The organism is Bradyrhizobium sp. 1200_D9_N1_1 (genome assembly GCF_052075915.1).
Classification (GTDB): Bacteria; Pseudomonadota; Alphaproteobacteria; order Rhizobiales; family Xanthobacteraceae; genus Bradyrhizobium; species Bradyrhizobium diazoefficiens.
This window is the reverse complement of sequence record NZ_CP197226.1, coordinates 4,518,746-4,575,014: the sequence shown is the minus strand read 5'-3', so window position 1 is coordinate 4,575,014 and position 56,269 is coordinate 4,518,746. Positions and strand designations below refer to the sequence as shown.

At 64.4% G+C, this 56,269-nt stretch carries 54 protein-coding genes (2 of these 54 cut by a window edge); 13 read left to right on the top strand and 41 right to left on the bottom strand.

What is annotated here, in order from left to right:
* Positions 1–1,103 carry the 3' portion of a hypothetical protein gene (locus tag AB5K84_RS22040; RefSeq protein ID WP_038966288.1) on the top strand. The gene continues 154 nt to the left of window position 1, outside the view, so the window shows 1,103 of its 1,257 coding nt (coding positions 155–1,257); its start codon lies off the left edge, out of view; its stop codon occupies positions 1,101–1,103.
* 19 nt (positions 1,104–1,122) lie between these two features.
* On the opposite strand, the gene AB5K84_RS22035 is transcribed toward AB5K84_RS22040, so the two are convergent.
* The gene (locus AB5K84_RS22035; protein ID WP_011087640.1) at positions 1,123–1,908 is read right to left on the bottom strand and encodes a helix-turn-helix transcriptional regulator; all 786 of its coding nucleotides are present in this window, start codon (positions 1,906–1,908) and stop codon (positions 1,123–1,125) included.
* Positions 1,909–2,017: 109 nt separating this feature from the next.
* Here AB5K84_RS22035 and AB5K84_RS22030 point away from each other — a divergent pair, with 109 nt between their 5' ends.
* The gene (locus tag AB5K84_RS22030; RefSeq protein WP_038966295.1) at positions 2,018–3,097 is read left to right on the top strand and encodes a zinc-binding dehydrogenase; all 1,080 of its coding nucleotides are present in this window, start codon (positions 2,018–2,020) and stop codon (positions 3,095–3,097) included.
* A 131-nt stretch (positions 3,098–3,228) separates the two neighbouring features.
* On the opposite strand, the gene AB5K84_RS22025 is transcribed toward AB5K84_RS22030, so the two are convergent.
* From AB5K84_RS22025 to AB5K84_RS21990, 8 genes are all read right to left on the bottom strand, one after another.
* On the bottom strand, positions 3,229–3,933 hold the full coding sequence (locus tag AB5K84_RS22025) for an ABC transporter ATP-binding protein (protein ID WP_011087642.1): 705 nt from the start codon (positions 3,931–3,933) through the stop codon (positions 3,229–3,231).
* A 7-nt stretch (positions 3,934–3,940) separates the two neighbouring features.
* Positions 3,941–5,221, bottom strand: a complete 1,281-nt coding sequence (locus tag AB5K84_RS22020) for a lipoprotein-releasing ABC transporter permease subunit (RefSeq protein ID WP_011087643.1) — start codon at positions 5,219–5,221, stop codon at positions 3,941–3,943.
* Between the two features lie 90 nt (positions 5,222–5,311).
* On the bottom strand, positions 5,312–6,631 hold the full coding sequence (gene proS / locus AB5K84_RS22015; RefSeq protein ID WP_011087644.1) for a proline--tRNA ligase: 1,320 nt from the start codon (positions 6,629–6,631) through the stop codon (positions 5,312–5,314).
* A gap of 152 nt (positions 6,632–6,783) precedes the next feature.
* Complete coding sequence (locus AB5K84_RS22010; protein WP_038966289.1) at positions 6,784–8,343, bottom strand: copper resistance CopC/CopD family protein; 1,560 nt, start codon at positions 8,341–8,343, stop codon at positions 6,784–6,786.
* The gene (locus tag AB5K84_RS22005; RefSeq protein ID WP_038966290.1) at positions 8,343–8,861 is read right to left on the bottom strand and encodes a YcnI family copper-binding membrane protein; all 519 of its coding nucleotides are present in this window, start codon (positions 8,859–8,861) and stop codon (positions 8,343–8,345) included. Before AB5K84_RS22005 ends, AB5K84_RS22010 begins: the two co-directional genes overlap by 1 nt.
* A 32-nt stretch (positions 8,862–8,893) precedes the next feature.
* The gene (locus tag AB5K84_RS22000; protein WP_011087647.1) at positions 8,894–9,415 is read right to left on the bottom strand and encodes a copper chaperone PCu(A)C; all 522 of its coding nucleotides are present in this window, start codon (positions 9,413–9,415) and stop codon (positions 8,894–8,896) included.
* Between the two features lie 40 nt (positions 9,416–9,455).
* Complete coding sequence (locus tag AB5K84_RS21995) at positions 9,456–11,924, bottom strand: TonB-dependent receptor (RefSeq protein ID WP_162494110.1); 2,469 nt, start codon at positions 11,922–11,924, stop codon at positions 9,456–9,458.
* Positions 11,925–12,008: 84 nt separating this feature from the next.
* Positions 12,009–12,383: a DUF2946 domain-containing protein gene (locus AB5K84_RS21990; RefSeq protein ID WP_028171733.1), complete on the bottom strand. Its 375-nt coding sequence runs from the start codon at positions 12,381–12,383 to the stop codon at positions 12,009–12,011.
* A gap of 480 nt (positions 12,384–12,863) precedes the next feature.
* Here AB5K84_RS21990 and AB5K84_RS21985 point away from each other — a divergent pair, with 480 nt between their 5' ends.
* The 4 genes from AB5K84_RS21985 to AB5K84_RS21970 all read left to right on the top strand — a co-directional run bounded on the left by AB5K84_RS21985 (position 12,864) and on the right by AB5K84_RS21970 (position 17,000).
* Positions 12,864–13,268, top strand: a complete 405-nt coding sequence (locus AB5K84_RS21985) for a globin (RefSeq protein ID WP_038966296.1) — start codon at positions 12,864–12,866, stop codon at positions 13,266–13,268.
* Between the two features lie 144 nt (positions 13,269–13,412).
* Positions 13,413–14,435: a sugar ABC transporter substrate-binding protein gene (locus AB5K84_RS21980; protein ID WP_007610940.1), complete on the top strand. Its 1,023-nt coding sequence runs from the start codon at positions 13,413–13,415 to the stop codon at positions 14,433–14,435.
* A 21-nt stretch (positions 14,436–14,456) separates the two neighbouring features.
* Positions 14,457–15,959 (top strand): sugar ABC transporter ATP-binding protein, encoded by a 1,503-nt coding sequence (locus tag AB5K84_RS21975; RefSeq protein WP_011087652.1) that lies wholly within the window; start codon positions 14,457–14,459, stop codon positions 15,957–15,959.
* Between the two features lie 12 nt (positions 15,960–15,971).
* Positions 15,972–17,000 (top strand): ABC transporter permease, encoded by a 1,029-nt coding sequence (locus tag AB5K84_RS21970; RefSeq protein WP_011087653.1) that lies wholly within the window; start codon positions 15,972–15,974, stop codon positions 16,998–17,000.
* A gap of 357 nt (positions 17,001–17,357) precedes the next feature.
* Here AB5K84_RS21970 and AB5K84_RS21965 read toward each other — a convergent pair whose 3' ends face one another.
* Together AB5K84_RS21965 and AB5K84_RS21960 are read right to left on the bottom strand one after the other, a co-directional pair.
* Entirely contained in the window at positions 17,358–18,047 is a 690-nt protein-coding gene (locus AB5K84_RS21965; protein ID WP_028171729.1) for an L-2-amino-thiazoline-4-carboxylic acid hydrolase, read from the bottom strand.
* A 47-nt stretch (positions 18,048–18,094) separates the two neighbouring features.
* Positions 18,095–18,487, bottom strand: coding sequence for a RidA family protein (locus AB5K84_RS21960; RefSeq protein ID WP_028171728.1), 393 nt, complete (start codon positions 18,485–18,487; stop codon positions 18,095–18,097).
* Between the two features lie 128 nt (positions 18,488–18,615).
* On the opposite strand from AB5K84_RS21960, the gene AB5K84_RS21955 reads away from it, so the two are divergent.
* Entirely contained in the window at positions 18,616–19,242 is a 627-nt protein-coding gene (locus tag AB5K84_RS21955; RefSeq protein ID WP_011087656.1) for a LysR family transcriptional regulator, read from the top strand.
* A 107-nt stretch (positions 19,243–19,349) separates the two neighbouring features.
* Here the strand turns inward: AB5K84_RS21955 and AB5K84_RS21950 are convergent, their stop codons facing one another.
* Positions 19,350–19,625 (bottom strand): hypothetical protein, encoded by a 276-nt coding sequence (locus AB5K84_RS21950; protein WP_038966291.1) that lies wholly within the window; start codon positions 19,623–19,625, stop codon positions 19,350–19,352.
* A 662-nt stretch (positions 19,626–20,287) separates the two neighbouring features.
* Here AB5K84_RS21950 and AB5K84_RS21945 point away from each other — a divergent pair.
* On the top strand, positions 20,288–21,742 hold the full coding sequence (locus tag AB5K84_RS21945) for a DUF1254 domain-containing protein (RefSeq protein ID WP_011087657.1): 1,455 nt from the start codon (positions 20,288–20,290) through the stop codon (positions 21,740–21,742).
* Between the two features lie 259 nt (positions 21,743–22,001).
* Positions 22,002–22,835 carry a hypothetical protein gene (locus tag AB5K84_RS21940; protein WP_038966292.1) on the top strand — a complete coding sequence of 278 codons (834 nt, stop codon included), beginning with the start codon at positions 22,002–22,004 and terminating at the stop codon, positions 22,833–22,835.
* A gap of 87 nt (positions 22,836–22,922) precedes the next feature.
* Here AB5K84_RS21940 and AB5K84_RS21935 read toward each other — a convergent pair whose 3' ends face one another.
* The 5 genes from AB5K84_RS21935 to AB5K84_RS21915 are packed head-to-tail and all read right to left on the bottom strand — an operon-like array spanning position 22,923 to position 28,328.
* Positions 22,923–23,975, bottom strand: a complete 1,053-nt coding sequence (locus AB5K84_RS21935) for an ABC transporter ATP-binding protein (RefSeq protein ID WP_011087659.1) — start codon at positions 23,973–23,975, stop codon at positions 22,923–22,925.
* Positions 23,968–24,948 carry an ABC transporter ATP-binding protein gene (locus tag AB5K84_RS21930; RefSeq protein ID WP_011087660.1) on the bottom strand — a complete coding sequence of 327 codons (981 nt, stop codon included), beginning with the start codon at positions 24,946–24,948 and terminating at the stop codon, positions 23,968–23,970. The genes AB5K84_RS21935 and AB5K84_RS21930 overlap by 8 nt, the downstream gene beginning before the upstream one ends.
* Positions 24,945–25,766, bottom strand: a complete 822-nt coding sequence (locus AB5K84_RS21925) for an ABC transporter permease (RefSeq protein WP_011087661.1) — start codon at positions 25,764–25,766, stop codon at positions 24,945–24,947. Before AB5K84_RS21925 ends, AB5K84_RS21930 begins: the two co-directional genes overlap by 4 nt.
* Positions 25,763–26,686, bottom strand: coding sequence for an ABC transporter permease (locus tag AB5K84_RS21920; protein ID WP_011087662.1), 924 nt, complete (start codon positions 26,684–26,686; stop codon positions 25,763–25,765). The genes AB5K84_RS21925 and AB5K84_RS21920 overlap by 4 nt, the downstream gene beginning before the upstream one ends.
* A 52-nt stretch (positions 26,687–26,738) precedes the next feature.
* Positions 26,739–28,328: an ABC transporter substrate-binding protein gene (locus AB5K84_RS21915; RefSeq protein ID WP_011087663.1), complete on the bottom strand. Its 1,590-nt coding sequence runs from the start codon at positions 28,326–28,328 to the stop codon at positions 26,739–26,741.
* Positions 28,329–28,626: 298 nt separating this feature from the next.
* Here AB5K84_RS21915 and AB5K84_RS21910 point away from each other — a divergent pair, with 298 nt between their 5' ends.
* Complete coding sequence (locus AB5K84_RS21910) at positions 28,627–29,502, top strand: hypothetical protein (protein WP_011087664.1); 876 nt, start codon at positions 28,627–28,629, stop codon at positions 29,500–29,502.
* Positions 29,503–29,515: 13 nt separating this feature from the next.
* Here the strand turns inward: AB5K84_RS21910 and mtnK are convergent, their stop codons facing one another.
* The 22 genes from mtnK to AB5K84_RS21800 form a co-directional block, all read right to left on the bottom strand.
* On the bottom strand, positions 29,516–30,808 hold the full coding sequence (mtnK, locus tag AB5K84_RS21905) for an S-methyl-5-thioribose kinase (protein WP_011087665.1): 1,293 nt from the start codon (positions 30,806–30,808) through the stop codon (positions 29,516–29,518).
* A 33-nt stretch (positions 30,809–30,841) separates the two neighbouring features.
* Positions 30,842–31,189: a hypothetical protein gene (locus tag AB5K84_RS21900; RefSeq protein ID WP_011087666.1), complete on the bottom strand. Its 348-nt coding sequence runs from the start codon at positions 31,187–31,189 to the stop codon at positions 30,842–30,844.
* A gap of 36 nt (positions 31,190–31,225) precedes the next feature.
* The gene (locus tag AB5K84_RS21895) at positions 31,226–31,501 is read right to left on the bottom strand and encodes a DUF1467 family protein (RefSeq protein WP_011087667.1); all 276 of its coding nucleotides are present in this window, start codon (positions 31,499–31,501) and stop codon (positions 31,226–31,228) included.
* A 9-nt stretch (positions 31,502–31,510) separates the two neighbouring features.
* Complete coding sequence (gene mce, locus AB5K84_RS21890) at positions 31,511–31,915, bottom strand: methylmalonyl-CoA epimerase (protein ID WP_011087668.1); 405 nt, start codon at positions 31,913–31,915, stop codon at positions 31,511–31,513.
* Positions 31,916–31,981: 66 nt separating this feature from the next.
* Positions 31,982–33,652 (bottom strand): ribonuclease J, encoded by a 1,671-nt coding sequence (locus tag AB5K84_RS21885; RefSeq protein ID WP_028171719.1) that lies wholly within the window; start codon positions 33,650–33,652, stop codon positions 31,982–31,984.
* A complete protein-coding gene (locus AB5K84_RS21880; RefSeq protein WP_011087670.1) occupies positions 33,652–34,458 on the bottom strand; it encodes a biotin--[acetyl-CoA-carboxylase] ligase in 807 nt (268 codons plus the stop codon). Before AB5K84_RS21880 ends, AB5K84_RS21885 begins: the two co-directional genes overlap by 1 nt.
* A gap of 1 nt (position 34,459) precedes the next feature.
* Entirely contained in the window at positions 34,460–35,896 is a 1,437-nt protein-coding gene (gene nuoN / locus AB5K84_RS21875; protein ID WP_011087671.1) for an NADH-quinone oxidoreductase subunit NuoN, read from the bottom strand.
* Between the two features lie 22 nt (positions 35,897–35,918).
* Positions 35,919–37,427, bottom strand: coding sequence for an NADH-quinone oxidoreductase subunit M (locus AB5K84_RS21870; protein WP_011087672.1), 1,509 nt, complete (start codon positions 37,425–37,427; stop codon positions 35,919–35,921).
* The gene (gene nuoL, locus AB5K84_RS21865) at positions 37,428–39,500 is read right to left on the bottom strand and encodes an NADH-quinone oxidoreductase subunit L (RefSeq protein ID WP_011087673.1); all 2,073 of its coding nucleotides are present in this window, start codon (positions 39,498–39,500) and stop codon (positions 37,428–37,430) included.
* Between the two features lie 61 nt (positions 39,501–39,561).
* Positions 39,562–39,870 (bottom strand): NADH-quinone oxidoreductase subunit NuoK, encoded by a 309-nt coding sequence (gene nuoK, locus AB5K84_RS21860; RefSeq protein ID WP_008547737.1) that lies wholly within the window; start codon positions 39,868–39,870, stop codon positions 39,562–39,564.
* On the bottom strand, positions 39,867–40,505 hold the full coding sequence (locus AB5K84_RS21855) for an NADH-quinone oxidoreductase subunit J (RefSeq protein WP_011087674.1): 639 nt from the start codon (positions 40,503–40,505) through the stop codon (positions 39,867–39,869). The genes nuoK and AB5K84_RS21855 overlap by 4 nt, the downstream gene beginning before the upstream one ends.
* A 137-nt stretch (positions 40,506–40,642) precedes the next feature.
* Positions 40,643–41,131: an NADH-quinone oxidoreductase subunit NuoI gene (gene nuoI, locus AB5K84_RS21850; protein WP_026232873.1), complete on the bottom strand. Its 489-nt coding sequence runs from the start codon at positions 41,129–41,131 to the stop codon at positions 40,643–40,645.
* Positions 41,132–41,145: 14 nt separating this feature from the next.
* A complete protein-coding gene (nuoH, locus tag AB5K84_RS21845) occupies positions 41,146–42,213 on the bottom strand; it encodes an NADH-quinone oxidoreductase subunit NuoH (RefSeq protein WP_074076914.1) in 1,068 nt (355 codons plus the stop codon).
* A 10-nt stretch (positions 42,214–42,223) separates the two neighbouring features.
* Positions 42,224–44,299, bottom strand: a complete 2,076-nt coding sequence (gene nuoG, locus AB5K84_RS21840; protein ID WP_011087677.1) for an NADH-quinone oxidoreductase subunit NuoG — start codon at positions 44,297–44,299, stop codon at positions 42,224–42,226.
* 5 nt (positions 44,300–44,304) lie between these two features.
* Positions 44,305–45,630, bottom strand: coding sequence for an NADH-quinone oxidoreductase subunit NuoF (gene nuoF / locus AB5K84_RS21835; RefSeq protein ID WP_011087678.1), 1,326 nt, complete (start codon positions 45,628–45,630; stop codon positions 44,305–44,307).
* Between the two features lie 15 nt (positions 45,631–45,645).
* Positions 45,646–45,852: a hypothetical protein gene (locus tag AB5K84_RS21830; protein WP_011087679.1), complete on the bottom strand. Its 207-nt coding sequence runs from the start codon at positions 45,850–45,852 to the stop codon at positions 45,646–45,648.
* Complete coding sequence (nuoE, locus tag AB5K84_RS21825; RefSeq protein ID WP_011087680.1) at positions 45,852–46,463, bottom strand: NADH-quinone oxidoreductase subunit NuoE; 612 nt, start codon at positions 46,461–46,463, stop codon at positions 45,852–45,854. The genes AB5K84_RS21830 and nuoE overlap by 1 nt, the downstream gene beginning before the upstream one ends.
* A 10-nt stretch (positions 46,464–46,473) precedes the next feature.
* Positions 46,474–47,451, bottom strand: coding sequence for an FkbM family methyltransferase (locus tag AB5K84_RS21820; protein WP_038966297.1), 978 nt, complete (start codon positions 47,449–47,451; stop codon positions 46,474–46,476).
* Positions 47,451–48,647, bottom strand: a complete 1,197-nt coding sequence (locus AB5K84_RS21815; protein WP_011087682.1) for an NADH-quinone oxidoreductase subunit D — start codon at positions 48,645–48,647, stop codon at positions 47,451–47,453. Before AB5K84_RS21815 ends, AB5K84_RS21820 begins: the two co-directional genes overlap by 1 nt.
* A 2-nt stretch (positions 48,648–48,649) precedes the next feature.
* Entirely contained in the window at positions 48,650–49,261 is a 612-nt protein-coding gene (locus AB5K84_RS21810; RefSeq protein WP_011087683.1) for an NADH-quinone oxidoreductase subunit C, read from the bottom strand.
* 11 nt (positions 49,262–49,272) lie between these two features.
* Positions 49,273–49,854: a NuoB/complex I 20 kDa subunit family protein gene (locus AB5K84_RS21805; protein ID WP_370140497.1), complete on the bottom strand. Its 582-nt coding sequence runs from the start codon at positions 49,852–49,854 to the stop codon at positions 49,273–49,275.
* Positions 49,851–50,216 (bottom strand): NADH-quinone oxidoreductase subunit A, encoded by a 366-nt coding sequence (locus AB5K84_RS21800; RefSeq protein ID WP_008136158.1) that lies wholly within the window; start codon positions 50,214–50,216, stop codon positions 49,851–49,853. The genes AB5K84_RS21805 and AB5K84_RS21800 overlap by 4 nt, the downstream gene beginning before the upstream one ends.
* Positions 50,217–50,380: 164 nt before the next feature.
* Here AB5K84_RS21800 and AB5K84_RS21795 point away from each other — a divergent pair, with 164 nt between their 5' ends.
* Positions 50,381–50,575, top strand: coding sequence for a hypothetical protein (locus tag AB5K84_RS21795; protein WP_038966298.1), 195 nt, complete (start codon positions 50,381–50,383; stop codon positions 50,573–50,575).
* A gap of 344 nt (positions 50,576–50,919) precedes the next feature.
* On the opposite strand, the gene AB5K84_RS21790 is transcribed toward AB5K84_RS21795, so the two are convergent.
* Together AB5K84_RS21790 and AB5K84_RS21785 are read right to left on the bottom strand one after the other, a co-directional pair.
* On the bottom strand, positions 50,920–53,175 hold the full coding sequence (locus AB5K84_RS21790) for a TonB-dependent siderophore receptor (RefSeq protein WP_038966299.1): 2,256 nt from the start codon (positions 53,173–53,175) through the stop codon (positions 50,920–50,922).
* Between the two features lie 177 nt (positions 53,176–53,352).
* Positions 53,353–53,862 carry a MarR family winged helix-turn-helix transcriptional regulator gene (locus AB5K84_RS21785; protein WP_011087686.1) on the bottom strand — a complete coding sequence of 170 codons (510 nt, stop codon included), beginning with the start codon at positions 53,860–53,862 and terminating at the stop codon, positions 53,353–53,355.
* A gap of 216 nt (positions 53,863–54,078) precedes the next feature.
* Here AB5K84_RS21785 and AB5K84_RS21780 point away from each other — a divergent pair, with 216 nt between their 5' ends.
* Together AB5K84_RS21780 and AB5K84_RS21775 are read left to right on the top strand one after the other, a co-directional pair.
* A complete protein-coding gene (locus AB5K84_RS21780) occupies positions 54,079–55,269 on the top strand; it encodes an aromatic ring-hydroxylating dioxygenase subunit alpha (RefSeq protein ID WP_011087687.1) in 1,191 nt (396 codons plus the stop codon).
* Between the two features lie 63 nt (positions 55,270–55,332).
* Positions 55,333–56,269, top strand: partial view of a spinster family MFS transporter gene (locus tag AB5K84_RS21775; protein WP_011087688.1) — the 5' portion only. 359 nt of this gene lie beyond the right edge of the window; the window shows 937 of its 1,296 coding nt (coding positions 1–937); it begins with the start codon at positions 55,333–55,335; the stop codon falls past the right edge of the window.

Sequence of the window (56,269 nt, the reverse complement as noted above, 5' to 3'; positions counted from 1 at the left end):
GCTGGATTGCCATCGAGGGCCAGATCGATCAGGACGCCGCGCCGCGCATTCGCCGCTTCCTCGCCGGCGTCAAGGAGACGCAGCTTCCGATCTACCTTCATTCGCCCGGCGGCAACGTGGAGCAGTCCTACGTGATCGGGCGGTTGCTGCGCAGCCGCAAGGCAGTCGCCCGGGTTGGTCACACCACCGCGACCGCGTGCTCAGCGGGCACGCAGGTGGACGCCACCTGCCTGAAGGTGAAGAACGCGGGCGGCGAGGTCGAGGCAGAGCTCACCACGCGCAATGCGATGTGCAACTCGGCCTGCGGTTACCTGTTTCTCGGGGCGACATCCCGCGAGGTGGCGCCTGACGCGGCGCTGGCGGTCCATAACTCCAGGCTGGTCCTGCGCTTTCGTGGGGATCCGCCCCCGCAGGTGGTCGCCGAGGCGAGGCAGCGCCGCATAGCGAGCGCCGATCGCGACCGCACTGAGTTCATCGCGTCGATGGGGATCAGCCGTGAGCTCGACGCCCTCATCCGGACCGTGAAGTACGAGAACCTGCACGTGCTGACGCGCGCCGAGCTCTATCGTTTCGGAATCGACACCCGACCGCTTGCCGAGTCGATGTGGAAGCTGGAGAAGGAAGCGCGCCCGTTTGTCCGCAAGATCGCGGTCTTGAAGAAGGAGAACGGCGCTTCGTTCCGGATGATGGAGTGGCGCCTGTCTTGCGAAAGCAGGAAACGCGTGCCGCTGACGTTCGCGGGAGAAATCGACGAAGCAGCCACCGGCAAGAGCACGATCCTGGTGACGGCGGACGCCGGCACGGACAGGGAGGTCGGAGGGGCTCCGCTACGTTCCGGCAAGGTCGAGATCTGGCGCGGCAGCATCGACCCCGACATGGTCAAGGCGATCCTGGCGTCCCGCTCCCTGCATGTCCGCGAAACCATTTCGATGCCGGACGACAAGACGGACATGACGAAATTCGACATCGACTTGACGGGCCTGGCGTCGGTGTGGACACAGCTCAAATCATCCTGCGCTCTGTCGACGCTCAACCCGATAAGCCCTTGGCCAGCCACGCTGCCGAACGCCGGCACGACGCCTCCGGCCACGCCGTCGCCGTGAGCTCAGGCCTCGCGATGCATCAGCCTCTGCCCGTCACCGGCGTGTAGATCACGAGCTTCAGTGCGGGATCGTCATTGGCCTGGAAGCTGGTGTGCTCGAAATGCAGCACGCCGAGGGTCGGATGCGACATGGTCTTGAGGCCCGACGACGTGCTGCGGATCTCGTGGGCTTCCCACCATTTGACGAATTCCGGGCTGCCCTGCCGCAGCCGCGTCAGCAGTTCGGCGAACGCGGGATCGCCGGCCCAGACGTCGTGAGTGGCCCGGAACATCGCCACCATGCGCTTGGCCACGTCCGCCCAGCCCGCGCCGTAAGCCTTTCGCGTCTGCTTGTTGGTCATCACGAGGAGCAGCGTGTTGCGATCCTCCTCAGGCAATCGCCCAAACGCAAACACCTGCTCCGCGGCGGCGTTCCAGGCCAGCACGTCCCAGCGCCGTCCGACAATGTAGGCCGGCTGATTCAGGCTCTCGATCATCCGCAGGATCGGCGGCGGCACGATTTCGCGCGTGAAGGCGCGCTTGTCGCCGTCGCGCGCCAGCGCCTTCAGATGCGCATGCTCGGTCTTGCTGAGCCGTAGCGCGCGGGCCAGCGCGTCGACGGTGGTCACCGACGGGCTGACGGTGCGGCCCTGTTCGAGGCGAATGTACCAGTCGACACCGATGCCGGCGAGCTGGGCGACCTCCTCGCGGCGCAGGCCCGCGGTGCGCCGCCGCCTGCCCGCCGGGAGCCCGACGGTCTTCGGCGACAGCTTTTCGCGGCGGGACCTCAGGAAATCGCCGAATTCGACGCGGCGTGGGTCGGCCATGATGTCGCTCCCGCGATGGAGGGTCTAAAGGATACTAGGATAATACCAGGCCTTCTTGTCCCCTCCAAGGCGGCGCATATGAGTTTCACCCCACTTTGAGGTGAACATCATGAAAGCCGCCGTACTCAAATCCTTCGGAACGCCGCTGGTGATCGAGAATGCCCCCGAACCGGTGCTCGGCACCGGCGAGGTCATCGTCGACGTCGTCACCACGCGCGTGCTGTCCTACATGAACGAAGTCTTCAGCGGCGAACGCAACTATGCACTCGATTTGCCGATCATCCCGGGCCCGGGCGGCATCGGCCGGGTGCGCGCGATCGGCCCGGACGCAACGAAGCTCAAGATCGGCGACTGGGTGTTCTGCGACCCGACGGTGCGTTCGCGCGACGACGCGATCGCGCCCGACATCGCCCTGCAGGGATTAACGGCCGCCGGCGCCGGCGGCATGCTTCTGCAAAAGCATTTTCGCCATGGCTCGTTTGCCGAGCAAATGCGGGTGCCGACCGAGAACGTCAAACGCCTTGGCGCGATCACGTCCGAGGAAGCCGCACAATGGTGCGCGCTGGGGACACTGCTGGTGCCCTATGGCGGCCTCCTCGCCGCCAACCTGCAAGCAGGCGAAACCGTGCTGGTGAGTGGCGCCACCGGCAATTTCGGCAGCGCCGCCGTCTCTGTCGCGCTCGCGATGGGCGCAGCCTGCGTGGTCACGCCCGGGCGCAACGAGACGATTCTGGCCGACCTCGTCCGCCGTTTCGGCAGCCGTGTGAAGCCGGTCAAGCTCACAGGTAACGAGGACGACGACCGCGAGGCGATGAAGCGCGCCGCGCCGGGGCCGATCGACTGCGTGTTCGACATCATGCCGCCCTCGGTGAGTCCGACTGTGGTGCGCGCGGCGGTCATGACGGTGCGCGCCTATGGCCGCGTCGTGCTGATGGGCGGCGTCGGCATGGCCGGCGGCGCGGGCCTCGAGCTGCCCTACCCCTGGATCATGCGCAACTGCATCACCATCCACGGCGTCTGGATGTACCCGCCGGATGCGGCCAGCCGCCTGATCGCGCTGGTGCGATCAGGACTCCTGCGGCTTGACGAGTACAAGACGACGGCGTTCGACCTCGATCACGTCAATGAGGCGGTGGCACACGCCGCGGCCAATGGCGGGCCGTTCAGATTGACGGTGATCCGGCCGTAGAGCGCCATACACCGGGGCGATGCGCCGTCGCTGCCGTTTTGCTTGACCTGTCAAAGGGCTGCAAGGCGTCACCCCGATCGTAGCCGGCCAGGGCCGGCTACTGTGCATGGGGTTGTTTTCGCAGTTTTTTGTTATTCGAGCTCGACCACCTGGCCGTCCGACAGCGAGACCCGCCGGTCCATGCGGCCGGCGAGCTCCATGTTGTGGGTCGCGATTAGCATCGAGACCCGCGTCGCCTTGACGAGCTGCATCAGGGCCTGGAACACGTGGTCCGCCGTGTGCGGATCGAGGTTACCGGTCGGCTCGTCCGCAAACAGCACGCGCGGCGCATTCGCCACCGCGCGCGCGATCGCGACGCGCTGCTGCTCGCCGCCCGACAGCTCCGCCGGGCGATGGGTGATGCGGTCGCCGAGGCCGAGATAGCCCAGGATCTCCTTGGCGCGCTTGACGCTCTCGGACTTCTTCAGGCCGCGGATCATCTGCGGCAGCATGACGTTCTCCAGCGCCGAGAACTCCGGCAGCAGCCGGTGCGACTGGTAGACGAAGCCGATGTCGGTGCGGCGAAGCTGCGTGCGCTCGATGTCCGGAAGTTGCGAGGTCGGCGCGCCATTGACGTAGACCTCGCCGGAATCGGGCGCCTCCAGCAGCCCCGCGATGTGCAGCAGCGTCGACTTGCCCGAGCCCGACGGCGCCACCAGCGCGACCGACTGTCCGGCCCACAGCGCAAGCTTGGCGCCGTCCAGGATCGTCAGCGGTACCTCGCCCTGCAAGTACTGCCGCTTTATCTCGTGGAGATAAATGACCGGAACATCCTCAGCCCCCTGTTGCTGCTCCATCAGCCCCTCACTCGTACCGGAGCGCTTCGACGGGATCGAGGCGCGCGGCGCGCCACGACGGGTACAGCGTCGCCAGGAACGACAGCGTCAGCGCCATGATGACGACGGCCGTGGTCTCGCCGACGTCGATCTCGGCGGGCAGCTTCGACAGGAAATAGAGCTCCGGCGAGAACAGCTCGGTGCTGGTGAGCCAGGACAGGAATTGCCTGATGGATTCGATGTTGAGGCAGATCACGAGGCCGACGAAGAAGCCGACCAGCGTGCCGACCACGCCGATCGAGGCGCCCGTGATCAGGAAGATGCGCATGATCGAGCCTTGCGAGGCGCCCATGGTGCGCAGGATGGCGATGTCGCTGCCCTTGTCCTTCACCAGCATGATCAGGCCGGACACGATGTTGAGCGCCGCGACCAGCACGATCATGGTCAGGATCAGGAACATCACGTTGCGCTCGACCTGGAGCGCGTTGAAGAAGGTCGAGTTGCGCTGCCGCCAGTCGACCAGGAACACCGGCCGCGCCGCGGCTTCCGTCACCGCCTTGTTAAAGGCGACGATGCGATCGGGATTGGTGGTGAACACCTCGATCGAGGTGACGTCGTTGCTGCGGTTGAAATAGGCTTGCGCCTCCGCCAGCGGCATGAACACGAAGCCGAGATCGTATTCGGACATGCCGATCTCGAACACGGCGACGATCTTGTACGGCTTGATGCGCGGCGTCGTGCCCATCGGCGTCACCGCGCCCTTCGGCGCCACCAGCGTGATGCTGTCGCCGGCGTGCAGCGAGAGCTGGTCGGCGAGGCGCCGCCCGATCGCGACGCCCTGCCCGTCGTCGAAGCCTTCGAGCGAGCCCTGCTTGATGTTCTTGGCAATCGAGGTGAGGTTGTTGAGGTCGTCGGAGCGGATGCCGCGCACCAGCACGCCCGAGGCGTTCCACGGCGAGGACGCCAGCGCCTGGCCGTCCACCACCGGCGCGGCAAGCCGGATGCCCTGGACCTGGCTGATGCGGTCGGCGACGTCCTTCCAGTCTGTCAGCGGCGATTCCAACGGCTGGACCAGGATGTGACCGTTCAGCCCCAGGATCTTGTCGAGCAGTTCCTTGCGGAAGCCGTTCATCACCGCCATCACGATGATCAGCGTCGCCACGCCCAGCATGATGCCGAGGAAGGAGAACCCGGCGATGACCGAGATGAATCCCTCCTTACGGCGCGCCCGCAAGTAGCGCGCCGACAGCATCCACTCGAATGGCGCAAAAGGCGCGGTTTGCACGGTTTCGGTCATGGTTTCATCCATCGCTCGATAATCCCATGATTCGGGGTCAATTGTGGCCGGATTGGCGGCCGCGATATCGCGCGATGAACAATATTCAGCCGACCAGGCTTATCAGCCCACAAGTCTTGCGACCGCGTCCGCTGGCGACATGGTCTCGCGTGAGCCGTCGCTGCGCCGCTTGAGCTCGACCTTGCCGTCGGCGAGCCCCTTCGGCCCGATCATGATCTGCCAGGGAATGCCGATCAGGTCGGCGGCGGCGAATTTGGCGCCGGCACGCTGGTCGGTGTCGTCATAGAGCACGTCGACGCCCTTGGCCTGGAGCTCCGCATAGAGCTTCTCGCAGGCCGCATCCACCGCGGCATCGCCCTGCTTGAGGTTCAGCACCACCGCGCGGAACGGGGCGACGGCTTCCGGCCATTTGATGCCGGCGTCGTCATGGCAGGCCTCGATGATGGCGCCGAGCAGACGCGAGACGCCGACACCGTAGGAGCCGCCATGGATCGGCACGTCGACACCGTCGGGGCCGGCCACCATCGCCTTCATCGGCTCGGAATACTTCGTGCCGAAATAGAAGATCTGGCCGACCTCGATGCCGCGGGTGTTGAGCCGCTTGGCTTCCGGCACTTCCTGCTCGAAACGTGCGGCGTCGTGCACGTCCTCGGTCGCAGCGTAGACCGACGTCCATTGCTTGATGATCGGCGTGAGGTCGCTCTCATAGTCGACGTCCTCGCCCGGCACCGGCAGGTCCAGCACGTCGCGATTGATGAACACGCCGGATTCGCCGGTTTCGGCGAGCACAATGAATTCGTGGCTGAGATCGCCGCCGATCGGCCCGGTCTCGGCGCGCATCGGGATCGCCTTCAGCCCCATCCGCGCGAAGGTGCGCAGATATGCGACGAACATCTTGTTGTAGGCGACGCGCGCCGCCGCCTCGTTGAGATCGAAGGAATAGGCGTCCTTCATCAGGAATTCGCGGCCGCGCATCACGCCGAAGCGCGGACGCTGCTCGTCGCGGAATTTCCATTGGATATGATAGAGATTCAGCGGCAGGTTCTTGTAGGACTTCACATAGGCGCGGAAGATCTCGGTGATCATTTCCTCGTTGGTCGGCCCGTACAGCAGCTCGCGCTTGTGGCGATCGGCGATGCGCAGCATCTCCGGACCGTAGGCGTCGTAGCGGCCGCTCTCGCGCCAGAGGTCGGCGAGCTGGAGCGTCGGCATCAGAAGTTCCAGTGCGCCTGAGCGGTCCTGCTCCTCGCGCACGATCTGCTCGATCTTCTTCAGCACGCGGAAGCCGAGCGGCAGCCAGGCATAGATGCCGGCCGCCTCCTGCCGGATCATGCCGGCGCGCAGCATGAGCCGATGCGAGACGATCTCCGCCTCTTTCGGATTTTCCTTCAGGATGGGCAGAAAGAACCGCGACAACCGCATGGCAACACTCGGGGAATCAGTGAGGGGTTGCAGTGAAACCGGATTGGGAGCGAAAACACAAGACCGGGAATGAGGAAAAGCCGCTAACACGGCGGGATTCCTTGTCAATTTTCCGTCGACTTCAGGTTCTGCTTGAGCCGCAGCGGCGCCCCTTACGGCGTCACCTCAAGCTCGTCCTCGAGCGTGATCTTCTCGAAGTCGGTCACCAGCGCACCGATCCGCACATGCCAGCGGCCGGCAAAGGGCAGCTCGACCTTGCGCACATGCCAATAGCCATCCGGCCCGAGCGAGGCGTCCCGCTCCATCGGCTCGATACCGCGCTCGGGCAGGCTCAGGGTCAGCGTCACCTCCTTGGCCGCCAGCGGCGCCGCTTCACCGGTCATGAGCTGGAGCACGAAGTCATCGACACCGGCCTTGCCCGGCGAAACCAGGACCTGGAACATCGCCTTGTCGGTATGGATGTGGACCACCAAGGGCGTCTCCGGAACGATGGTCCGCGGCGGCGGCGTGAAGCGCCAGCCGGCGACAACGGCAAGGATCGCGAGTGCAATCGCGCCTTCCAGCAGGATCGAGCGCTTGAGCGCGGGCGTTCCTTTCTCGCCCCGGGCGAGGGCCGGCGTCAGCCGGAACCGATTCAGCGCGGCGAGCGCCAGCAATCCTGTGACCAACGCAAGCTTGGTCGAGAGAATCAGTCCGTAGCGGGTCTCGACCAGCGCTGCCGGCTTTTCGAGCTGAACGATCGCGAGTGCGAGGCCGGTCAAGGCCAGCACGCCGACCGCCAGCGCAGCGATGCGCGAAAAGCGGTTCACGACGGGAAGAGTCGCGATCGTCGGCTTCGACACCAGCGCGATGAGCGGCGCGAGAGCACCGATCCAGATGCTGACGCCGAGGCCGTGGAGAAAGATCGCCGGCCGGGTCAACGCCTCAGGCGGCGCCGTTGCAGCGTGCCCCGTCATCGCGAGCGACAGGCCGACGCCGACGAGCGCGATGCTCGCAAGAGCACGCGCATACCAAGCGCTGCGCAACGCCATCAAGGCAAGCAGCATCGCGCCAATGGCAACCAGCAGCGCGGGGCCGGCGCTGGTCGCGAATGCGACCTTCCAGGGAGCAGCCGTCGAGAGAGCCGCTGGCGGCAGCCCGAGGAGATCGAGGCCCAGCGCGCCAAGGGACGCCGTGGCACTCGGAATACCGATGGCGAGCGCTACGCGCGGAACGGTCATCCCGATCATCGACCACGCGATCCAGCGCGCAAAGAACACGCCGCCGACGCCGACGAACAGCCCGAGATAGAGACCGACCCGCGCCAGCCAGATCAGCGCGTTCAGCCCGCTATCCGTAGAGGTCGGAGGCTTCGTCGCCGTCGGCGTGCCAATCGAAAAGACCACCGATCCCGAGACGGGATGGCCGTCCTGCGAGATCACGCGATAGCTGACCACCGCCGTTCCCTGCGGCAGGTCCGGCGGCAGCGCGACCGAGATTGTCTCGCCCGATGCGCTGACGCTTGCGTCGTCCCGCGCCCTGCCCGCGCCGTCGATCAGCAGAATCGCGCCCGGCGTCACCGCCTCGTTGAAGCGCAGCTCCACCGCCTTCGGCGCCGTTTTCAGGATGCTGCCACTCGCCGGCTCGACCGAGACGAGCGCGGCATGCGCCGACGCGCCGGTCGCGAAGCCGACAATCAGGAGCAGCGTCGCGAGCGCGGCGAGAACGCGCATCAGGGTTTGGGCAACAGCTTTACACCAGGCGCGGGCGACTTGCCCTCGTGCGAATGCCCTGCCCCTTCCGCCGGAATTTCGATCCAGCGGCTGACGCCGGCCTCGCACTCCTGGACGACGGGGAAGTACAGGGTCGTGTTCGGCTTGAGCTTGTCGGTCAGCACCGTGTGCATGACGAACTCGTCATAATTCTTGTCCGGCAGCTTGCCGCCGGACCACGACACCTCCTTGACGCCCGAGGCGAGCTTGTTGCCGTGATAGTCGTACTCGCTGGCATATTGGCCCTCGACGACATCGACGCTCCAGCCCGCCTTCGGCATCGGCTTCACCGCGATCACCCCTTCGGGGATCTGGACGCGGATCTTCACCGTGGGCGAGCCCCCGCAGCCGTGCGGCACGGCGAAGACGGCCTTGTACGACGCCCCCACACTCGCCTGCTTGCCCTCGAGGAAGACGTGCGCATTTGCCGGCGCTGCCGCAAGCACGCCGAGAAGGATCAGCCAGGTTCGCTTCGACATATTCGGTCTCCCGAAGGTCCTGATCATGCTCGTCACATCTTCATTCCCGAATGGTCCGGCATTTCCTTCATCATGTGCCCGCCGTCGCCGGGCGCCTGCGCGCCGACGCCCTGCACGTCCAGGGAAACGGCGACCTTGCCGGCCTTCTCGAACTGAAGCGTCACCGGCACCTTGTCGCCCTGCTTGAACGGCCCCTTCAGCTCCTGGAGCATCAAATGATAGCCGCCGGGCGCGAACTTCACGGTCTTGCCCGGCTCGATCACGAGCCCCTTGTCCAGCTGGCGCATCTTCATCACGCCATTGTCCATCGCCATCTCGTGGACCTCTGCCTTGCCGGCGATATCGGCGGAAACGCTGACCAGCTTGTCCGCCACCGTGCCCTTGTTCTCGATGGTGAGATAGCCGCCCGCGACCTTGGCGCCGCCCGGCGTCGCCCGGCTCCACGCCTGCGAGATGACGAGATCGCCGGCCTTGACGTCGTCGGCCGACGCGGGTGCGGCGAACACGACGGCCGAGAGCGCCGCCAGTGCGAAGATGCGTGAGAGCTTGTTCATGTCGTTACCTTTCTTGTCGTCGTTAACATCGCCCCACCCTTCAGAACGTGTACTTGCCGGCGAGAACGAAGGTTCGCCCCGGGAACGGATGGAACAGGAAGTACTGCTCGTTGAAGAGATTATCGATGCCGAAGTCGAACGCGAAATTCTTCGTCGCGTTATAGTGCATCTTCAAGTCCACAACGAAAAAGTTATCGAACGCGCCGTAAACGTGGGAGATGCGATCGGTGTTGTCCAGCGTCGAGTACTGCTTGCCGCTGTAGCGGGCCGCGACCGTATAGGCCCAATTCTCATTCGGCCTGTAGGTGACACCGAACTTGGCGCGCCAGTCGGGCACGTAAGGCACGCGCTTGCCGACGACGGTGGTCGCGCCCTTCCAGCTCGGGTCGGAGATGATCCGCGAGTCGACGTAGGTCACGCTACCAAACACCTGCAAGCCCGCGATGAGAACGTTATCCTTGTCGGCAGACAATTCTACGCCCTGCATCCGGATCGCGGCGACGTTGCTGATCGCTGTCTGCACAGACTGCGCCCCACTTGCGTCGGTCACCGTGGTCGACTGTGAGATCAGTGCATTGTTGGTCCGCTCGCCGAATACCGTGAGCCGCACCCGACCATCCACCCAGCGCCGCTCAAGATTGAGCTCGCCGGTGAAATCCTGCTCCGGCGACAGCAGCGGATTGGCAAGATAGGTGACGCCGTTGACGGTGATGTTCTGATAGAGTTCGGTGACCGTCGGATAGCGGTACGCCTCACCGAAATTCGCCGTGATATTCCAGTCCTTGTTCGGATCGAACGACAGCGACGCCTTCGGCGAGAAGTTGGTCGAGGACAGCCCCGGTTGCCATGTCGGCACAACGGACGTGATGACACCGGCGCTGGTGGCCATGGTGTTGAGATTGAAGCCTTCAACTGCCTGCCAGCTCTCCAGCCGTCCGCCGAGTGTCAACTTGACAGTCGGGATGATCTTCCAGGCGTCCTGCACCCACAAAGCCCCAGTGCGCGTCTCGCCGACGCCGGTCGAATAGAGCTGGCCGTTGCCCGTCGATGGCGTGTTATACCAGACGCTCGAAGCATAGACCGGGTTTTCGAGCCGGTACCGGTCGCCGTGGATGCCAAAGCTGACCTCGTGCGCGCCGTCATAGCCCAGCGGACGCCAGATGCCCTTGGCGTCGGCGTTCTGCCAGTTGGTGCCATCCATCCGCGTCACCTTGCCGTTCAGGGAATAGCCAAGGCCCGGCGACGGCGAGACCGTATAGGGACTGACCTGGATGTCCTGGAGATAGTTGTAGCTCGAGGCCGCGAGGTCGAAGTCGAAGACACCCTTGGTATCGCTTTTGAGCGAGACGGCATTGCTCACATGGATCTGATCCCAGGTGTATTTGCTGTTGGCAAAGCTGCTGACGCCCCCGAAAGTCGGCAGACCCGTCACAGTCGACCTCAGATAGGTCTGCGGATCGGAGGTCTGGTGATTGTTCCAGATGCCGAACGAGTACGTCGCCTGCACCAGCGGCGTGATGTCGTAGGCGAGCCGCAGATTGCCCGAGGTCTGCTGCGAATGCGCCAGCGCGCCGGTGCCGACGACATTGGCGACACCACCTGCCTTGTTCTGGGCGGCGATCGTTCCCGTCGTGCCGGCAGGTCCCACCCCAAGCGTGGTGCCGAAGGTTGTGTAGCTCAACGGTTGCTGAAAACTGTCGAGGTAATTGGCGCTGACAAGCCAGGACAGCGCGCCGTCGCGATTACCCGCGGCCGCACTGGTCTGACTGGTCACGTAGGTGTCCTTGGTGCCGTACTGATTCCACGGCATCACCGAGACCGTTTCCTTGGCGACCGCAAACGGCTTGTCCGGCATTTTTGACGTGATCAGCAGCACGCCGCCAATCGAATTGCCGGGATAGGCGGCCGCGAACGGACCGTTGAGGTAATCGACCCGCCCGATCGCTTCCGGCGAGATCAGGTTCCATCTTGGCGAGGAGTTCGTGTTGTTGTTGCCGATCAGCGCCGAGATGAGGAGGTCATCGTAGTAGACCAGCGTGCGCGCACTGGAGTTCAGCCCCCAGCTTCGCGTCGCGAGCACCGCCTGATTGTCGCCGTCGTTCCGCTTTCGCACGAACAGGCTCGGCATGTATTTGACGGCGTCCTCGGGGTCCTTGAGGTTGATCGTCTCATCGACCTCCTTCGCCGTGACGCTGAAGGAGCGCTGCGGCAATTGATAGCGCGCCACGGCGGCCGGCGGATCCAGCGACGCTCGGGCGCTGGCCGCTCCCTGCTCGCTGGCAACAGCAGGAGCCGCGCGCTCGCCGGCGGGCTTTGCCGACCGGTTCCTGGCGGCAGCCGTATTAGCGGCCGGCTTGCGTGGCTTGGGCTTCACTGCAGCGGGCGCGTCGACGGTCACCGGCGGCAGCACTGCGCTGCTGCTTTGGGCGAAGGCTCCGCTCGACGACGCAAGCAGCGCGGCCTGAACGGCAACGACGCTCACGCCACGGCGGGCATGGCAACGTAACATGAGGCATTCCTGACGCCGGCTTTCTTCCCGGCTGTTCGACAGCATCAGTCGCCAGCGGACGGACCGCGGCGACACCGAGGGTCGTCAGGAAAATCGAGGAGGCGCGCGCGCCTGAGCACTTCCGTCCTTATGGACGGAAACAGCGGATGCGTCCGCCACGTGCCACGCCACACATTCGGCATGGCGGAAGGGAATGGCGAGCGCAACCTCTGGCGGCGAATCGAGCGACGCATTGGCCTGGGCCAGGCAGCAGAGCGCGCACGCAGCGCCATGCGCGGTTGGCGTGCCCGTCTGATCGTTCAGGCCGCCCTGTTCATTCGCACTGTGGCAGATGACGGCGGCCGACAGCGGATCGGCCACGGCCTGGCCGGCCGCCCAGCAGGCGGCGATCGGCGCCAGCACCTGCATCGCCAGGGCGAGCAGGACCAGGGGTAGGAATTTTTGCAGCCGTGCGCGCATCCGCCGAACCATTCGTTCGTGCGCTAACTAAACACCGCGCCGGGACCTGAGTCGAGGTCAGTTCCGCCGCCTTCTTGATCCAGCGCAAATTTGCCGAAAACCGTGGTCCGGGCGCCCCATCCGGGGGCGGGTCCGGCATTTGAGGCAGCCGATCCGCCCCGCCCATCCACAGATTTCTTATATTTGTCATATGCTTACATGGCTAAAAGCCCGATCGTTTCGTTAACTGCTCTTATTTTGAACAATCGTTGCCGAAAATGATGACAAGTGAGAAAAGTTGATCTAGCATCCCTCTTGCTCAGGCTGGCCGAGAGGTCGAAGTCTGGTGGTCCAAGTCTCGGGAGGAGCCCCTGGCGCGCAAAACGCAGCGTCGCCCCGTCAATCAAGAGCAAATCTTAGAATCGGGGATAATAGGGTCGACACAATTTTTGAGCGGGGCTAGGGCCCCGCTCTTTTTTTGTCTGCATGGCGCCTACGCTGATGACTATCTCCCCCAATCCGATCGAACAGAGCTTTGAACGCGCAGCCTCGCGCTGCGCGGATCTCACGCCGCTGGTCTACCGGCGTCTTTTCGACGAACACCCGGAAACGCGAGCGATGTTCCGCTCGCAAGGCAGCGAGCTCGTGAAGGGATCGATGCTTGCGCTGACGATCGAGGCGATCCTCGATTTCGCCGGGACGCGCAGCGGACATTTCCGGCTGATCGCCTGCGAAGTCGTCTCGCACGATGCCTATGGCACGCCGCGCGAGCTGTTCATCGCGTTCTTCGCGGTCATCAGGGATACCCTGCGCGACCTGCTCGGCGATGCATGGTCGGCCGAGATCGCGCAGGCCTGGGATACGTTGCTGACGGACATCGAGGCATACGTCACCGTTCCGGCCTGACGCTTTGCGCTGCACCACCACGGCTCGCCGCGACGTTGCGCGCAATCGCAGATTGGGTGGCGTGAACTCTTCGATTGTGAGACACTTTCCGCCTCGGTCGCGCAATCAATGACGCGCCGACGCCAAAATCTATGGGAGCGAGCGATGTCCGGGACGAAAGATTTCTCGACGACGAGGCGCGATCTTCTTCAGGCGGCAGCGACCGCCGGCGCCGCAACTGCCATCCTCGGCAGCATGGGCATAAACCCCGCATTGGCGGCCGAAGTCGGACGATCGGAGAAGCCGCTGAAGGCGGCGTTCTCCAACGCCGGCCTCCAGGCCACCTGGTGTGCGCAGGGCAAGCAGGCCGCGGAATTCTGGGGCAAGCTGTTCAACGTCGAAGTCACCTGGTTCGACGGCCAGCTCGATGCGGTGAAGCAGCGCGCCGCGATCGACAACATGGCCTCGCAGAAATGGGATTTCGTCGCGATCCAGGCCTTCGGCATCGGCACCCTCACCCAGCCCGTGCAGAAGATGATCGACGCCGGCACGCCCGTGATCGACATGGACACGCTGATTGCTCCGCTCGACCAGATCAACGTCCACTCCTTCCTCGCTCCCGACAACGAGTTCATGGGCGCCTCGGTGACGCAGGCGCTGTGCAACGCCATGGGCGGCAAGGGCAAGATCATCATGACGCAGGGCGCGCTCGGCCATACCGGCGCGCAGGGCCGCGCCAAGGGCTTCAACAACGTCGTCAAGCAATTTCCCGGCATCGAGGTGCTCGACACCCAGCCGGCCGATTGGGACGTCTCGAAGACCGCGCGCCTCTGGGAAACCTATCTGACGAAATATCCGCAGATCGACGCGGCGTTCTTCCACAATGACGACATGGCGCTGGCGGCTGCCAACATCATGAAGGCGCGGGGCCGCACCAACATCCTGATCGGCGGCGTCGACGCGATGCCGCCGGCAATCCAGGCGGTGAGCGAGGGCCGCATGTTCGCGACCGTGCGCAATCCGTCCTGCCGCATCCATGGCGGTGCGATCATCGCGGGCGTTTCCGCCGTCGTCGGCGGCGAGAAGAGCGGACAGGGCATCCCGAAGAACGTCGTCACCGACGGCCCGGTCGTGACCAAGGCCAACGCCGCCGGGATGCAGTGGATGCAGGATCACTTCCTGATCTGAGCCTCCAAGATCTGATCTGCAATGCGAGAGGATCGTTCGCCCATCCTGGAACTGCAAGGCATCACGAAGAGCTTCGGCGGCGTCGAGGCGCTTCGTGGTGTCGACTTCGCGCTTCATCCCGGCGAGATCCACGGTCTCGTCGGCGAGAACGGCGCCGGGAAAAGCACGCTGATGAAGATCATCGCCGGCGTGCACACCGAATTCTCCGGCCGTTTCCTGCTCGACGGGAAGGAGACCCATTTCCGCTCGACGCGCGACGCGCATGCGGCCGGCATCGCCATGGTGCACCAGGAGCTCTCTGTCGCGCCCGACCTCACGGTCGCGGAGAACGTCTTCCTCGGCAACCAACCGACCAACGCCCTCGGTCTGGTGCAGTGGCGGCGCATGGCGCGCGAGGCCGGCGAGCAGCTTGCCCGCTTCGGCATCGACGTCGATCCGATGAGCCGGCTCGGCGACCTCCCGATCGGGCTCCAGCAGCTGATCGAGATCGCCCGCGTGCTGTTCTCCGGCGCCCGCATCGTCATCCTGGACGAGCCGACCTCCGCCCTCTCCCCGCCCGAGGTCGAGCGGCTGTTCGCGACGCTCCGGCGCCTTCGCGAGGAAGGCACCGCAATCGTCTTCATCTCGCATTTCATCGAGGACATCTTGCTCGTGTCGGACACGGTGACCGTGTTCCGCAACGGACGGAAGATCGCGGAGACAGCGAGCGCGGCGACCAGCAAGGGCGCGCTGATCGAGGCCATGATCGGCCGCGGCGGCGAAGCGCTCGAGCATAGCTACACCGATGATCTGATGCTGCCGCAGCCGAGCGGCAGCTCGGTGGTGCTGAAGGTCGACCAGCTCTCGCTGGCGCGCAGCCTGAAGGACATCTCCTTCGAGGCGCGCGCCGGCGAGGTGCTCGGCATCTACGGCTTCATGGGTTGCGGACAGCAGGAGCTGTCGCGCATCCTGTTCGGCAAGCTGAAGCCGGACGGCGGCACGCTCGCCGTCGAGGGCAAACCCAAGACCTTCGCCAGCACGGCGGCTGCGCGCCGCGCGGGCGTCGCGCTGGTGCCGGAGAGCCGGCGCGACATGCTGTTTCACCAGGAGCCGGTCTACAAGAACATCTCGATCAGCATTCTGGATCGCATCTCGTCGCTGCTGCTCAAGCCGGCACAGGAGCGCGACATCGCCAGGCGCCAGGTCGAGCAATTGCAGATCAGGCCGCCGGTGGTCGGCCTCGATCTCGGCATGCTCTCCGGCGGCAACCAGCAGAAGGTCGCGCTGGCGAAATGGCTGACCTATCCGCCAAAGCTGCTGGTGCTGTGCGAGCCGACCCGCGGCATGGACGTCGGCGCCAAGAACGACGTCATCAACATCGTCCGTGACCTCCGCGCCAGGGGGCTCGCGATCATCGTGCTGTCGACCGAGCCGGAGACGGTGCTGTCGCTGGCCGACCGCATCCTCGTGCTCAAGCGCGGCGCACTGGTGCGGGAATTTTCGAACGAGCCGGTCAGCAAGGACCGCCTGCTGGAAGCGGCGTGACGGAGAAGCACCATGGCGAGCAGTGAGACGGCCTTTGCTGAAGCTCATCGGGCGCGCGGTCTGGCGCCCTTCCTGCGCTCGCAGATGCGCAACATCGCGCCGTTCCTGACGCTGATCTTCCTGTCCGCCTTCTTCGCCGTCGCCAGCCCCTCCTTCGCCACGCTCGACAATCTCGGCAACATCCTGACGCAGGTGTCGGTAACAGGCATCATCGCCGTCGGCCTCACCTTCGTGATCCTCTGCGCCGAGATCGACCTGTCGATCGCCAGCATCGCCAATGTCACCGGCATCGCGGTTGCCTATTTCACGCTGCAGGAGTCCTACGTCAACATCGCCAACATCCCCCTGCCCGGCGCGGTTGCGATCATCCTGTCGATCCTGCTCTGCGCCCTGCTCGGCCTCGTCAATGCGCTGGGCCTGACCGTGATCGGCATCCCCTCCTTCATCATGACCTTGGCGATGATGCAGATCGCGGCCGGCATCTCGGCGCTGCTGGTGCGCGGCCAGATCGCCTACAAGGTGCCCGGCCTGATCACGACGCTCGGCTCCGGATCGATCGGCGGCATCCCCTGGATCGTCATCGTCGCGGCCATCATGCTGCTCGGCGGCCATCTGGTGCTGACCTACACGCGCTTCGGCCGCTACGTCTACATGGTCGGCGGCAACCGCGAGGCCGCCGAATATTCCGGCCTCAACGTCAAGTTCATCCTCGGCGCGGTGATGGTGATCTCGGCGGTGTGCTCCGGCATCGGCGGCATGCTGGGCGTCGCCCATTTCGGCAGCGCGCAGCAGAACGAGTTCGACACCTATTTGCTCGACTCCATCGCCGCCGTCGTGGTCGGCGGCACCAGCCTGTTCGGCGGCCGCGGCGGCATCGGCAACACCATCGTCGGGCTCTTCGTCCTGGGGGTCCTGAATAACGGCCTCGACCACGTCAACATCGACAGCTTTTTGAAGATCCTGATCCGTGGCCTGATCCTGCTGGCGGCCTTGATCATCAACGTCTACGCCCAGCGGTTGAGGGAGAAGGCGGCGGAGTAGCCAGCCCTCAAAACAAAAAGCGCGAAAACAACCCCATGCACAGTAGACACTGTGAGGAAGTTCAGTCGCTTACCAAACTCGCGACTGCGCGAGTGCGACCGCACCGACATTTGACCCGTCGGGCAAAACAGGTGCAGGATGTCATCGTTGCAACTGGTACGTCCGTGCAGCTTTCCAAGACCGCAGGAACAATGATCCGTCATCCCCGCGCAACGGCGAAGCCGTTGTCGCTGGAGGTGCGAGGCAGGCGATGCGAAGGAATCGCACGCGGAGCCTCGAAGGATGAACGGCCGAGATGCAGCCGGGCCGTCGCCCTTCGAGGGCGGCTGAAGAAGCGGCCACCTCAGTGTGACGGTTCTACTCCGACGGCAGCCGCGAGAATCGGAAATTGCAGTGGCTCGCGCCGCCAGCCAAGGTTTGTGTCCTCTCCAGGCGGATGCCTCGCGTTGCATAGGCGTCGAAATCAAGTCCACAGATGTTCGGCAGGATGTCCTTGTCGCCATGGCGAGCCGCGAATTTGCAGAAGCCGCAAGCCTTGTAGTTGATGCCGAACTCGAAATTGTCATCCGGCCCCGGCTCGACGAAATCGTAAACGAAATCCTCCGGAAACTCTTCCTGATGGCTTTCAGTAACACTTCCTGCAGCCTGCGCGCGCAGCAAAGCCTGGTTCTCCGGCGACATGAACTGACGGCCCGAGGCGAGACGTTCCGTTTCGGGGTCGGTGAGCAATTGCGCCTTGTAGGTTTCCCGCTCGATCTCGCCGATCACGGCCAGCGGCACGCCGTGTCGCCGCAGCACCCGGCTGATGGCCATGAAGCCCATGAGACGCATGAAGAAATCGCTCATGCGGCTTGCCGCGCCCCCGACATAGGGCATTTGGGTGAGCACGATCTCGAATTCGTCCATCACCTCCCGTCTGATCCCGCCGATGTCGGTGAGATGCGCGCGCTCGCGCAACATCGGCTCGGCAAGGTCGAGTCGATTACGCATGGCGGCTTCCATTGCGCCCCGATGCGTCTCGTAGAAGGGATGGATGTTCTCGGCCATTGGGCACCTGACATAATTGGCTGTTTGCAAGGTCGGCGAAGCCGGCCTCATTCCGCAGCGATCGCCTCGATCTCCAGCAGCCATTTGCTGTCAACGGTCTCGACGATCACGACCGTGAGCGCAGGCCGGTGTTCGCCGAGCACCGTGCGGCGAATGGCGCGGTTGGGCACGACTTGATCCCGTTCGGTCAGGAACGTGGTGACCTTGACCAGATGCTCGACGCCAAGGCCCGCGGCGGCGAGCACCTCGATGACGTTGCGCCAGGCCTGCTCGCATTGCGCCTCGAAACCTTCGGGCACGGTGCCGTCGGATCTCTCGGGCACTTGGCCGCTGATGAACAAGAGGCGGCGATGCTGCGTCAGTTCAAGTCCCATGCTGTAACCGCCGGCGGGAGGGTGGACCGCTGCGGGATTGTGGCTGACGATTTGAGCTGAGGGCATGGGGTTTCTCCGGATTGCGGGCTGACCGTAACCGGCGACATCGCCTCGGCGCAAAGCATCATTCCTGCGGTTCAGCGCAAGAAAATCTATTGCAAGGCCACGGCCCATCGGTGTCAAACTGCGGCGCAATGACCTACGCCCTTCCCCCGCTCAACGCGCTCCGCGCCTTCGAGGCCGCCGCACGGCATCTCAGCTTCAAGCTCGCCGCCCACGAGCTACACGTGACACCCGCCGCCGTGGGGCAGCAGGTGAAGGCGCTGGAGGCACGCCTCGGCGTGCAGCTGTTCGAGCGGCTGCACAAGCAGCTCATCCTCACGGCGGCCGGTCAGGCCTATCTGCCCGGGGTCTCCGAAGGCTTTCGCCACATTGCGGAGGCGACTTCGCAATTGAAACCGTCAGGTACTGTGCTGCTACAACTGGGAGTCCATGGCAGCTTCGACCTGCGCCGCCTCGATCTGGCGGAGTTTCGCAGCGCGCATGCGGACATCGGTTTGCGGGTGCTGCAGCCCGCCGGCCTGCACGAATTGGTCGAGGGCAAGGTGGACCTGCTGATTGCCCGCGGCCTCAGCCGCCATCCGGGCTATCGCTGCGACCGGCTCAACGAGGGGTCGGGCCTCGGCGATTGGCTGATCGCGCCTGAAGGCACCGCGGATTGTCCCGAGATCGTCAGTTTTCGCGAATGGCTGCGCGCCCTGCCGGCCGAGAACCCGCTCGCAAACCGCCGCCCTCGCCTGGTCGGCATCAGCGGGAGCTGAGACGACCGTGAGGCATGGCTTGAGCCCTCGCCGCCAGGACGTTCGACACGTCGGGCAAAACACCGGCGCAATTCCATCACGGCGCCAATCCGTAGAGAGCGTCGAGCTCAGCGGAGCGGTTCGACCTTTGCCGCCATGTCGGGAACGCGCGAGATCCTGTACATGGCGTTGCTGCATTTCAGAACCCAAACGTCGCGATCAGGTCGAGACAACTTCGCATCCTTCCTTGCGCCGAGTGGCTTTTCGCAAGTGAAGCCTTGTGTGCGGATCTGGGCCGCCAGCATTCCCTGAATCGTTTCGGCCGGAAGTTGCTGCGCGCGCGCTTGCGGACCAGGAAGAATAAAAGCGATGGCAAACAGTAATGATCCAGATGCTCTGTGCATGATTTCAACCCTTGAAGCGGCCGCCCCGCGAGTTCGAATGTCGCACTATAGCAGAAACACCGGCGTTGTCCGCGCCCGACCCCCACCTTAGCGCGGCGTGCTCCGGTTCGCCTCCACGCCGGCCCATAACGCGACGAAGTAGAGGCACAAAATAACGACCAAGGCTGGTCCTCACTGGGCGGTTGTGCTAGCGTTCCATTCGCAACGAGCTTTCCAGAACTATCTATCATCGCCTCGTTGCAACGTTTCCACCACGCCTCGTTTCGATTTCCGAATACGCCGTCAGGCGTTTGATGCATTGCACATTGCCTCGCAATGGCGCGCCCAAGCACGAGTGTTTCAAGTCGTTCCGTAGTTTTTTGTACAAGGAATGATGTCATGCGTAACACAATACTGAATCAGATTTTCGGAATGCTCACCGTAACCGCGCCGTTGCGCGGGACCGAAACAGCGTTCGCCCAGAACGCGGCAGCCCCGCCTCCACCCTGTCATTGAGACGAACGAAGACGCGTGGGTCGAGGTCCCGGCGATATGATGTGGATCAACTGATCGAAAATTCGCCGGGCTCGACCGTCACGAGAGGCGAGACGATTCTGACGTTGGACAAGGAGAATTGAACGAAGCCGTAAATCCAAATCAATCATCAGCAGAGGAGGTTCGAGATGTTTCGAGGATTCCTGCCACTGACATTGTCTCTCTGCCTTGGTGCGGCGACGGCACCCGCAGCACTGGCTCAATCGGCGCCGCCGATCACCGAACAGGAGGCGCACGCCATCGCGGTCGACGCCTATGTTTACTTCTACTCCATCATGTCGATGGATGTATCCCGCAAGCAATTCACCAACGGCACGACCGATTTCAGGGGACCGATGAACACGTTCGTCAACGTGCCCGAATACCCGCCGGCGGATTTCAAAGGCGTGGTGCGGTCCAACTTCGATACGCTGTATTCCGCCTCCTGGCTCGACATGACCAAGGAGCCGGTTGTCATCTCAGCACCGGATACCGATGGGCGCTACTATCTGCTGCCGATGCTCGACATGTGGACGGACGTCTTCGCATCGCCGGGCTGGCGCACGACGGGTACCAAGGCCGGGACGTTCCTGGTGGCGCCGGCGAACTGGCGGCCGGATCTGCGCGACAGATTCGCCGAGGAGTTCAAGCTTCCAAAAGACACCCAGCGCATCGACGCGCCAACGCCCTACGTCTGGCTGATCGGCCGGACCAAGACGGACGGGCCGCCGGATTATGATGCGGTCCACAAGATCCAGGCCGGCTACAAGGTCACCCTGCTTTCCGAGTATGGCAAAACGCCCAGGCCGGTCGAATTCAAGCCGGACCCAAGCGTCGACATGAAGACGCCGCCAAAGACGCAGGTCGATACCATGACGGCGGGGGTGTATTTCGCCTATGCCGCGGAATTGCTGAAGCTGCATCCGCCTCACGTCACCGACGAACCGATCCTCGCGCAGATGAAGAAAATCGGCATCGAGCCCGGCAAGAGCTTTGACATCGGCAAGCTCGACCCGGCCGTGCAAAGGGCGCTGGAGACCGCACCCCAGGACGCACAGAAGCTGATGGCCTGGAAGGTGCCGACGCTGGCGCGGGTTGCCAACGGCTGGGGGATGAACACCGACACGATGGGTGTTTACGGCAACTACTACCTGAAGCGGGCCATTGTCGCGCAGCAGGGGCTTGGCGCCAACGTGGTCGAGGATGCCATCTATCCGCTCAATCTCGCCGACGACACCGGTAAGCCGCTCGATGGCGCGAACAAATACACCGTCACCTTCGAGAAGGGCGCCACGCCGCCTGTCAACGCGTTCTGGTCGATCACGCTCTACGATCAGGACGGCTTCCAGGTCGGCAACACGCTGAACCGTTTTGCGGTCTCCAGCTGGATGCCGTTCAAGTACAATGCGGATGGATCGCTCGACCTCTATTTCCAGAACGCGAGCCCCGGCAAGGAGCTCGAAGCCAACTGGCTTCCTGCACCGAAGGCGCCGTTCAATCTGACCATGCGCCTGTACGCGCCGAAGTCGGAAGCGCTGACCGGCAAATGGAATCCGCCGCCGGTTGTGAAGTCGCAAACAACGGTGGGCATTTCTGCCCAATAAAAGTTGGCGGCACGCCGGCGCTTCGGCGCCGGCGTCCGACCGCGCGAACGCGAAGCAGGCGGTGAAGGGTCAGCACTCCTTCCATAGTTCTCCAAGTACGAACATAGTTCCGCCCTCCTCGGCTGCGTTAAAAATCAACACCGAGCGGCTGGCAAGAAACAATCCTCGCAGGCCCAAGAACCGATGCGTTGAGTGTTCGCTCGCCGTAGCGCGGATCGCTCTCACGCGATTGCCATTGCATTTTGATACGGAGCATCAAATGAACTCCATGCTAGACGACAGGCTCGTGGAAGGGCAGATCGCAAGCTTGGAGGAGCAACTGTCGAACCTGGCACACGAAGCAGGAGTCAGTTCTTCGGCCGCGCCGATCAGCATCGAGCGGTCCCCCATCACCCTCGCAACGCTTCAGGCGGATTGGCGATATGTGGCTTCCGTCGGATTCCTGTTGGCGGCATCCCTTGGTGTGGTTGCCTGGTGGTGGTCATTCTCCGCTGATGCAGCAAAGATGCCTCCCTCCGACCCAGCACCTCTGGCTCGCGCCGCGCCGGAGGCGGTCGTGCCGAGCGCCGTTGTCCTGCGTTCCGAGTTGTCGCAGCAGTTTCAACCGATGGCGCGTGATCTCGCTGCCTTGAGCCAAACGGTCGAACAGCTTAAGGCGAGGCAGGAACAATTGATCCGCGACAATGAAAATCTGGCAAGCCAACTCAAAGTGAGTCGAGAGGAATCGGAGCGCAACAACGGCATCATCTTCCAGATCAAGGCCGATCAGATGCAAATGGCGCGCGAAAGCCAGACGCTCACCGAGCGGCTCAACGCAAGTCAGGACCAACTCGCCCGCGTCATCGCCAACGCTTCACAGCCAAAGGCAATCCCCGAAACGTCACCAACGACGAGCCCCGAAGAACCAAAGACGATGCCCGAAGCGTCACCAACGGTGAGCGCTGAAGAGCCCAAAGTGGTGCCTGACATACCGCTGCCACGTCCGCGGCAGTCGGCCAATGTCGTCCAAGCGCAAAGGCCGGCGCGAACCCCGGAGCGGCCCGAGGCCAAGAAGCCGCGACCGTCAATCTCATGGCCATGGTCAGCGCACTAAAGCGGGCATCGACGTTCCACAGAAATTGACGCTGCGAGCGCTGGCAGCCGGCGAACTTGGGATCCGGCAACGGACGCGCCCTCTATTCTAGGGATGTCCGCTTTCGGTCGAGGCCAATGCCGCCTGCCCCGTAATCTCGTCAGCCCGCCAGCACCGCACCGCGTGCCCGTCGGGACGCGTCTCCAGCGACGGACCGGGCTCCTGGCGGCACACGGCTTCGGCGTGACGACAGCGCGGGCTGAACGCGCATCCATTCGGCGGATTAAGCGGATTGGGAAGGTCGCCCCCTGTCGTCGCGAGCGGTGCGTGGCGCAGCGGATCGGGGATCGCGGCGATCAGGGCTTGCGTATAGGGGTGCGCCGGCCGCTCGAAGATCTCGCGCCAGTCGCCATTCTCCACGATACGGCCGAGATACATCACGGCGACGCGGTCGCTCATGTGCTCGACGACGCCGAGGTCGTGGCTGATCATGATGTAGGACAGGCCGAGCGTCTCCTTCAATTCCAGCAGCAGGTTGATGATCTGGGCGCGGATCGAGACATCGAGCGCCGACACCGGTTCGTCGCAGATGACGATCTTGGGATTGAGGATCAGGGCGCGCGCAATGCCGATGCGCTGGCGCTGGCCGCCGGAGAATTCATGCGGGTAGCGGCCCGCCTGTTCGGGGCGCAATCCCACATGCTTGAGCATGGTCGCGACGCGGTCTGCGATCTCGCTTGCGGCGGTGACGCCATGCACCCGCAGCGGATCTTCAAGCGTGCGACGAACGGTCTGGCGCGGGTTGAGCGAGGCGTACGGATCCTGGAAGACCATCTGCACGATGCGGGCCAGCGCCTTGCGATCGCCGGATTGCCTGTTCGTTACGACCTGTCCGTCCAGCACGATGCGGCCGCGCGTCGGCCCCAACAGACCAAGGATCGACAATGCGACCGTCGATTTGCCGGAGCCGGACTCGCCGACGAGGCCGAGACATTCGCCGCGCTTCAGCCTGAGATCGACACCGTCGACGGCACGGAGCAGCCGCCGGCCGCGGCCCAGCAAGCCGCCTCCCAGCGGAAAATGGACCGCGAGATCCTCGACGCTGAGAATGACATCGTCATCCGGCCTCGCCTCACCAGGCCTTTCTTGCGGTTCATGCATGGTGGTGACACCTCACCAGACCGCCCGCGTCCAGCCGTGTCGTCTCCGGCGCCGCGGTCCGGCAAATATCGGTCGCCCGCGCGCAACGCGGATTGAACCTGCAGCCATCAGGGAAAGCCGTGATCGCCGGCACGACGCCCGCGATCTCCTGGAGCCTGGTACGGCCAAGCGCCGCGCGGCTGCCCAGCCGCGGCAGCGAGTCGACCAGGCCTTGCGTATAGGGGTGCGAGGGCGCCCGGAAGATATCGGCCGAGCCGCGCTCCTCGACAATGCGGCCGGCATACATGACGGCAACGCGGCGACAGACATTGGCGACCAGGCCGAGATCGTGGCTGATCATCAGGATGGCCGTTCCTCGCTCGGCGCACAGATTCCGCATCAGCTCGATGATTTCGGCCTGCACGGTCACGTCGAGCGCGGTGGTCGGCTCGTCGGCGATCAGAAGGTCCGGACCGCATGCGAGCGCGATGGCGATCATCACGCGCTGTCGCATGCCCCCCGACAGCTGGTGCGGGTAATCCTTGACGCGTCGCTCGGGCGCGGGGACGCGGACGCTCGCCAGCGCCTCGACCGCCAGCCGGTCTGCTTCCCGCCAGCTCTTGCCCTGGTGCAGCACGAACATCTCGGCGATCTGCCGCCCCACAGGCGAGACCGGATTGAGCGCCGTCATCGGCTCCTGGAAGATCATGGCGATGCGATTGCCGCGCAGCTCCCGCTGCCTGGCCGCGGAAAGGTGCTGGATCTCCCGCCCCTCAAACCGGATGGCGCCGCCGCCGATCGACAGCGGCGGCCGCAACAGGCCGATCAAGGCGAGCGCCGTGATGCTCTTGCCGCAGCCGGATTCGCCGACCAGGCCGAACGTCTCGCCACGATCGATGCGGAACGAAATGCCCTCGGCCGCCGCAACGCGCCGCGATCCGTCGTCGAGATCGATGCGCAAATCCTCGACTTCGATCAGCGGCGTGCCCGTCATGTGCGCCGGCTCCGCGATTGCGGATCGAGAATGTCGCGCAGGCCGTCGCCGAGCAGGTTGAGGCCGAGCACCGTCAGGAAGATGGCAAGGCCCGGAAAGACCGAGAGCCACGGCGCCGTCGTGATCTGGTCGCGGGCTTCCGACAGCATGCTGCCCCAGCTCGGAAAAGGCGGACGGACGCCGAGGCCGAGGAACGAAAGGGCTGCTTCGGACAAGACCGCGCTGCCCATGCCAAGCGTGCCGATGACGATGATGGGGCCGAGCATGTTCGGCAAGAGCTGCGTGATCATGATGCGCAGATCGCCGTAACCGAGCACGGTTGCCGCCTGCACGTAGCCCTGGCTCCTCAGCGACAGCGCCGAGGCCCGCGCGATCCGGCAGGTGAAGGACCAGTTGGTCAGCCCGAGTGCGATGAGCAGGCTGGTCAGGCCTGGTCCAAGCACCGCCATGATGGCCAGCGCGAAGATCAGCGAGGGGATCGCGAGCATCAGATTGGTCAGTCCGTTGACGACATCGTCCCACCAGCCGCCCCAATAGCCGGCGCTCAGGCCCAGTGCCACGCCGATGACGCTGTTGATGAGCTGCGAGACGATGCCGACCGTCAGCGAGATGCGCGCGCCGTAGACGACGCGGGAATAGATGTCACGGCCCTGCCCGTCGGTCCCGAACCACCAGGTCCAGCTCGGGGGCTCTTCCGCATTCATCAAATTGGCGTCCAGGACGGGATCGGTGTGCGCCAGCCAGGGTGCGAGCAGGCCGACCAGGATCGCAAGCGCGAACAAGGCACCACCGATGACGAGATTGGCGCGGAGCTTCATGCGTATCTGATCCTGGGATCGATCACGCCGTACAGCAGGTCGATCAGCAGATTGATCGCGAGAAAGAACAGCACCACCACGAGGATGGAGCCCTGGACGGCGGGAATGTCGCGTTGCAGGACGCTGTCGACCAGCAGCGAGCCGATGCCCGGCCAGGAGAACAGTTTCTCGACGACGACCGCCTGCCCCATCAGCGCGCCGAATTGCAGGCCCATTGTCGTGAGAATCAGGACGAGCGCGTTGCGCATCACGTGCCACTTCACGACGCGCGTCTCGCTCATGCCCTTCGATCGCGCCGTGCGGACAAAGTCGGCGTGCATGATCTCGAGGACCGCCGCTCGCGTCGTCCGGGCCAGCAGCGCCATCGGCGAAACGCCGAGTGTCACGGCCGGCAGGATCAGATTTTTGAGGCCGCCATCGCCATAGCCAAAACTCGGCAGCCAGCCGAGCTTCAACGCGAACAGGTACATCAGCAGCAGTCCGAGCCAGAACTTGGCCATTGAAAGACCCGACACCGCCACGACCATCGCCGCGCTGTCGACGACACCACCAGGCCGCAACGCCGCGACGAAGCCGAGCGGCACGCCGATCGCGACCGCAAATGCCATGGACGCGAAGATCAATTGCAGGGTCGGCCCCATCCGCTTGGCAATCATGGTCGTGACCGGCTCGCGCGTCCGGAACGAGGTCCCGAAGTCACCGGTCGCGAGCTTCGCGATATAGGAGCCGAAGCGCAGGTAGACGGGCTCGTCGAGGCCGAGCTGCTTCTTCATGCGCGCCTCGACCTGCGGATCGCTGTCGTCGCTCATGGTCGAGACGATGCTGCCGGGAACGACGCTGAACAGCACGAAGACCAGCATCACCACGGCAAGCACGGTCGGAATGGTTTGCAGGAGGCGACGGATCAGGAAGGAGAGCATCGGCACTTTTCCTCGCTCCCTCCATCTGACGTCGCGATGGAGGGAGCGCGTGTCACTTCGCGGGCGAGGTCTCGTCGACCCAGAGGTCTTCGACGTTCTGATGGGTCAGCTCCGTCGCATTCAGCTGAACCCCCTTGAGCCACGGCTGCACCGCCATGACCGCCTTGTTGTAGTTGAAGAACCAGATCGGCGCCTCTTCGTAGAGCAGCGCATTGGCCTTTTGCAGCAGCTGGCCGCGCTTTGCGGCGTCGTCGGTCTGCCCGGCCTCGTCGATCAACTTGTCGAAATCGGCGTTCTTGAAGTTCATGTAGTTGCACGCCGATTGCGGCGTCGACGAGTGGAAGCATTTCAGCGCGGCCTGGGGATCCGGGCCGGTCTGCTGGGAATAGATGAAGGCCTGGTAGTCGCCGCTGCGAACCACCTCCGCCAGCACCGCCGTCTCGACCTGCTTGACCTTCGCCTTGATGCCCACCTTGTCCAGCATCGGGATGACGGCCGTGACGATCGGCAAACCCCAGCTCTCGTTCTGGCTGGTGGTCCATTCGAACTCGAAGCCTGAGGGATAGCCGGCCTCAGTCAGCAGCTGCTTGGCCTTGGCCGGATCGAAGGCGTAGGGCTTCATGGTCTTGTCGTAGAGCGGCGAGGTCAGCGGCAGCCAGCTGGTGGCGCGATAGGCCTTGTTCTTGACCAGCTTGTTGATGATCAGGTCGGTGTCGATCGCATAGTTGATCGCCTGCCTGACGCGCTTGTCGGCGAACGGCTTGAACGCGGTGTTCATCCCCATGTAGCGCGTGAAGACCTCGGCGACCTCGACGATGGTGCCCTTGAGGTCGGCGTCGGACTGGTAGGCGACATACTGCGCAGGTCCTAGCACCGAGGTGTCGATCTCCTTGTTGCGGAAGGCGACATCGCGCGCCGCGGCCTCGCCCATGACCGACACGATGACCTTGTCGGCGTAGGGCTTTCCGGGTTTGTAGAAGCGGTCCCACCGCTCCAGCACGATGCGCGATCCCGGCACGTGCTCGACGAACTTGAACGGTCCAAGACCGATCGGCTTCTGGATGAAGCTATCCTTCGCGGCCTCGTCGGCGGGATAGATCGAGGTCAGCGCGGTGAAGAAGTAGAAGCCCGGATCGACCTTCTCGGTCAGCTTCATCTCGAGGGTGAAGTCGTCGATCTTCTTCAGGCCGGAGATTTCCTTGGCCTGGCCCTTCTCGACCGCGGCGGCGCCCTCGATCACGCGGACAAAGCGCGCGCCGGGATAGGCCTTGGCGCCGTCCATGATGCGGTTGTAGGACCAGATGACGTCGTCGGCCGTCATCTTGCGGCCATTGTGGAAATAGGCGTCATCGCGCAGCTTGAAGGTGTGAACGAGGCCTCCGCCCGAGACCACGTCCTCCTTGGCAAGTTCCAGGACGGGTTTTCCTTCCGCGGAATTCCAGATGTAGAGCGACCGATGCAGCGCCTTGGCGTAGATCTCGTCCTGGGCGCGCTGCGTGGTGTGAATGTCCAGGCTGGTGAAGCTGGAACCGTAGGGCGCCGTCATCCGGATGGTTCCGCCTTTGCGCGGAGTCTGAGCCTCCACCGATCCGGCGAGCGCCAGTCCCAATCCAGCGACGATCGCCACAATCCTGAACATCATGTCCCCTCCGGCACCGCAGGCATATTCCAGTCACGGAGTTGACCACTCGCGGCACGTCGAGTGCAAGCTCCTCTTTTCGCCTTCGATGCCGCAGTTCCTTGCAACGCTTCGTTCGAGACGCCCGCCCGGGGGGCGAGCCCTCAGGCGAAGCCGTAGCTTGCGGCGACCCTCTCAACCCGTCGAGAATCGGAAGCGGAAACAACGATCTACGAGCGGTGAACGTCCGGCGTGATCGATGCGACCAAGCTCAGGACAAGGGCCTTCAGCCCAGTGATCTCGTCGAGATGGGAATCCGCACATGAAAAGCCGAACGCTCGGTGCTTTGCTTATCGGCGGACTGGTCGCCGCCACGGCCGTGCTGGCAAGCCCGGTCGCGGCCAGCCTCGGCCGGTACAGCGAGGCGGACAGCATCCGGTTCGGCTGGAGTCGCACCACCGGCGTGAACGACTATCTTGACGAAACGGGGTGGGCGGTCCGGGGCCATGACACCCCGGATAATTTCGTCGAACGACTGCTCAGCATCCCCGTCGGAGCGGTCGCACGGGGCGCAGGTGTAGGTTTCGAAGCCAGGGTTTCCCAGGGCACCGGTCTGCCACTGCCGGAGAGCTGGAGCATCGCTACGGCGAAGAATTCGCCGTTCATCACGTCGGTCTACGCCGAGACCCCGCGCGATCTCGCGGCGGTGCTCGGCTTCTATCGCGCCGAGCTCGGCAAGCGTGGCTGGATCGAGACGGTGGTCGAACCAGACCGGGCGGTGATCACCTTCACGACGCCCCGTGGACCGGTCCTGCTCCGGCTTTCCCGTCAGAACGACAGGACAATCGCCGAGCTTTCGCTGCGCAAGCCGGGTATCGCGAATGCCGGCCTCCTGCCGAGGCCGAGGCAGGCAAAGCTGATGCTCGGCAACGAGTCGGACGAGGAGGCGGTCATCACCGTCGCCGACCAGACCATCAAGCTGGCGGCGCACGCCGGCGAGAACTTGACGAACTCCGACGCTGCCGCAGCCGAAATGCCGGACAGTCAGAAGATCGATCTGCCGCCCGGCAAATACAAGGTCACGCTCAAGGTCGACGGCGGTGCGGCAGCGAGCCGGGAGTTCGAGGTCGCGGCCAACGAGACCTGGGGTCTGCTGGCCGGCACAGACGGCGTCCTGCTGCCGATGCGGCTTTATTGAAGCGCATCGGCCTCTAGCCGTTCGCAAACTCCGGCATCCAGTCGCGCAGCTTTCGCGCGGCGCCTGTGACGTCAGCGATCGTCCGAAACGCCCCCGTCTCCACCATCATCGCCCTCGCCAGCCGCACCGCGCGGGCCTCGCTGATCGCGCGCTTCTTCGGGTCTTCGATCAGCTCGAAATCGATGTTGTGGGCGAGACCGAAGATGCGGCGGATGATCTTGGCTGCGGCAAAGCCGACCGTTTCCGCGAACAGCCGCTGCATGTAGGCCTGCCGCTCCGCCTCGAGGCGCGCGGCGCCATTCTCGCCGGCGAAGAGCGAGGCCGGAAAGGCATCGCCGGCGGCATGGCTCCGCCAGAGGTCGAGGAATTTGCCGGCGAACGCGGTCCAGACCTGCTCGACCGTCTCCAGCACCCAGCCCTCGAACGCGGCCCGCTCGCCCGGCGCGCGCTCGTGACCGGCGGAGGCGAAATAGGCCATCAGCAGATTGGCGAGCACGGCGCCGACGTCGAACCCCATCGGTCCATAGAATGCGAATTCCGGGTCGATCACCCGCGTCTGGCTGCCCGTGACCATGATCGAGCCGGTGTGGAGATCACCGTGGAGCAGCGCCTCCGGGCTTGCCATGAACTTCAGCTTGAGGCGGGAGATCGCGACATGCAGGTCCATGTCGTCGCGCAACGAGGCGGCCAGGCCGTCGAGGTAAGGCGCGGTCCAGCGGTTCTGCTCGGCGATGCGGTAGGGATCGGTGAAGATCAGGTCCTCGGTGATCTTGCACAGCGCATGGTTGCCGGCGAACGCGGCGATGCCCTCTTTCTTCTCGGCCGCGGACAGCGCGAGGTCTGAGGTGAAGAACAGCGTGCGCGCCATGAAGGTGGTGATGTCGCCCGCGAAGCGCGGGTATTGCGTCGCCGCGACCAGCCCCTTGCGCATGATGATGTGGGGCTCGAGCAGCTCCATCACCGTCAGCGCCAGCTTCTCGTTGTGATGCAGCAGCGCCGGCACGAGACCGGGCGCGAGCTCGGCCTGCCGCGACAAAGCGAGATATTCGTAATGGGCCCGCGACAGCGGCAGCGGCCAGCTCTCGCCGACGAGACGGACATAGGGCAGCGCCTGCTTCACGGCGACGCCGCCGCGGTCGCCCTTGACGATAAAGACGAGATTGAGATTGCCGTCACCGACCTCGGTGATCTCCCAGGATGCGGGATCGCCGCCGAGCAGCGCCTTGAGGTCCGGAAGGCCCGCGAGATAGTCCCGCAGCGCCGCCTCATGCAGAATCCGATAGTCCCCTGCCCGGTCCCCGGTCATGACGATCCTACCCCATAAATATGGGCCGGATCGTTACTCCCGCTCCAGGAAGCTCGAGCCGATCCCGGCCTTTCTTTTGATCGGATCGTAATCGCAATAGACGCCGTCCGCCACCAGCGTGTAGCTGGCGCTGACGTTGTATTTATCCAGCTTGACCGAGTTCAGCCCGATCACCGAGGTGCTCTTGCCGCCGTTCCACTTGAACGGCGTCGAGCTCTTGGCCTGCTCGCAGGCCATCACGGCCTCGTTGAAGACATAGCCCTCGACGAACGCCTTCAGCGTTCGCACCTGGACGGCCATCTTCCACTCGAAATAGCCGATGGCACCAAGACCGGCGACGATCAGCACCAGAAGCGCAACGACGATCCTCTGAAAAGTCATTCGTTCCCCCAAAACAATATCGTCAGCAAAGAACGTCTAGAACGGCATGCCCATCAATTTCGACAGGCGTTCGATCGAGAGATAGCCGGCGTGATAGGCGGCAAGGCCCGCGCCGTAGATGATCGCCGAGATGATCGTGGTCCAGATCAGCTTGCGTCCCATCCGCGTCAGGATCGGCGCGCCGGGATCGGTGCCGGGCGCGCCCACGCCGTCCTCGTGCTGGCTGCGCACGCCGAACGGCAGCGTCAGGAACAGCGCGACCCACCAGATGACGAAGTAGATCGCGATCGCGGTCGATATCTGGATGGCCATGGGACGGCCTTACGCCTGCTCGATTTCGACCAGCGCGCCGGAAAAGTCCTTCGGGTGCAGGAACAGCACCGGCTTGCCGTGGGCGCCGATCTTCGGCACGCCGTCGCCGAGCACCCGGGCGCCCTCCTTCACCAAGGTGTCGCGCGAGGCGATGATGTCCACGACCTCGTAGCAGACATGATGGATGCCGCCGTCCGCGTTGCGCTCCAGGAACTTTGCGATCGGAGAAGCTTCGCCGAGCGGCTCGATGAACTCGATCTTGGTGTTGGGCAGCGTCGCGAACACGGTGGTGACGCCATGCTCGGGCAGCGCGACCGCCTCCGAGATCTGCGCCCCGAACGCGGCGCCGTAGATTTTTGCAGCCTTGACGGCATCCTTGGTCGCGATCGCGACATGGTTGAGCCGACCCAGCATGTTTCTCTCCCTCAGAGCACGATCCGGAAAAGCGTGAAGCGCCTTTCCGAAAAGACCATGCCTCAATCAGACTGTCAGCACATGTACCAGACAGGCGGGCTTTTTGCCCCAATGTTCGTTGATCACGGCCCGGACCGCGCGTCGCACCGACTCGGCCAGCGCGTCCGGATCGCGGCGGCGCGCTTTCGGCAGCCCCTCGATCGTGGACATCACGGCCTCGAAGACCAGGTCGTCAAAGGCCTCGCCCGCCCTGTTCTTCTCGGGAACGCCGACGAGATCGACCTCGGGTTCGTCGACAAGCTCGCCTTGCGCGGTCATGGCGATGGCGACGAAAGCGCAGCCGGAAAAGGCCATGCGGCGGCGTTCGACCACCGCGCGGGACTTGGAATCCTCCAGGATCGTGCCGTCCTTGTAGAGACGGCCCGAGGGCACCTCGCCGACGATGCCGGGATCGCCGGGACCGAGCTTGACGAGGTCGCCGTTGCGGCAGACCAGGACGCGCGGCACGCCGGCGGCGCGCGCGAGCTTGGCGTGCTCGTGCAGGTGCAGGGCCTCGCCATGGACGGGGATCAGGAGCTGCGGACGCACCCAGGCGATCATGTCGCGCAGCTCGTCGCGGCGGGGATGGCCGGAGACGTGGACCAGGGCGTCGCGATCGGTGATGACCTCGACGCCCTGGAGCACCAGGTTGTTGATGATCGAACCGACCGCCTTCTCGTTGCCGGGAATGGTGCGCGAGGAGAAGATCACGCAGTCGCCGCGGTTGAGCGTGATCTCCGGATGGTCGTCATTGGCGATGCGCGCCAGCGCCGCGCGGGCCTCGCCCTGGCTGCCGGTGCAGAGCGCCAGCACCTTGTCCTGCGGCAGATGGCCGTAGACGTCGATCGAGCGGAAGTTCTGCACCCCGTCGAGATAGCCGGTCTCGCGCGCGACCTGCGACACGCGGTCCATGGCGCGTCCGACCACGACGACCTCGCGATCGGCGGCCCGCGCCGCATCCGCCACCGCCTTGATGCGCGCGACGTTGGAGGCGAAGGTCGTCACGGCAACCCTGCCCTTGGCGGCCTTGACCAGCCCGGCGATGGTCCTGGCAACCTCGGCTTCGGAGGGCGAGCGGCCGTCGCGCACCGCGTTGGTGGAATCGCCGATCAGGGCGAGCACGCCCTCGTCGCCCAGTTCGCGCAGCCGCTTTTCGTCGGTCGGGCGGCCGATGATCGGGGTCGGGTCGATCTTCCAGTCGCCGGTGTGCAGCACGATGCCGGCTTCGGTATGGATGGCCAGCGCGTGCGACTCCGGTATCGAATGCGCGACCGGGATGAACTCGACGTTGAACGGGCCGATATCGACGCGCCCTCCCGACGGCACCACCGTCACCGGGATCTTCGGCGCGTTGCGCTCGGCGGCGCATTTGGCCTCGAACAGCGCGGCGCTGAACTGGGTCGCATAGATCGGGCATTTCAGCTTCGGCCAGAGGTCGATGATGGCGCCGAAATGGTCCTCATGGGCGTGGGTCAGCACCAGGCCCATCAGGTTCTTGCGTTCCTTCTCCAGGAAGCTGATGTCGGGCATGATCAGGTCGATGCCCGGCAGATGCTCCTCGTCGCCGAAGGAGACACCGAGATCGACCGCGAGCCACGCGCGCTGCTGGCGGTTGCCGAGGCCGTAGATCGACAGGTTCATGCCGATCTCGCCGACGCCGCCGAGCGGCGCAAAGACCAGTTCGTCAGGCTTCGCCATCACGCAGCTCCCACTGAGGCGGCCGAGCCGAAGAACACCTCGCCGGCCGCCACCGGCAGGCGTCGGCCGTCAGCAGTGCGGACGATCAGGCAACCGGCGTCGTCGATCGTGTCGAAAATGCCTTCGAGCGTCGTCGTTCCCGTGTTGATCGCAACCCTTTCGCCGAGACCTGCGGCCCGCTCCAACCAGAGCCTGCGGATCTCGGCAAAGCCGCGGCCATTGTCCCAGATGCCGCGGAACTCGACCCAGGCATCAGACAGAGCGGAAAACAGCTCCTCCGCGCTGATCTGGACGCCAAGCGCGGCCAGCGACACCGCGGGCGTCGGCGTGCCCTCCGGCGCGGCGACGACGTTGGTGCCGATGCCGACGACGACGGCGAGGCGGTCTCCGATGACTTCGGCCTCGAGCCCGATCCCGACGAGCTTCTTGCCGTCGGCAAGCACGTCGTTCGGCCATTTCAGTGCGTAGCGGGGACGGCCCTCGCCGAGGCGCAGCGCGGCCTCCAGGCTCACCTTCTCGAGGGCCGCCTCCTCCGCGAGCCCCGCCGCAAAGCCGAGCGTGGCCGCGACGGCTGGCGGAACAGTCATGACTTCGAGGATGCTGGCGGCAAGATTGCCGCGCGGCGCGATCCAGGCGCGCTGGCGCCGGCCGCGGCCGGCGGTCTGCTCCGATGTGACGAACCACATCGGGCCGGGTTCGCCGCCCCTGGCGTGCTCGATCGCTTCGGTATTGGTCGAGCCGGTCCGCTCGAAAGCCGCGAGCTTGTAGCCCGCCGAGAGTGCGCGAGGACCGAGCGCGAACCCCATCCTAGAACAGCGACTTTGCGGCGGCGGAGGCGACGCTCACCACCGGGCCCGCGAACAGCGCGAACAGGATGTTGAACAGGCCCGCGACCGCCAGCACCGTCTTCACCTCGACGCGCACCGGGTCGACCTGGCCGGCCGGCTCGTCGAAATACATCGTCTTGACGATGGCGAGATAGTAGTAGGCGCCCACCACGCTGGAGAGCACGCCGATCACGGCGAGCGTGAACAGGTTCGCCTTGATGGCCGCGACGAAGACGTACCATTTGGCGAAGAAGCCGGCGAGCGGCGGAATGCCGGCGAGCGAGAACAGCAGCATCGCGAACATGAAGGCGAGCAGCGGATTGGTACGCGAGAGACCGGCGAAATCGCTGATCTGCTCCACGGCCTGGCCGTTGCGCTTCATGGCGAGGATGATCGAGAACGAGCCGAGCGTCATCGCGACATAGATCACGATGTACATCAGGACGCCCTGCGCACCCTCGACGGTGCCGGAGGCAAGGCCGACCAGCGCAAAGCCCATGTGGCCGATCGAGGAATAGGCCATCAGGCGCTTGATGTTGCTCTGACCGATCGCGGCGAAGGAGCCGAGCGCCATCGAGGCGATCGCCACGAACACCAGGATCTGCTGCCACTGCGAGACGATGCCCGGGAAAGCGGTGAGCGTGACACGGGTGAAGACGGCGAGCGCGGCCACCTTCGGCGCCGAGGCGAAGAAGGCGGTGACCGGCGTCGGGGCGCCCTCGTAGACGTCGGGCGTCCACATGTGGAACGGCACGGCCGAGACCTTGAAGCAGAGCCCGGCGAGCAGGAAGACGAGACCGAAGACGAGGCCGACATTCGCGGTCGTCGCGGTTGCCGCGATGCCGGTGAAGCTGACCGTGCCGGTGAAGCCATAGACCAGCGAGGAGCCGTAGAGCAGCATGCCCGAGGACAGCGCGCCGAGCACGAAGTACTTCAGGCCGGCTTCGGTCGACTTGGCGTTGTCGCGGTTCGAGCTCGCCACGACGTAGAGCGCCAGCGACATCAATTCGAGGCCGAGATAGAGCGAGATCAGATCGCCGGCCGAGATCAGCACCATCATGCCGAGGGTCGAGAGCAGTACCAGGATGGCGTATTCGAAGATGCGGCGCGACGGGTCGGACAGGAACTCGGTCGACAGCACCAGCGTCACCGCCGAGCCGATCAGGGCCAGTATCTTCATGAAGCGGGCGAAGTCGTCGACGATGAAGCTGCCGCCGAAGGTCACCTGCTTGCCCGCGGGCAGCATGTATTCGAGCACGCCGACCACGATCAGGAGCAGGATCGCCAGCGTCGTGACCGTCTTTGTGGTCTCCTGCCCGCGATACGCGCCGAGCATCAGAAGCGCCATGGCGCCGACGGCGAGCACGAGTTCGGGCAGCACCGGCGCCAGTTGATAACCTGCAGTCTCAAAGCTCATGGCGATATCCTGACCTGCCCGATCAATGGAGCAGTGCGGCGGCCTTCACGGCCGTCACAGCGGTGTTGTAATTGTTGACGAGTTGCTGGACCGAGGCCTCCGACATGTCGAGCACCGGCTTCGGATAGATGCCGAACAGGATCGTCAGCGCGATCAGCGGGAACAGCGTCAGGCACTCCCGGAAGGTGAGATCCTTGATCGTCATGAGCGACGGCTTGACCAGCGTCCCGAACACGACCTTGCGGTAGAGCCAGAGCGCGTAGCACGCCGACAGGATCACGCCGGTCGAAGCGAAGAACGCGGTCGGGATTGAGGTCTTGAAGGTGCCGAGCAGCGTCATGAACTCGCCGACGAAGCCGGACGTGCCGGGCAGACCGACATTGGCCATGGTGAAGACCATGAAGGTCAGCGCGTAGAGCGGCATCCGGTTGACGAGGCCGCCATAGGCCGCGATCTCGCGGGTGTGCATGCGGTCGTAGACGATGCCGACGCAGAGGAACAGCGCGCCGGAGACGATGCCGTGCGAGATCATCTGGAACACGCCACCGGCGACGCCCTGCAAGGTGCCGGCGAAGATGCCCATGGTGACGAAGCCCATATGCGCCACTGAAGAGTACGCGATCAGCTTCTTCATGTCCTCCTGCATCAGCGCCACCAGCGAGGTGTATATGATGGCGATGACCGAGAGCGTGAAGATCAGCGGCGCGAAGTCGTGCGACGCGAGGGGGAACATCGGCAGCGAGAATCGCAGGAAGCCGTAGCCGCCCAACTTCAAGAGGATCGCGGCCAGGACCACCGAGCCGGCGGTCGGCGCCTCGACATGCGCATCGGGCAACCACGTGTGCACCGGCCACATCGGCATCTTCACCGCGAAGGATGCGAAGAAGGCGAGCCACGCCCAGGTCTGCAGCGACCGCGGCACGGCTGTGTGCATCAGGGTCGGGATGTCGGTGGTGGCGCCGTTCCAGTACAGCGCCATGATGGCGAGCAGCATCAGGACCGAGCCGAGCAGCGTGTAGAGGAAGAACTTGAACGACGCGTAGACCCGGCGCGGGCCGCCCCAGATGCCGATGATCAGGAACATCGGGATCAGGCCGCCTTCGAAGAACAGGTAGAACAGCACGAGATCGAGCGCGGCGAAGGTGCCGACCAAAAACGTTTCCAGGATCAGGAACGCCATCATGTATTCACGCACGCGGCTCGTGACCGATTTCCAGCTCGCGATGATGCAGATCGGCATCAACGCGGTGGTCAGGATCACGAAGGGCAGCGAAATGCCGTCCACGCCCATGTGGTAGGTGATGCCGGTGGCGAGCCAGTTCGCCTTCTCGACGAACTGGAAGTCCGCATTCGAAGGATCGAAGCGCATGACCAGGATCACCGACACAGCGAAGGTGATCAGCGTGGTCCACAGGGCGATCCAGCGCGAGTTGCGCCGCGCCGCCTCGTCGTCGCCGCGGGTGAGATAGACGATCAGCGCGCCGACCAGCGGCAGGAACGTGGTGACCGATAGAATGGGCCAGGTCGTCATTTACTGGCCTCCAAAGCCGAACATGAACCAAGTGATCAGGCCGGCGACGCCGATCAGCATGGCGAATGCATAGTGATAGAGATAGCCGGTCTGGATCTTCACGACGTTGCGGGTGACGTCCAGCACGCGGGCCGAGACGCCGTCGGGACCGAGGCCGTCGATGATGAAGCCGTCGCCCTTCTTCCAAAGCTGGTAGCCGATCCACTTCGCCGGACGGACGAAGATGACCTCGTACAGCTCGTCGAAGTACCATTTGTTGAGCAGAAACTGGTACAGCATCGGCTGCGTGTTCGCGAGCTCGACCGGCAGATACGGCCGGCGGATGTAGAACAGGTACGAGACCAGGAAGCCCAGCACCATCATCACCGTCGGCAGCAAGGCGATGGTCTCGGGGATGTGGTGCATCTCCTCGATGATGTGCGGGTTCATCTTCACGGACTCGCGGAAGAACTCCTCGACGCCGTGACCGGCGAACAGCTCCTTGAACGGGAAGCCCGCGACGATCGAGCCGACCGCGAGCACGCCGATCGGGATCAGGATCCAGAGCGGGGCCTCATGCGCGGCTTCATAGTGATGCTCGTCATGCGGCTCGCCATGGAAGGTCTTGAAGATCAGGCGCCAGGAGTAGAACGAGGTCAGGCCGGCGGCGACGACCGTCATCAGGAAGCCGTAGATCGCGAACGGATTGTGCGAGGCGTAGGCCGATTCGATGATCGCATCCTTGGAGAAGTAGCCGGCAGTGAGCGGGAAGCCGGTCAGGGCCAGCGTGCCGACCACCATCACCGCGTAGGTGTAGGGGATCTTCTTCCAGAGGCCGCCCATGTTGCGGATGTCCTGCTCGTGGTGCATCGCGTAGATCACCGAGCCGGAGCCCAAGAACAGCAGTGCCTTGAAGAAGGCGTGCGTGAACAGGTGGAACATGCCGACCGAATAGGCCCCTGCTCCCATCGCCACGAACATGTAGCCGAGCTGCGAACAGGTCGAGTAGGCAACGATGCGCTTGATGTCGTTCTGGACGAGGCCGATGGTCGCGGCGAAGAACGCCGTGGTGGCGCCGAAGAACATCACGACGGCCTGCGCGTTCGGGGCGAGCTCGAACAGCGGCGACAGGCGTGCCACCATGAACACGCCGGCGGTGACCATAGTCGCGGCGTGGATCAGCGCGGAGACCGGGGTCGGGCCTTCCATCGCGTCCGGCAACCAGGTGTGCAGCAGGAACTGCGCCGACTTGCCCATCGCGCCCATGAACAGCAGGAGGCACGTCAGGGTCAGCGCATCGGCGTGCCAGCCGAGGAAGTTGATGGTCTTGCCGGTGAGGCCGGGCGCGGCGTGGAAGATCGTCTCGAAATCGGTCGAGCCGACCAGCATGAAGATCGCGAAGATGCCGAGTGCGAAGCCGAAGTCGCCGACGCGGTTGACCACGAAGGCCTTGATGGCGGCGGCGTTCGCCGACGGCTTCTGGTACCAGAACCCGATCAGCAGGTAGCTGGCGAGACCCACGCCCTCCCAGCCGAAGAACAGCTGCACGAGGTTGTCCGCCGTCACCAGCATCAGCATGGCGAAGGTGAACAGCGAGAGATAGCCGAAGAAGCGCGGCCGGTACGGATCCTCGTCCATATAGCCGATGGAATAGAGGTGCACGAGCGAGGACACGGTCGTCACCACCACCAGCATCACGGCGGTGAGCGTGTCGACCCGCAGCGTCCAGTAGACCTGGAGGTCGCCGGAGAGGATCCACGGCAACAGCGGGATCCGCATGTCGTGGTGCATGAAGCCGACATCGACCAGCGTCATCCAGGACAGCACCGCCGACACGAACAGCAGTCCCGTCGTGATCAGCTCCGCCGCGCGCGAGCCTGCCGCTGCAGGCTCGACCGGTCCGTGGTCATCGTGAGCGTGATCGTCGTGGCCATGGTCGTCATGGGCCGCGGACGCATGCGCATCGCCGTGACCGTGGTCGCCGTGATGCTCGACCTCGTCGCCTGAGGGGTTGCGGGCATGAGCGCCGGCCAAGGCGATGAGCCCGGCCAGAATGGCGCCCAGCAGAGGCAGAAAAACGATTGCCTGAACCATGACTTACTCTTTCCGCATGATCTGGTCGGAAAACCGGTGTCCACTTTTCCGGATCATGCGCTCAGCCCTTCATCAGATTGACGTCCTCAACCGCGATCGAGCCGCGGTTGCGGAAATAGACCACCAGGATGGCGAGACCGATCGCAGCCTCAGCAGCAGCAACCGTCAGCACCAGAAGCGCGAAGACCTGGCCGACGATATCGCCGAGGAAGGTCGAGAACGCGACGAGGTTGATGTTGACCGAGAGCAGGATCAGCTCGATCGACATCAGGATGACGATGATGTTCTTGCGGTTCAGGAAGATGCCGAGGATCCCGAGTGTGAACAGGATCGCGCCGACCGCCAGATAGTGTCCGAGCCCGATCGTCATTTCACCCACTCCGCCGCATCGGCATCCGACAGCCCCTGCCCCGGCGCCACCTTGCGCATCGCCATCGCCATGTCGGGCGTGCGCGCGTTCTGAACGTTGATGTCCTGCCGCTTCACGCTCACCTTGTGCCTGAGCGTCAGCACGATGGCACCGATCATGGCGACCAGCAGCACCATGCCCGCGAGCTGGAAGTAGTAGACGTACTTCGTATAGAGCACGAGGCCGAGCGCCTCGGTGTTGGACACGTTGGTCGGGATCGCCGCCGTGATCGTCTTGGAGACGCCGGGGTTGATGACCCAGAAGCCGACGGTGAGCAGCAGCTCGAACAGGAAGATGCCGCCGATGACGAGGCCGACCGGCAGGTACTCGATGAAGCCCTCGCGCAGCTCGAGGAAGTCGACGTCGAGCATCATGATCACGAACAGGAACAGCACCGCGACCGCGCCGACATAGACGACGATCAGCATCATGCCGAGGAACTCGGCGCCCATCAGCACGAACAGGCCGGAGGCGTTGACGAAGGCCAGGATCAGGTACAGCACGGAGTGCACGGGATTGCGCGAGACAATCACCATCACCGCCGAGGCGACGCAGACGCCGGCGAAGAGATAGAAGAACAGCGCGGGAAGGATCATTGGACATTCCCCGTCATTCCGGGGCGCGGGCAAAGCCCGCGAACCCGGAATCTAGAGGTTGTGGCGCGAGATTCCGGGTTCGCGCTTTGCGCGCCCCGGAATGACGAGGAGGTGGCGGGAAGGATCATGCTCTCATCTCACCGGTACGGCGCATCGAGCTCGATCGCCTTCGCGATCTCGCGTTCCCAGCGGTCGCCGTTGGCGAGCAGCTTGGCCTTGTCATAGAACAGTTCCTCGCGGGTCTCGGTCGCGAACTCAAAGTTCGGACCTTCGACGATGGCGTCGACCGGACAGGCCTCCTGGCAGAGGCCGCAATAGATGCACTTCACCATGTCGATGTCGTAGCGCACGGTGCGGCGGGTGCCGTCGTTGCGGCGCGGACCGGCCTCGATGGTGATGGCCTGGGCCGGGCACACGGCCTCGCACAGCTTGCAGGCGATGCAGCGTTCCTCGCCGTTGGGATAGCGGCGCAGCGCGTGCTCGCCGCGGAAGCGCGGCGAGATCGGGCCCTTCTCGAACGGATAGTTCAGCGTCGGCTTCGGCTGGAAGAAATAACGCATGGCGAGGAAGAACGCCGAGACGAATTCCGACAGCAGAAGCGAGCGTGCAGTGGCGTTGATGTTGATACCCATGACGGCCCTCACTTCGGCGCGATGCCGGCGAAGTGCAGCACACCGGCCACCACGATCACCATCGCCAGCGACAGCGGCAGGAACACCTTCCAGCCGAGGCGCATCAGTTGATCGTAGCGGTAGCGGGGCACGATCGCCTTCGCCATCGCGAACAGGAAGAACATGAAGAAGACTTTGAGCGAGAACCAGATGATCCCCGGCACCCAGTTGAAGGGCGGCAGGTCCACCGGCGGCAGCCAGCCTCCGAGGAACAGGATCGTCGCCATCGCGCACATCGTGACGATCGCGACGTACTCGCCGAGCATGAACAGCAAATACGGCGTCGAGCCATACTCGACCATGAAGCCGGCGACGAGCTCGGATTCGGCTTCGACGAGGTCGAACGGCGGACGGTTGGTTTCCGCCAGCGCCGAGACGTAGAACACCACGAACATCGGGAACAGCGGCCAGACGTACCAGTTCAGGATGGTGAGCTGCGGCAGCCCGATCAGGCTGGCGAGGCCGCGGACATGCTGGGCCTCGACCACGGCCGACAGGTTCAGCGTGCCGGCGCAGAGCAGCACCGTGATGATGACGAAGCCGATCGAGACCTCGTAGGACACCATCTGCGCGGCCGAGCGCAGCGCGGCCAGGAACGGATACTTCGAGTTCGACGACCAGCCGGCCATGATGATGCCGTAGATCGACAGCGACGAGATCGCGAAGATGAAGAGGATGCCGACATTGATGTCGGAGATCACCCAGCCGAGATTGGTCGGGATCACCGCCCAGGCGGCAAGCGCGAGCACGCATGAGACCAAGGGAGCAAGGAGAAACACGCCCTTGTTGGCGCCGGCCGGGATGATCGGCTCCTTCAGCACGAACTTCAGAAGGTCGGCGAAGGACTGCAGCAGGCCCCAGGGGCCGACCACGTTCGGGCCGCGGCGGATCTGCACCGCCGCCCAGATCTTGCGGTCGGCGAGCAGGATATAGGCGATCGCGACCAGCAGGACGACGAGCACCAAGACGCTCTCCGCGACCATGATGATCAGCGGCCAGAGGAAACCGGTCCAGAATGCGCTTTCGAAGAATTCCATCAGATCACGCTCACTCCGCTGCGGTCAGCATCTGCCCGGAGGCAAGCCGCGAGCACTCCGCCATCACGGCGGACGCACGCGCGATTGGGTTGGTCAAATAGAAGTCGTCGACCAGGGGCTTGAACGGCGCCTTCTCGGGCGAACCGCCCTTGCCCGCCAGCCTCTTGATCTGGTCGGCGCTGCCCGCCTCGATCTGGTCGAGCCGGATCAGATGCGGCACCGCCTTGAAGATCGCCTGGCGCAGCGCGGCAAGCGAGTCGTAGCCCAGCTTCTTGCCGAGCGCTTCCGACAGCGCGCGGACGATCGCCCAGTCCTCGCGGGCTTCGCCCGGCGGGAACGCGGCACGTCCCGTCATCTGCACACGGCCCTCGGTGTTGACGTAGATCGCGGACTTCTCGGTGTAGGCCGCGGCCGGCAGGATCACGTCGGCGCGGTGCGCGCCGCGGTCGCCATGGGTGCCGATATAGACGACGAAGGTGCCGTCCGGCGCCTTGATCTCGTCGGCGCCGAGCAGGAACAGCAGGTCGAGCGTGCCGAAGGTCGTCATCTGCGCGGCGTTCAGGCCACCGGCCGCGGCGGAGAAGCCGATGTCGAGCGCGCCGACGCGCGAGGCGGTCTCGTGCAGCACGCCGAAACCGTTCCAGCCGTCCTTGACCGCGCCGACATCCATCGCGAGCTTGGCGGCGGCGGCCAGAATGGCGACGCCGTCGTGACGCGAGGCTGCGCCCGCGCCGACCAGGATGATCGGGTTCTTGGCGTTCTTCAGCACGTCCATGAAGGAGTGCTTGCCGGCCGCGAGCTCGCCGAGCGTCTCGGTGCCTGCGCCGAGATGATCGTAGTCATAGGTCAGGTCGGCCTTGGCGCCGATCACGCCGACCTTGAAGCCGCCGGAGCGCCAGCGCTTGCGGATGCGGGCGTTGAACACGGCCGCCTCCTTGCGCGGATTGGCGCCGATGATGAGCAGCGCATCCGCCTGCTCGACACCGACAAGCGTCGGATTGAAGATGTAGGAGCCGCGACCGAGCGCCGGATCGAAGGCGTCGCCGCCATGCACCGCGAGGTTGCTTGAGCCGTATTTGGCGAGCAGGTCCTTCAGCGCGAACATCTCCTCGACGCCGGCGAGGTCGCCGGCGATCGCGCCGATGCGCTTGCCGTCGCTGCGCGCCGCTTTCGCGGCGATCGCGGCAAAGGCCTCAGTCCAGCTCGCCGCGCGCAGCTTGCCGGCCTCGCGGATGTAGGGCCGGTCGAGGCGCTGGGTGCGCAGGCCATCGACGATGTGACGGGTCTTGTCGGAGATCCACTCCTCGTTCACGGCCTCGTTGATGCGCGGCAGCACGCGCATCACCTCGCGGCCGCGGGTGTCGACGCGGATCGCCGAGCCGACGCCGTCCATGACGTCGATCGACTGCGTCTTGCCGAGCTCCCACGGGCGGGCCGCAAAGGCATAGGGCTTCGAGGTCAGCGCGCCGACCGGGCAGATGTCGACGAGGTTACCCTGCAATTCCGACGTCAGCGCGTGCTGGAGATAGGTCGTGATCTCCATGTCCTCGCCGCGGCCGGTGGCGCCCATCTCAGGCGCGCCGGCGACTTCCGCCGAGAAGCGGACGCAGCGCGTGCACTGGATGCAGCGGTTCATCGAGGTCTTGACCAGCGCGCCGAGATATTTGTCCTCGACGGCGCGCTTGTTCTCGGCGAAGCGGCTGGTGTCGACACCATAGCCCATCGCCTGGTCCTGCAGGTCGCACTCGCCGCCCTGGTCGCAGATCGGGCAGTCCAGCGGATGGTTGATGAGAAGGAATTCCATCACGCCTTCGCGTGCCTTCTTCACCATCGGCGAACGGGTGGAGATTTCCGGCGGCTCGCCCTTGGGACCCGGACGGCAATCGCGCACGCCCCAGGCGCAGCTCGCGACCGGCTTCGGGCCGCCCTTCACTTCGACGAGGCACATCCGGCAATTGCCGGCGATCGACAGCCGCTCGTGATAGCAGAAGCGCGGAATCTCGGCGCCAGCGGCCTCGCACGCCTGAAGCAGCGTGTACTCGGCCGGAACATCGATCTCTTTGCCGTCGATGATGAGCTTGGTCATGTCTCTTACTCCGCCGCGACCATGTTCACGGGATCGCGGACGCCGATATCGTCGATGTCGGACTTATGCGAATACTGGTCGATGCGCGCTTCGATCTCATGACGGAAATGCGCGATCAGGCCCTGGATCGGCCAGGCGGCTGCGTCGCCGAGCGCGCAGATGGTGTGGCCTTCGACCTGCTTGGTGACCTCCAGCAGCATGTCGATCTCGCGCTTGTGGGCGCGGCCTTCGGCCATGCGGGTCAGGACGCGCCACATCCACCCCGTGCCCTCGCGGCACGGCGTGCACTGGCCACAGCTCTCATGCTTGTAGAAGTACGAGATGCGGGCGATGGCGCGGATCAAATCGGTGGACTTGTCCATCACGATCACGGCCGCGGTGCCGAGACCCGAGCGCAGCTTGCTCAGGCTGTCGAAATCCATCGGCGTATCGATGATCTGCTCGGCCGGCACCATGCGCACCGACGAGCCGCCGGGGATCACGGCCTTGAGGTTGTCCCAGCCGCCGCGGATGCCGCCGCAATGCTTCTCGATCAGCTCGCGGAACGGAATGCCCATGGCTTCTTCGACGTTGCAGGGCCGCTCGACATGGCCGGAGATGCAGAACAGCTTGGTGCCGACATTGTTCGGACGGCCGATGCCGGCGAACCACGCCGCGCCACGGCGCAGGATATCCGGCGCCACCGCGATCGACTCGACGTTGTTGACGGTGGTCGGGCAGCCGAACAGGCCGACATTCGCCGGGAACGGCGGCTTCAGGCGCGGCTGGCCCTTCTTGCCCTCGAGGCTTTCGAGCAGCGCGGTCTCCTCACCGCAGATATAGGCGCCGGCGCCGTGCGCGACGTAGATGTCGAACGGCCATCCGTTGACATTGTCCTTGCCGACCAGCTTGGCCTCGTAGGCCTGGTCGATCGCGGCCTGGAGATGCTCGCGCTCGCGGATGAACTCGCCGCGGACATAGATGTAGCAGGCATGCGCGTTCATCGCGCAGCTGGCGATCAGGCAGCCCTCGATCAGGAGATGCGGGTCGTGCCGCATGATCTCGCGATCCTTGCAGGTGCCGGGCTCGGATTCGTCGGCGTTGACGACGAGATAGCTCGGCCGGCCGTCGGTCGATTCCTTCGGCATGAAGGACCATTTCAGGCCGGTCGGGAAGCCGGCGCCGCCGCGGCCGCGCAGGCCCGAGGCCTTCATCTCGTTGATGATCCAGTCGCGGCCCTTGTCGATGATGTTCTTCGTACCATCCCAGGCGCCGCGGCGCCGCGCACCCTCGAGCCCCCAGTCATGGAGGCCGTAGAGGTTCTTGAAGATGCGGTCCTTGTCCTCGAGCATATCAGTGCTTTCCGATCAACGATTGGACTGCTTGTAGGCAAGTCCGGCGGCGCAGACGGCGAAGGTCAGCGCCCAGAGCAGGCTGGATTCCAGCGACGCGTTCAGGCTGAAACGCTGCAGCAGGAAGATGAAAATGGCCGCGACGGCGGCATGCATCGCGATGAAGCCCCACTTCTTCATGGCACCGCTCCCCTCCACTGCCGGCGACGAGAGATCACGCATCAGGTGATCTCCTTCAGCGTGGTCGGCCCGGTGATCGGCGCCGAGAACTGGCGGCCGTTCTGCGGACCGGGCTTCGGCGGATTGCCGGAGGCAAAGCCGTCGAGCACCTTGCCAAAGCTCTCCTTGGTCAGGTCCTCATAGGTGTCCTTGCCGATCAGCACCATCGGTGCATTCACGCAGGCGCCGAGACACTCGACCTCTTCCCAGCTGAAATTGCCGTCCTTGGAGAGATGGAAGGGCTCGTGATGGATGCGGTGCTCACAGACGTGGATCAGGTCCTCGGCGCCGCGCAGGCGGCATGGCGTGGTGCCGCAGACCTGGACGTGGGCCTTCTTGCCGACGGGGGCGAGCTGGAACATCGTGTAGAAGGTCGCGACCTCGAGCACGCGAATATAGGGCATGTCGAGCATGTCGGCGATGACGCGGATGGCGGCTTCCGACACCCAGCCGTCGTGCTGCTCCTGCGCGCGCCAGAGGATCGCGATGACCGCGGAGGCCTGGCGCCCGGCCGGATATTTCGCGATCTGCTGCTTGGCGAACGCAAGGTTCTCCTCCGTGAACGCAAAGCTCGCGGGCTGGACTTCCTTCGGTGCTAATCGGCGGACGGACATCTCTTATCTCTCACTGCATGCGGCGCGCGGTGTTGGCACTCAGGGTCTTGGCATTCAGGGCATCGATCCTGTCCTGCCAGAATGCGCTTGCGGTGCCGAAAACGTTGTAGCCGACGTGGGTCGAGACCTTGATGCGGTCGAGGATCGACAGCTCCTTCACGGTCTCCATCCGGTTGCTGCGCGGATCGAACACGATCAGCGTCAGCGGGGTCTGTTCGAGGATAAAGCGCGACACCGCGTGGCTGCGGTCGCTGCCGTGCTCCTCGCACATGATGACGCTGTCGGTCTCAAGCAGCCGGGCGCCGCCCTTGATCGCCTCGATCTCGACACCCTCGACGTCGAGCTTGATCAGGTACTTGCCGCTGGCCTCGACCTTGCCGTCGTCGATCAGATTGTCGAGCGCGATCACGGGCACGTCCTCGCCACCCGCCGACGGATCGCCGGCGATGCTGAAGGCTTCGTGCTTCGTGCCGGACAGCCGCGCAGTACCGCGGGCAGAGCCGATCGCGCATTTCATGGTTTCGAAGCGGCCACCGTTGATGCGGGCGTTGTTGGCAAGCTTCGGATAGTTCTGGCCCGACGGCTCGATCGCGATCGCCTTGTGCGAGCCGAACGGCCTGCTCGACACCAGCACCGACCAGTAGCCGTAGTTGGCGCCGCAATCGAGCAGCGTGTAGTCGACGTCGATGGAGTCGGCGAACAGGAGCTCCAGCTCGTCCTCATAGATATAGGAACGGTTGAGCAGCTTGCTCCAATAGCCGTCGCCATACGGGAATTCGAACACGGCGTCGGGATTGAGCTTGATCGCGATATTGCGCTCGGGCAGCGTTTTCCGCAGCAGGTTCGCGCAGGCGATATAGCCCATATGCGAGAAGTGCGACGAGATCTTCGATCCCGTCACCAGCGCCAAGGCAGCCGTCCGCTCCCACAGGTTGGCCCCTTCAAGGGCCCCCGAGGCGCGGTCAAACTGGATTGGCGCCTGCGCCATCACCGATCGACCTCACCGAACACGATGTCGAGCGAACCCAGGATCGCCGAGACGTCGGCGAGCAGATGGCCGCGGCAGATGTGGTCCATGGCCTGCAGATGGGCGAAGCCCGGCGCGCGGATCTTGCACTTGTAGGGCTTGTTGGTGCCGTCGGCGACGAGATAGACGCCGAACTCGCCCTTGGGCGCCTCGACCGCGGCATAGACCTCGCCGGCCGGCACGTGAACGCCTTCGGTGTAGAGCTTGAAGTGGTGGATCAGCGCTTCCATCGAGCGCTTCATCTCGCCACGGCGCGGCGGCGCAACCTTGTTGTCCTCGACGACGACGGGACCCTTGCCCTCGGGCGCGTTCAGCTTCTGGATGCACTGCCTCATGATGCGTACCGACTGGCGCATCTCTTCCATGCGGATCAGGTAGCGGTCGTAGCAGTCGCCGTTCTTGCCGATCGGAATGTCGAAATCCATCTCGGCGTAGCACTCATAGGGCTGCGACTTGCGCAGGTCCCAGGCCGCGCCGGAGCCGCGCACCATCACGCCCGAGAAACCCCACTCCCAGGCTTCCTTCAGCGGCACCACGCCGATATCGACATTGCGCTGCTTGAAGATGCGGTTGGCGGTGAGCAGGCGGTCGAGGTCGTCCACCACCTTCAGGAACGGATCGCACCAGGCCTCGATGTCGTCGACCAGCTTCTGCGGCAGGTCCTGATGCACGCCGCCGACGCGGAAGAAGGCCGCATGCATGCGGCTGCCCGAGGCGCGCTCGTAGAACACCATCAGCTTCTCGCGCTCTTCGAAACCCCACAGCGGCGGGGTCAGCGCGCCGACGTCCATCGCCTGCGTGGTGACGTTGAGCAGATGCGACAGGATGCGGCCGATCTCGCAATAGAGCACGCGGATCAGCTGGCCGCGGCGCGGCACCTCGATGCCGAGCAGCTTTTCCGCGGCGAGGCAGAAGGCGTGCTCCTGGTTCATCGGCGCGACGTAATCGAGGCGATCGAAATAAGGGATCGCCTGGAGATAGGTCTTCTGCTCGATCAGCTTCTCGGTGCCGCGGTGAAGCAGGCCGATATGCGGGTCGACGCGCGCGACGATTTCGCCGTCCAATTCGAGCACAAGACGCAACACACCATGGGCCGCCGGATGCTGCGGCCCAAAGTTGATGGTGAAGTTGCGGAGATTTTCAGGTTGCTCGTTCATGATCAGGCCTTCGGTCCCGCCTTCTCGTCACCGGGAAGCGGATAGTCCGCCCCTTCCCACGGCGAGAGGAAATCGAACTTGCGGAATTCCTGGTTGAGCCTGACAGGCTCGTACACCACCCGCTTCTCCTGGTCGTCGTAGCGGACCTCAACGAAGCCGGTGGTCGGAAAGTCCTTGCGCAGCGGATGGCCCTCGAAACCGTAATCGGTGAGGATGCGGCGCATGTCGGGATGGCCGACGAAGAACACGCCATAGAGGTCGTAGGCCTCGCGCTCGAACCAGTCGGCGCCGGGGAACACGTCGATCAGCGACGGCACCTGCGTGGTCTCGTCGGCCTGGGCCTTGAGCCGGATCCGTGTGTTCAGGGTCGGCGACATCAGATGGTAGACGACGTCGAAGCGCTTCTCGCGCGACGGGTAGTCCACCGCCGTGATGTCGGTGAAGTTGACGAAGCGGCAGTTCGGATCGTCACGGAGGTACTTGACCACCTCGACGATCCTGGCGGCCTCGACATCCACCGTGAGCTGGTTGAAGGCCACCGAATGACCGGTGGCCGCGCCCGGAAGCGCGCTAACGATCGTTTGCCCAAGGGCGTCGAGCTTGCCATCGTCCATGACGTAAAACCTTAGCGTTCGATGGTGCCGGTGCGCCGGATCTTCTTCTGAAGCAGCAGCACGCCGTAGAGCAGCGCTTCCGCCGTGGGCGGGCAGCCCGGCACGTAGATGTCGATCGGCACGATGCGGTCACAGCCGCGCACGACCGAGTAGGAATAGTGATAGTAGCCGCCGCCATTGGCGCACGACCCCATCGAGATGACGTAGCGCGGCTCGGGCATCTGGTCGTAGACCTTGCGCAGCGCCGGCGCCATCTTGTTGGTGAGCGTGCCCGCGACGATCATCACGTCGGACTGCCGCGGCGAGGCACGCGGCGCGAAGCCGAAACGCTCGACGTCGTAGCGCGGCATCGACACCTGCATCATCTCGACCGCGCAGCAGGCGAGACCGAAGGTCATCCACATCAGCGAGCCGGTGCGCGCCCAGGTGATGAGGTCGTCGGTCGCGGCGACGAAGAAACCCTTGTCGGACAGCTCCGAATTGACCTCAAGGAAGAACGGATCGTTGGCCCCGACCGGCTTGCCGGTCGACGGATCCAGAATGCCCTTGGGGGCCGGCGCGAGAACCGGACCTGTGGACGGTGCTGGGTTCAATCCCATTCCAGTGCCCCTTTCTTCCATTCATAGGCGAACCCGACCGTCAGCACGGCGAGGAACACCACCATGGACCAGAAGCCGGTCGCGCCAAGCTTGCCGAACGCCACCGCCCAAGGAAACAGGAACGCCACCTCGAGATCGAAGATGATGAAGAGGATGGCGACCAGGTAGAAGCGGACGTCGAATTTCATGCGGGCGTCGTCGAAGGCGTTGAAACCGCACTCATACGCCGACAGCTTTTCGGGGTCCGGCTGCTGGAACGCCACGATGAAAGGCGCGATCAGCAGCACGAGGCCGATGAGGCCCGCTACCCCTATGAAGACGACGAGTGGAAGATAGTTCTGTAGAATGCCGCTCATTGGCGAGCCCTTTTTCCCGCGACGTCGGGGGAGCCGCGGATTCGTCCCGATTTGGAATTATTCTGAGCCTTAGCGCAGTGCACCAATGGGCGCAAGACACGCTCTTTTTAGGCCCTTTGCCGCCCCCAGAACGGAGAAAATCCCGGAATCACCCCGCGGCTGGTATGGAGCAGATCGCCAAGCCCAGCAAGGGCGACCGCAGTTTTGTGCAGCGGCCGTACCGAGATTGCGGTGCACAGACCAAGGCAGCGCGGGCCGCATGGCATCCGGTCAAAATGCCCGGGTTTTCCGTGCGGCAGCGCACCCGGACCCAGGCAATGACCGTCGCGGAGGCCCTTACCGTCACCCAGGCGACATAGTGTTGGCGGCCGCGGCGGCAAGAGGACAGGTGCAGCAAGGACACGTATCAGGCGCGGATGGTCGGACGAGCCATGCATCGCGACGGGACCGGGGCTCGTCTGGCGAATGCGTCGGCGCAGACCCCGCCTCGGATCGACCGCGAGCGCGGCGTCGGCGACTTGCAGGACCGTCGCACGCGCCGCGCTCGCATGAGCTCCGGGCCGGGGGGCATAGCCCGGGAGCTCATCGATCTCCCGCTGGAAGATCAGCGGTCGTCCGGTCAGCAGAACAAGGGCATGGTCGAGCTCAGGCCGGTCGGAACCTCGATATGTGCAGCGTCAACATGCCGTGCGCTCGCCCGCCCTCACCACTTGTAGGAGACGCTGGCGGTCACGCGCCGGCGATCGCCGTAGAAGCACGACGTGGCCGAGGCACAGCTCGCGACATAGATCTTGTCGGTCAGGTTGATCACGTTGAGTGCCGTGCGCCAGTTCTGCCATTCGTAGTGGAGCGCGAGGTCGCCGAGCACGACCGCGGGAACTTCAAGCGTGTTGGCGGTGTCGGCCCAGGAGGAGCCGATGTAGCGCACGCCGCCGCCGAAGCCGAAGCCCTCGAGCGGTCCGTCCCTAAAGGTGTAGTCCGCCCAGCCCGACACCAGCAGCTCCGGCGTGTTGGTCGGCGTCTTGCCGACCAACGACGGATCGAGATCCTTGCTGTTGAACAGGTGATAAGCCGTGAAGGCGCCGATCAGCTTCAGCTCCTTGGTGGCGTTCGCTACCGCTTCGAGCTCGATGCCACGCGAGGTCACCTCGCCGGTCTGGTTCTGCAAGACCGGAACACTGCCCGGCAGTGTCGTCGCCACATTTTGACGGACCAGATCGAAGGCAGATACGGTGAAATAGCCGTCAAAGCCCTTCGGCGCGATCTTCACACCGATTTCGGCCTGCTTGCCGGTCTCCGGCAGGAACAGCTGGTTCTGTGCGTTGAGGCCGACGATCGGATTGTAGCTCGTCGAATAGGAGACGTAGGGCGCGATGCCGTTGTCGAAATTGTAGATCAGGCCGGCGCGCCCGCTGAACCTGCTGTCATCGCGGCTGCTGACCGTAGCCCCCGTGTCGCGGGCGTCTTGCGTCGTCGCGACCCAATCATTGCGGCCGCTCAAGACCAGCGTAAAATTGCCGAGCTTCATCTGGTCCTGGATGTAGGTGCCGGCCTGCTTCTGCGTGATCTGGAAGTTGCGGAACGGCGTGGTCGGCAACGGGGTTTCCGCCTGACCGTAGACCGGATTGAAGATGTTGATCGAGGACACGCCGAACCCGAAGGCCTGATAGTCATCGATCTGATAACCCTTCAGGTCGACCCCGAACAGCATCGTGTGCTTCACCGGACCGGTGTCGAAGCGATATTCGAGCTGGTTGTCGAGATCGCCCTGGTTGGCGGTGTTCTTCGCATACCAATTGTAGCGGTTGAGCGTGGCGGTTGCCTGATTGCCGTAGTCGTTGCCGACATAGCCACGATAGGTCACGTCGACATGGGCAAACCGCGCATTCTGCCGGAATGTCAGATCGTCGGTGAGATTGCGCTCGAACTGGTAGCCGAGCATCTCCTGCTCGCGCGTGAACTTGTCGACGCTGGGATCGCCGGCAAAGAAGCTGGTCGGGATCTTGCCGAACGAGGCATTGGTGACCGTCCCGACATAGGGCAGGAAGTTGATGCCGCGGGTTTCCTGCCGGGAAGCGGATGCCAGCACCGTAAACGTCGTGTCGGCATCCGGCTTCCAGGTCACGGACGGTGCGATGAAGTAGTTGTTGTCGGGCGTGAAATTGACCTGCGTCGGGCCGTTCTGGACCTGGCCGACGACGCGGTAGAACAGCTTGCCGTTCTGCGCTTGCGTCGCGACCGGCCCGCCGACATCGAAGCCGACATAGGCGTTGCCGAAATTGTTGACGCCGGTCTCGACATAGCGGATCGGCTCGGCCGGCGGCAGCTTGCTGATGACGTTGACGATGCCGCTCGGGCTCGATCCGCCGTAGAGCACCGCTGACGGGCCGCGCAGCACCTCGACGCGCTCCATGTTCGGCGTCTGGAGCTTCCAGCTCGCATAGGACGTGTAGAACAGCTGCATGCCGTCGAGGAACAGCCCGACGTCGTCGGACTTGAAGCCGCGGATCAGCCACCAATCGTTGCGCGTATCCGCGCCGAAGGTCCCTGCCCGCACGCCGGCGGTGTAGCGCAGCACCTCGTCGAGCTTGTTCGCCTTCTGGTCGCGGATCTGCTCCGCACTGATGACGGACACCGACTGCGGCGTCTCCATGATCGGCGTGTCGGTTTTGGTGCCTGACGCACTGCGGCCGGCGACGTAGCCGCGCACGGGGCCGCGCGGCGTCTCGACGAAGCCGGCGTTGCGCTGCGGCTGCGGTTTGCTTCTATTCGCTGCCTGCACTGACCGCCGCGGTGCGCTACGCACGGCCGACGCGGGTGCGCGGCGGCGCGCCTCCGGCGCCGTGACGGTCACCGACGGCAGGTTCTGAGCGCCACTCTGCATAGACGATTGTGCAAGCGATGCCTGCGGCACCAAGACCCAAGCGGATGCGGTCGCCAACACGGCCGACCGCAGCATTCCAAGACTGTTCAACGCGCCACCCCAAAGCTGCATGTTCGATGCGTCATGCCGTCGTGTCCCGACACGGCATGCGTTTGCAGTGACGCTTATGTGAGGGTGCGCGATTTCCCTAATTGAAAACTTCTTAGAGAGACTCTTAGAAGCGATCCAACATTTCCAGGGATTGCCGAGACATCAGCGCGAATTTTTTTCGGCCTCGAGCATCTCGGCGGCAATCGCCGTGAGCTGATCGACCTGGCGCAGCAGCGTGTCGAACTCGGCTTCGCTCAGCGATTCAAGCAGGCGCCGATTGCGGTCCTGCGCGCCTTCGACGATCACGTCATGCGCGGCGAGACCCGCCGCGGTGAGCGAGACCAGCACCTCGCGACTGTCCTTCGGGTTGGCCGATTTCGCGATCAGCTTGCGCGAGACGAGTTCCGCAAGCGCGCGGCTGATCTGTCCCTTGTCCTGGCCGACCGCTTCGGCGAGCCGCGCGACGCTCATCGGCGGCCGCCGGCCGAGCGAGGCGACCAGACCGAACTCGACCGAGGACAATCCAGCGAGGCGCTTGTAGCGCAGGATGGCGCCGCGCTTGAGCAGATTGGCCAGCACCATCAGCCGCGACGACAGCATCACGGTGATCGGCGCCGCCTCGCTCTCGCCCGCCTCGGGCGTCGTCCACCCATCCCTCGGTGTCTGGTTCATCGTTCACCTGTGCCAAGAAAGCGGTGACCTGCCAAGTCCAAGTCCGAAGCAAGTGCCGGGCTCAAGTCCCAAGCTTGAGGCAGGCCGCCTCCTACCTCATCCGAATGCGACCAAGCGGCACTTGGAAGATCGTTGACATTGTCATCGAATTATTTTTCACTGCGACAAAGGCACAAAAAAGGCCTGGCCAGCACGGCCCACAGCGGGAGGACCAGCATGACGATCACCCAGCGGGATCGCGATCTCGGCACGGCCTATGCGATGAAACCGGCGCAGACGCGCACCGAGCTAACCTCGGTCGTGCGCGGCACGCCAATGGGCGAACTGCTCCGCCGCTACTGGCACCCGGTCGGGCTGATCGGTGATGCCACCGACACCCCGAAGAAGGTGCGGGCGCTGGGCGAGGATCTGGTGCTATTCCGCGACAAGCATGGCCGCGCCGGCCTCTTGCACGCGCGATGCTGCCATCGCGGCACCACGCTCTATTATGGCAAGGTCGAGGAGGACGGAATCCGCTGCTGCTATCACGGCTGGAAGTTCGACACCGAGGGCCACTGCCTGGAGCAGCCCTGCGAGCCCGACGGCGGCCAGTTCAAGGACAAGGTGCGCCAGCCCTGGTACCCGGTCGAAGAGCGCTACGGACTGATCTTCGCCTATATGGGCCCGGCCGAGAAACGCCCCGTGCTGCCGCGCTATGAGTGCCTCGAAAACATGGACGACGGCGAGTTCGTCGAGGCCGACGATTCCTCGATCGGCGGCGGCGGGCCGGCAGTCATTCCCTGCAACTGGCTGCAGCATTTCGAGAACGTGGTCGATCCCTATCACGTGCCGGTGCTGCACGGCTCGTTCTCGGGCCCGCAATTCACTGACATGATGGCCTCGATGCCGGAGGTGAAGTTCGACAAGACGCCGCGCGGGATCGCCGTGCGTTCGATCCGCAGGCAGGATGACGGCAAGGTGTTCTATCGCGTCACCGAAGCCGCCCTCCCCACCTTGCGCGTCGTGCCCAATCCGCGCGTGGCGCAGTTCGCCCGCGTCGAGTCGATCGGCTGGACACTGCCGATCGACGACACCTCGTTCCGCATCTACGTTGCCGGTCGCGTCAGGACATCAGGCGACATCGGCCGGATGCGCTCCAAGTTCAACGGAAAATTCTGGTGGGACATGACCGAGGCCGAGCACCAGCAATTCCCTGGTGATTACGAAGCCCAGGTCGGCCAGGGCCCGTTGACCGTTCACTCCGAGGAGCATTTCGGCCAGAGCGACCGCGGCATCCTGATGATCCGGCGCATGCTGAGCGAGCAACTGGAGGCGATGGAGGCAGATCGCGACCCGATCGGCGTGTCGTTCGATGTGGGCGCGGCGCCGGTCGAATTCGAAGCGGGGAATTACATCCGCGACGCGTGAAGCGGCCAGCTCCAATAAGGGCTGGACCGACAACGACAACAAAGACAAAATTGGGGGGATGCGATGGTCGATGTGACGTCACAAGTGTCGGTGCAAACGACTGCCGCGGCAAAGCCCTCGGCGCGGCGCTATTACGTGCTGGGGCTGCTCACCGTCATCTACGCGCTGAACTTCCTCGACCGCACGATCTTCAACGTCCTGATCGAGCCGATCAAGAAGGAGTTTGCCCTCAGCGACACCATGATGGGCCTGCTCGCAGGCTTCGGCTTCGCGCTGTTCTACTCCCTGCTCGGCATCCCCATCGCGCGCGCCGCCGACCGGCTCAACCGGCGCAACATCGTGGCCGTGGCCTTCGCGTTCTGGAGCGCGATGACGGCGCTGTGCGGCGCGGCCTCGAGCGTGACCTCGCTGGCGCTGGCGCGCATCGGCGTCGGCATCGGCGAATCCGCGGGCTCGCCCGTCTCGCAGTCGATCGTCGCCGATCTCTTTGCCAAGAACGAACGCCCGCGCGCGCTCGGCATCTACGCCATCGGCACTTATCTCGGCGTCTTCCTCGGCTATTTCGTCGGCGGCTACGTCAACCAGCACTATGGCTGGCGGATGGCCTTCTACGTCGCCGGCCTGCCGGGCATCCTGCTCGCGGCTATCCTGTGGCTGACGATCTCGGAGCCGAAGCGCGGCGCGATGCAGGAGAGCTTCGTGCCCGAGCCGCTCGGCCCGACGCTGCGCTTCCTCGCCTCGCAGCGGAGCTTCATCATCGTGCTGATCGGCTTCTGCCTCACCACCTACACCAACTACGCGACCGCGGCGTGGATCCCCCCGTTCCTCGCGCGCGTGCACCACCTGTCGAGCGCCGAGATCGGCACCTATGCCGGCACCTTCAAGGGGCTCGCCGGAATGGCCGGCACCCTGCTCGGCGGCTTCGTGGTGGCGCAAGTGAGCCGCGGCGACGACCGCTGGAAGCTCTGGGCGCCCGCGATCACCTCAGGTCTCGCCGGTC

Coding starts and splice junctions, on each gene's coding strand:
- nuoH (WP_074076914.1), bottom strand. CDS start 42,213: ATGGAATTCTTCGAAAGCGCATTCTGGACCGGTTTCCTCTGGCCGCTG.
- AB5K84_RS22000 (WP_011087647.1), bottom strand. CDS start 9,415: ATGAACAAGCTCTCACGCATCTTCGCACTGGCGGCGCTCTCGGCCGTC.
- AB5K84_RS21935 (WP_011087659.1), bottom strand. CDS start 23,975: ATGCATGAACCGCAAGAAAGGCCTGGTGAGGCGAGGCCGGATGACGAT.
- AB5K84_RS21975 (WP_011087652.1), top strand. CDS start 14,457: ATGCGAGAGGATCGTTCGCCCATCCTGGAACTGCAAGGCATCACGAAG.
- nuoE (WP_011087680.1), bottom strand. CDS start 46,463: ATGTCCGTCCGCCGATTAGCACCGAAGGAAGTCCAGCCCGCGAGCTTT.
- AB5K84_RS21855 (WP_011087674.1), bottom strand. CDS start 40,505: ATGATCCTTCCCGCGCTGTTCTTCTATCTCTTCGCCGGCGTCTGCGTC.
- AB5K84_RS21970 (WP_011087653.1), top strand. CDS start 15,972: ATGGCGAGCAGTGAGACGGCCTTTGCTGAAGCTCATCGGGCGCGCGGT.
- AB5K84_RS21810 (WP_011087683.1), bottom strand. CDS start 49,261: ATGGACGATGGCAAGCTCGACGCCCTTGGGCAAACGATCGTTAGCGCG.
- mtnK (WP_011087665.1), bottom strand. CDS start 30,808: ATGACCGGGGACCGGGCAGGGGACTATCGGATTCTGCATGAGGCGGCG.
- AB5K84_RS22025 (WP_011087642.1), bottom strand. CDS start 3,933: ATGGAGCAGCAACAGGGGGCTGAGGATGTTCCGGTCATTTATCTCCAC.
- AB5K84_RS21780 (WP_011087687.1), top strand. CDS start 54,079: ATGACGATCACCCAGCGGGATCGCGATCTCGGCACGGCCTATGCGATG.
- AB5K84_RS21920 (WP_011087662.1), bottom strand. CDS start 26,686: ATGCTCTCCTTCCTGATCCGTCGCCTCCTGCAAACCATTCCGACCGTG.
- AB5K84_RS21820 (WP_038966297.1), bottom strand. CDS start 47,451: ATGGCGCAGGCGCCAATCCAGTTTGACCGCGCCTCGGGGGCCCTTGAA.
- AB5K84_RS21900 (WP_011087666.1), bottom strand. CDS start 31,189: ATGACTTTTCAGAGGATCGTCGTTGCGCTTCTGGTGCTGATCGTCGCC.
- AB5K84_RS21950 (WP_038966291.1), bottom strand. CDS start 19,625: ATGCACAGAGCATCTGGATCATTACTGTTTGCCATCGCTTTTATTCTT.
- AB5K84_RS21930 (WP_011087660.1), bottom strand. CDS start 24,948: ATGACGGGCACGCCGCTGATCGAAGTCGAGGATTTGCGCATCGATCTC.
- AB5K84_RS21965 (WP_028171729.1), bottom strand. CDS start 18,047: ATGGCCGAGAACATCCATCCCTTCTACGAGACGCATCGGGGCGCAATG.
- AB5K84_RS21885 (WP_028171719.1), bottom strand. CDS start 33,652: ATGGCGAAGCCTGACGAACTGGTCTTTGCGCCGCTCGGCGGCGTCGGC.
- AB5K84_RS22020 (WP_011087643.1), bottom strand. CDS start 5,221: ATGGATGAAACCATGACCGAAACCGTGCAAACCGCGCCTTTTGCGCCA.
- AB5K84_RS21795 (WP_038966298.1), top strand. CDS start 50,381: ATGGAGCAGATCGCCAAGCCCAGCAAGGGCGACCGCAGTTTTGTGCAG.
- AB5K84_RS21895 (WP_011087667.1), bottom strand. CDS start 31,501: ATGGCCATCCAGATATCGACCGCGATCGCGATCTACTTCGTCATCTGG.
- AB5K84_RS21940 (WP_038966292.1), top strand. CDS start 22,002: ATGAACTCCATGCTAGACGACAGGCTCGTGGAAGGGCAGATCGCAAGC.
- AB5K84_RS21955 (WP_011087656.1), top strand. CDS start 18,616: ATGACCTACGCCCTTCCCCCGCTCAACGCGCTCCGCGCCTTCGAGGCC.
- AB5K84_RS21985 (WP_038966296.1), top strand. CDS start 12,864: ATGACTATCTCCCCCAATCCGATCGAACAGAGCTTTGAACGCGCAGCC.
- AB5K84_RS21960 (WP_028171728.1), bottom strand. CDS start 18,487: ATGCCCTCAGCTCAAATCGTCAGCCACAATCCCGCAGCGGTCCACCCT.
- AB5K84_RS21925 (WP_011087661.1), bottom strand. CDS start 25,766: ATGAAGCTCCGCGCCAATCTCGTCATCGGTGGTGCCTTGTTCGCGCTT.
- AB5K84_RS22010 (WP_038966289.1), bottom strand. CDS start 8,343: ATGCGCGTTCTCGCCGCGCTCGCGACGCTGCTCCTGATTGTCGGCTTC.
- AB5K84_RS21990 (WP_028171733.1), bottom strand. CDS start 12,383: ATGCGCGCACGGCTGCAAAAATTCCTACCCCTGGTCCTGCTCGCCCTG.
- AB5K84_RS21785 (WP_011087686.1), bottom strand. CDS start 53,862: ATGAACCAGACACCGAGGGATGGGTGGACGACGCCCGAGGCGGGCGAG.
- proS (WP_011087644.1), bottom strand. CDS start 6,631: ATGCGGTTGTCGCGGTTCTTTCTGCCCATCCTGAAGGAAAATCCGAAA.
- AB5K84_RS21880 (WP_011087670.1), bottom strand. CDS start 34,458: ATGGGGTTCGCGCTCGGTCCTCGCGCACTCTCGGCGGGCTACAAGCTC.
- AB5K84_RS21980 (WP_007610940.1), top strand. CDS start 13,413: ATGTCCGGGACGAAAGATTTCTCGACGACGAGGCGCGATCTTCTTCAG.
- mce (WP_011087668.1), bottom strand. CDS start 31,915: ATGCTGGGTCGGCTCAACCATGTCGCGATCGCGACCAAGGATGCCGTC.
- AB5K84_RS22005 (WP_038966290.1), bottom strand. CDS start 8,861: ATGTCGAAGCGAACCTGGCTGATCCTTCTCGGCGTGCTTGCGGCAGCG.
- AB5K84_RS22035 (WP_011087640.1), bottom strand. CDS start 1,908: ATGGCCGACCCACGCCGCGTCGAATTCGGCGATTTCCTGAGGTCCCGC.
- AB5K84_RS21945 (WP_011087657.1), top strand. CDS start 20,288: ATGTTTCGAGGATTCCTGCCACTGACATTGTCTCTCTGCCTTGGTGCG.
- AB5K84_RS21995 (WP_162494110.1), bottom strand. CDS start 11,924: ATGTTACGTTGCCATGCCCGCCGTGGCGTGAGCGTCGTTGCCGTTCAG.
- AB5K84_RS21830 (WP_011087679.1), bottom strand. CDS start 45,852: ATGCGTGATCTCTCGTCGCCGGCAGTGGAGGGGAGCGGTGCCATGAAG.
- AB5K84_RS21790 (WP_038966299.1), bottom strand. CDS start 53,175: ATGCTGCGGTCGGCCGTGTTGGCGACCGCATCCGCTTGGGTCTTGGTG.
- nuoG (WP_011087677.1), bottom strand. CDS start 44,299: ATGACCAAGCTCATCATCGACGGCAAAGAGATCGATGTTCCGGCCGAG.
- AB5K84_RS21910 (WP_011087664.1), top strand. CDS start 28,627: ATGAAAAGCCGAACGCTCGGTGCTTTGCTTATCGGCGGACTGGTCGCC.
- nuoL (WP_011087673.1), bottom strand. CDS start 39,500: ATGGTTCAGGCAATCGTTTTTCTGCCTCTGCTGGGCGCCATTCTGGCC.
- AB5K84_RS22030 (WP_038966295.1), top strand. CDS start 2,018: ATGAAAGCCGCCGTACTCAAATCCTTCGGAACGCCGCTGGTGATCGAG.
- AB5K84_RS21815 (WP_011087682.1), bottom strand. CDS start 48,647: ATGAACGAGCAACCTGAAAATCTCCGCAACTTCACCATCAACTTTGGG.
- nuoN (WP_011087671.1), bottom strand. CDS start 35,896: ATGAGCTTTGAGACTGCAGGTTATCAACTGGCGCCGGTGCTGCCCGAA.
- AB5K84_RS21870 (WP_011087672.1), bottom strand. CDS start 37,427: ATGACGACCTGGCCCATTCTATCGGTCACCACGTTCCTGCCGCTGGTC.
- nuoF (WP_011087678.1), bottom strand. CDS start 45,630: ATGCTCGAGGACAAGGACCGCATCTTCAAGAACCTCTACGGCCTCCAT.
- AB5K84_RS21915 (WP_011087663.1), bottom strand. CDS start 28,328: ATGATGTTCAGGATTGTGGCGATCGTCGCTGGATTGGGACTGGCGCTC.
- nuoK (WP_008547737.1), bottom strand. CDS start 39,870: ATGACGATCGGGCTCGGACACTATCTGGCGGTCGGCGCGATCCTGTTC.
- AB5K84_RS21800 (WP_008136158.1), bottom strand. CDS start 50,216: ATGAGCGGCATTCTACAGAACTATCTTCCACTCGTCGTCTTCATAGGG.